Origin of the sequence: Glaesserella sp. (assembly GCF_041817755.1) — a bacterium.
Taxonomy (GTDB): Bacteria; Pseudomonadota; Gammaproteobacteria; order Enterobacterales; family Pasteurellaceae; genus Glaesserella.
In genome coordinates this window covers 1-51983 of record NZ_JBGYBX010000020.1, presented here as the reverse complement: position 1 = coordinate 51983, position 51983 = coordinate 1, and the positions used below count along the sequence as shown (strand labels likewise).

48 protein-coding genes and 1 pseudogene are annotated in these 51983 nt (G+C 44.0%); 26 read left to right on the top strand and 23 right to left on the bottom strand.

Translation table 11 applies throughout. The features are described from left to right. The 9 genes from rpoB to cysE form a co-directional block, all read left to right on the top strand. Positions 1 to 2548 (top strand): DNA-directed RNA polymerase subunit beta (gene rpoB, locus ACEYKX_RS02045; RefSeq protein ID WP_373780379.1); only part of this gene is annotated, 2548 nt, incomplete at its 5' end. A 241-nt stretch (positions 2549 to 2789) separates the two neighbouring features. Continuing rightward, positions 2790 to 7073 (top strand): DNA-directed RNA polymerase subunit beta', encoded by a 4284-nt coding sequence (gene rpoC, locus ACEYKX_RS02040; RefSeq protein ID WP_373767097.1) that lies wholly within the window; start codon positions 2790 to 2792, stop codon positions 7071 to 7073. Positions 7074 to 7318: 245 nt separating this feature from the next. After that, positions 7319 to 8086 (top strand): factor H binding protein domain-containing protein, encoded by a 768-nt coding sequence (locus tag ACEYKX_RS02035; protein ID WP_373767098.1) that lies wholly within the window; start codon positions 7319 to 7321, stop codon positions 8084 to 8086. Between the two features lie 301 nt (positions 8087 to 8387). Further along, a complete protein-coding gene (gene lysM, locus ACEYKX_RS02030; protein ID WP_373767099.1) occupies positions 8388 to 8828 on the top strand; it encodes a peptidoglycan-binding protein LysM in 441 nt (146 codons plus the stop codon). A gap of 225 nt (positions 8829 to 9053) precedes the next feature. Beyond that, positions 9054 to 10352, top strand: a complete 1299-nt coding sequence (gene tig, locus ACEYKX_RS02025) for a trigger factor (protein ID WP_373767100.1) — start codon at positions 9054 to 9056, stop codon at positions 10350 to 10352. 103 nt (positions 10353 to 10455) lie between these two features. Beyond that, complete coding sequence (locus tag ACEYKX_RS02020; RefSeq protein ID WP_373767101.1) at positions 10456 to 10908, top strand: rhodanese-like domain-containing protein; 453 nt, start codon at positions 10456 to 10458, stop codon at positions 10906 to 10908. A gap of 25 nt (positions 10909 to 10933) precedes the next feature. Next, the gene (gene secB / locus ACEYKX_RS02015) at positions 10934 to 11437 is read left to right on the top strand and encodes a protein-export chaperone SecB (RefSeq protein ID WP_373767102.1); all 504 of its coding nucleotides are present in this window, start codon (positions 10934 to 10936) and stop codon (positions 11435 to 11437) included. Between the two features lie 62 nt (positions 11438 to 11499). After that, a complete protein-coding gene (gene gpsA / locus ACEYKX_RS02010; protein WP_373767103.1) occupies positions 11500 to 12510 on the top strand; it encodes an NAD(P)H-dependent glycerol-3-phosphate dehydrogenase in 1011 nt (336 codons plus the stop codon). Positions 12511 to 12512: 2 nt separating this feature from the next. Beyond that, complete coding sequence (cysE, locus tag ACEYKX_RS02005) at positions 12513 to 13331, top strand: serine O-acetyltransferase (protein ID WP_373767104.1); 819 nt, start codon at positions 12513 to 12515, stop codon at positions 13329 to 13331. Between the two features lie 77 nt (positions 13332 to 13408). Here the strand turns inward: cysE and glmS are convergent, their stop codons facing one another. The 3 genes from glmS to acpP form a co-directional block, all read right to left on the bottom strand. Continuing rightward, a complete protein-coding gene (glmS, locus tag ACEYKX_RS02000) occupies positions 13409 to 15241 on the bottom strand; it encodes a glutamine--fructose-6-phosphate transaminase (isomerizing) (protein ID WP_373767105.1) in 1833 nt (610 codons plus the stop codon). A gap of 71 nt (positions 15242 to 15312) precedes the next feature. Continuing rightward, positions 15313 to 16074 (bottom strand): DeoR/GlpR family DNA-binding transcription regulator, encoded by a 762-nt coding sequence (locus tag ACEYKX_RS01995; protein ID WP_373767106.1) that lies wholly within the window; start codon positions 16072 to 16074, stop codon positions 15313 to 15315. A 134-nt stretch (positions 16075 to 16208) separates the two neighbouring features. Beyond that, positions 16209 to 16439, bottom strand: coding sequence for an acyl carrier protein (gene acpP, locus ACEYKX_RS01990; protein ID WP_006249478.1), 231 nt, complete (start codon positions 16437 to 16439; stop codon positions 16209 to 16211). Between the two features lie 341 nt (positions 16440 to 16780). On the opposite strand from acpP, the gene proS reads away from it, so the two are divergent. Further along, positions 16781 to 18496, top strand: coding sequence for a proline--tRNA ligase (gene proS / locus ACEYKX_RS01985; RefSeq protein WP_373767107.1), 1716 nt, complete (start codon positions 16781 to 16783; stop codon positions 18494 to 18496). Between the two features lie 80 nt (positions 18497 to 18576). Here the strand turns inward: proS and ACEYKX_RS01980 are convergent, their stop codons facing one another. From ACEYKX_RS01980 to ACEYKX_RS01970, 3 genes are all read right to left on the bottom strand, one after another. Next, positions 18577 to 19422, bottom strand: a complete 846-nt coding sequence (locus ACEYKX_RS01980) for a cysteine ABC transporter substrate-binding protein (protein WP_373767108.1) — start codon at positions 19420 to 19422, stop codon at positions 18577 to 18579. Positions 19423 to 19476: 54 nt separating this feature from the next. Continuing rightward, positions 19477 to 20208 carry an amino acid ABC transporter ATP-binding protein gene (locus ACEYKX_RS01975; protein ID WP_373767109.1) on the bottom strand — a complete coding sequence of 244 codons (732 nt, stop codon included), beginning with the start codon at positions 20206 to 20208 and terminating at the stop codon, positions 19477 to 19479. Between the two features lie 158 nt (positions 20209 to 20366). Next, entirely contained in the window at positions 20367 to 21146 is a 780-nt protein-coding gene (locus tag ACEYKX_RS01970; protein WP_373767110.1) for a phosphodiester glycosidase family protein, read from the bottom strand. A 233-nt stretch (positions 21147 to 21379) separates the two neighbouring features. Between ACEYKX_RS01970 and ACEYKX_RS01965 the strand changes: the two genes are divergently transcribed. After that, positions 21380 to 21850 carry an SgcJ/EcaC family oxidoreductase gene (locus ACEYKX_RS01965; RefSeq protein WP_373767111.1) on the top strand — a complete coding sequence of 157 codons (471 nt, stop codon included), beginning with the start codon at positions 21380 to 21382 and terminating at the stop codon, positions 21848 to 21850. Positions 21851 to 21905: 55 nt separating this feature from the next. On the opposite strand, the gene ACEYKX_RS01960 is transcribed toward ACEYKX_RS01965, so the two are convergent. Further along, positions 21906 to 22466, bottom strand: coding sequence for a DUF5358 domain-containing protein (locus tag ACEYKX_RS01960; RefSeq protein ID WP_373767112.1), 561 nt, complete (start codon positions 22464 to 22466; stop codon positions 21906 to 21908). Between the two features lie 393 nt (positions 22467 to 22859). Here ACEYKX_RS01960 and frdA point away from each other — a divergent pair, with 393 nt between their 5' ends. The 5 genes from frdA (at position 22860) to ACEYKX_RS01935 (ending at position 26961) form a co-directional block, all read left to right on the top strand. Further along, positions 22860 to 24650, top strand: a complete 1791-nt coding sequence (gene frdA / locus ACEYKX_RS01955; protein ID WP_373767113.1) for a fumarate reductase (quinol) flavoprotein subunit — start codon at positions 22860 to 22862, stop codon at positions 24648 to 24650. A 6-nt stretch (positions 24651 to 24656) separates the two neighbouring features. Next, positions 24657 to 25427: a succinate dehydrogenase/fumarate reductase iron-sulfur subunit gene (locus ACEYKX_RS01950; protein WP_373767114.1), complete on the top strand. Its 771-nt coding sequence runs from the start codon at positions 24657 to 24659 to the stop codon at positions 25425 to 25427. 10 nt (positions 25428 to 25437) lie between these two features. After that, the gene (gene frdC / locus ACEYKX_RS01945) at positions 25438 to 25839 is read left to right on the top strand and encodes a fumarate reductase subunit FrdC (RefSeq protein WP_373767115.1); all 402 of its coding nucleotides are present in this window, start codon (positions 25438 to 25440) and stop codon (positions 25837 to 25839) included. Positions 25840 to 25852: 13 nt separating this feature from the next. Beyond that, positions 25853 to 26203 (top strand): fumarate reductase subunit FrdD, encoded by a 351-nt coding sequence (frdD, locus tag ACEYKX_RS01940; protein WP_373767116.1) that lies wholly within the window; start codon positions 25853 to 25855, stop codon positions 26201 to 26203. 143 nt (positions 26204 to 26346) lie between these two features. Continuing rightward, a complete protein-coding gene (locus ACEYKX_RS01935; RefSeq protein ID WP_373767117.1) occupies positions 26347 to 26961 on the top strand; it encodes a helix-hairpin-helix domain-containing protein in 615 nt (204 codons plus the stop codon). A gap of 39 nt (positions 26962 to 27000) precedes the next feature. On the opposite strand, the gene ACEYKX_RS01930 is transcribed toward ACEYKX_RS01935, so the two are convergent. The 3 genes from ACEYKX_RS01930 to menD are packed head-to-tail and all read right to left on the bottom strand — an operon-like array spanning position 27001 to position 29698. Beyond that, complete coding sequence (locus ACEYKX_RS01930; RefSeq protein WP_373767118.1) at positions 27001 to 27231, bottom strand: zinc ribbon domain-containing protein; 231 nt, start codon at positions 27229 to 27231, stop codon at positions 27001 to 27003. Then, on the bottom strand, positions 27177 to 27992 hold the full coding sequence (gene menH / locus ACEYKX_RS01925; protein WP_373767119.1) for a 2-succinyl-6-hydroxy-2,4-cyclohexadiene-1-carboxylate synthase: 816 nt from the start codon (positions 27990 to 27992) through the stop codon (positions 27177 to 27179). The genes ACEYKX_RS01930 and menH overlap by 55 nt, the downstream gene beginning before the upstream one ends. Continuing rightward, positions 27992 to 29698 (bottom strand): 2-succinyl-5-enolpyruvyl-6-hydroxy-3-cyclohexene-1-carboxylic-acid synthase, encoded by a 1707-nt coding sequence (gene menD / locus ACEYKX_RS01920; protein WP_373767120.1) that lies wholly within the window; start codon positions 29696 to 29698, stop codon positions 27992 to 27994. The genes menH and menD overlap by 1 nt, the downstream gene beginning before the upstream one ends. 132 nt (positions 29699 to 29830) lie before the next feature. Between menD and ACEYKX_RS01915 the strand changes: the two genes are divergently transcribed. Beyond that, the gene (locus ACEYKX_RS01915; RefSeq protein ID WP_373767121.1) at positions 29831 to 30328 is read left to right on the top strand and encodes a YbhB/YbcL family Raf kinase inhibitor-like protein; all 498 of its coding nucleotides are present in this window, start codon (positions 29831 to 29833) and stop codon (positions 30326 to 30328) included. 87 nt (positions 30329 to 30415) lie between these two features. On the opposite strand, the gene rpsT is transcribed toward ACEYKX_RS01915, so the two are convergent. Then, positions 30416 to 30679 (bottom strand): 30S ribosomal protein S20, encoded by a 264-nt coding sequence (rpsT, locus tag ACEYKX_RS01910; RefSeq protein WP_373767122.1) that lies wholly within the window; start codon positions 30677 to 30679, stop codon positions 30416 to 30418. 241 nt (positions 30680 to 30920) lie between these two features. Between rpsT and murJ the strand changes: the two genes are divergently transcribed. Then, the gene (gene murJ, locus ACEYKX_RS01905) at positions 30921 to 32492 is read left to right on the top strand and encodes a murein biosynthesis integral membrane protein MurJ (protein ID WP_373767123.1); all 1572 of its coding nucleotides are present in this window, start codon (positions 30921 to 30923) and stop codon (positions 32490 to 32492) included. Positions 32493 to 32570: 78 nt separating this feature from the next. Here the strand turns inward: murJ and hcr are convergent, their stop codons facing one another. Together hcr and hcp are read right to left on the bottom strand one after the other, a co-directional pair. Further along, positions 32571 to 33590, bottom strand: a complete 1020-nt coding sequence (gene hcr, locus ACEYKX_RS01900; protein WP_373767124.1) for an NADH oxidoreductase — start codon at positions 33588 to 33590, stop codon at positions 32571 to 32573. A gap of 67 nt (positions 33591 to 33657) precedes the next feature. Beyond that, positions 33658 to 35313 (bottom strand): hydroxylamine reductase, encoded by a 1656-nt coding sequence (gene hcp, locus ACEYKX_RS01895; RefSeq protein WP_373767125.1) that lies wholly within the window; start codon positions 35311 to 35313, stop codon positions 33658 to 33660. Positions 35314 to 35583: 270 nt separating this feature from the next. Here hcp and ACEYKX_RS01890 point away from each other — a divergent pair, with 270 nt between their 5' ends. From ACEYKX_RS01890 to ACEYKX_RS01870, 5 genes are all read left to right on the top strand, one after another. Then, positions 35584 to 36648, top strand: a complete 1065-nt coding sequence (locus ACEYKX_RS01890; protein WP_373767126.1) for an MFS transporter — start codon at positions 35584 to 35586, stop codon at positions 36646 to 36648. A gap of 6 nt (positions 36649 to 36654) precedes the next feature. Next, positions 36655 to 37026 (top strand): CrcB family protein, encoded by a 372-nt coding sequence (locus ACEYKX_RS01885; RefSeq protein WP_373767149.1) that lies wholly within the window; start codon positions 36655 to 36657, stop codon positions 37024 to 37026. 33 nt (positions 37027 to 37059) lie between these two features. Continuing rightward, entirely contained in the window at positions 37060 to 39441 is a 2382-nt protein-coding gene (locus tag ACEYKX_RS01880) for a GDYXXLXY domain-containing protein (RefSeq protein ID WP_373767127.1), read from the top strand. A 67-nt stretch (positions 39442 to 39508) separates the two neighbouring features. After that, positions 39509 to 39952 carry a tetratricopeptide repeat protein gene (locus ACEYKX_RS01875; protein ID WP_373767128.1) on the top strand — a complete coding sequence of 148 codons (444 nt, stop codon included), beginning with the start codon at positions 39509 to 39511 and terminating at the stop codon, positions 39950 to 39952. A 9-nt stretch (positions 39953 to 39961) separates the two neighbouring features. Further along, positions 39962 to 41167 carry a prolyl oligopeptidase family serine peptidase gene (locus ACEYKX_RS01870; RefSeq protein WP_373767129.1) on the top strand — a complete coding sequence of 402 codons (1206 nt, stop codon included), beginning with the start codon at positions 39962 to 39964 and terminating at the stop codon, positions 41165 to 41167. A gap of 61 nt (positions 41168 to 41228) precedes the next feature. Here ACEYKX_RS01870 and cgtA read toward each other — a convergent pair whose 3' ends face one another. The 8 genes from cgtA to rsmD all read right to left on the bottom strand — a co-directional run bounded on the left by cgtA (position 41229) and on the right by rsmD (position 47817). After that, the gene (cgtA, locus tag ACEYKX_RS01865) at positions 41229 to 42404 is read right to left on the bottom strand and encodes an Obg family GTPase CgtA (RefSeq protein WP_021111485.1); all 1176 of its coding nucleotides are present in this window, start codon (positions 42402 to 42404) and stop codon (positions 41229 to 41231) included. A gap of 38 nt (positions 42405 to 42442) precedes the next feature. Next, positions 42443 to 43363: a DMT family transporter gene (locus tag ACEYKX_RS01860; RefSeq protein ID WP_373767130.1), complete on the bottom strand. Its 921-nt coding sequence runs from the start codon at positions 43361 to 43363 to the stop codon at positions 42443 to 42445. A gap of 1 nt (position 43364) precedes the next feature. Beyond that, the gene (locus ACEYKX_RS01855) at positions 43365 to 44294 is read right to left on the bottom strand and encodes a DMT family transporter (RefSeq protein ID WP_373767131.1); all 930 of its coding nucleotides are present in this window, start codon (positions 44292 to 44294) and stop codon (positions 43365 to 43367) included. A 76-nt stretch (positions 44295 to 44370) separates the two neighbouring features. Next, on the bottom strand, positions 44371 to 44628 hold the full coding sequence (gene rpmA / locus ACEYKX_RS01850; protein WP_005711421.1) for a 50S ribosomal protein L27: 258 nt from the start codon (positions 44626 to 44628) through the stop codon (positions 44371 to 44373). A 20-nt stretch (positions 44629 to 44648) separates the two neighbouring features. Beyond that, positions 44649 to 44960, bottom strand: coding sequence for a 50S ribosomal protein L21 (rplU, locus tag ACEYKX_RS01845; RefSeq protein WP_005711422.1), 312 nt, complete (start codon positions 44958 to 44960; stop codon positions 44649 to 44651). Positions 44961 to 45153: 193 nt separating this feature from the next. Then, entirely contained in the window at positions 45154 to 46305 is a 1152-nt protein-coding gene (nagA, locus tag ACEYKX_RS01840; RefSeq protein ID WP_373767132.1) for an N-acetylglucosamine-6-phosphate deacetylase, read from the bottom strand. 8 nt (positions 46306 to 46313) lie between these two features. Continuing rightward, the gene (nagB, locus tag ACEYKX_RS01835) at positions 46314 to 47108 is read right to left on the bottom strand and encodes a glucosamine-6-phosphate deaminase (protein WP_373767133.1); all 795 of its coding nucleotides are present in this window, start codon (positions 47106 to 47108) and stop codon (positions 46314 to 46316) included. A 118-nt stretch (positions 47109 to 47226) separates the two neighbouring features. Then, a complete protein-coding gene (gene rsmD / locus ACEYKX_RS01830; RefSeq protein WP_373767134.1) occupies positions 47227 to 47817 on the bottom strand; it encodes a 16S rRNA (guanine(966)-N(2))-methyltransferase RsmD in 591 nt (196 codons plus the stop codon). Between the two features lie 98 nt (positions 47818 to 47915). On the opposite strand from rsmD, the gene ftsY reads away from it, so the two are divergent. Genes ftsY through ftsX form a run of 3 tightly spaced genes read left to right on the top strand, consistent with a single transcriptional unit; the run spans position 47916 to position 51016 of the window. Beyond that, a complete protein-coding gene (gene ftsY, locus ACEYKX_RS01825) occupies positions 47916 to 49433 on the top strand; it encodes a signal recognition particle-docking protein FtsY (RefSeq protein ID WP_373767135.1) in 1518 nt (505 codons plus the stop codon). Continuing rightward, positions 49430 to 50086, top strand: coding sequence for a cell division ATP-binding protein FtsE (ftsE, locus tag ACEYKX_RS01820; protein ID WP_373767136.1), 657 nt, complete (start codon positions 49430 to 49432; stop codon positions 50084 to 50086). Before ftsY ends, ftsE begins: the two co-directional genes overlap by 4 nt. Before the next feature lie 9 nt (positions 50087 to 50095). Then, positions 50096 to 51016 (top strand): permease-like cell division protein FtsX, encoded by a 921-nt coding sequence (ftsX, locus tag ACEYKX_RS01815; RefSeq protein WP_373767137.1) that lies wholly within the window; start codon positions 50096 to 50098, stop codon positions 51014 to 51016. Positions 51017 to 51097: 81 nt separating this feature from the next. Here ftsX and ACEYKX_RS01810 read toward each other — a convergent pair whose 3' ends face one another. Then, positions 51098 to 51775 (bottom strand): hypothetical protein, encoded by a 678-nt coding sequence (locus ACEYKX_RS01810; protein ID WP_373767138.1) that lies wholly within the window; start codon positions 51773 to 51775, stop codon positions 51098 to 51100. Between the two features lie 66 nt (positions 51776 to 51841). After that, positions 51842 to 51983 (bottom strand): annotated as a pseudogene (locus ACEYKX_RS01805) (aspartate aminotransferase family protein); the annotation flags it as partial.

Sequence of the window (51983 nt, the reverse complement as noted above, 5' to 3'; positions counted from 1 at the left end):
TGCAAAACCGATTTCTGCGGCAGTGAAAGAGTTCTTCGGCTCATCACAACTTTCGCAATTTATGGACCAAAACAACCCGCTTTCAGAAGTCACGCATAAACGTCGTATTTCTGCATTAGGTCCGGGCGGTTTAACCCGTGAGCGTGCCGGCTTTGAGGTGCGTGACGTTCATGCGACTCACTATGGTCGTGTCTGTCCGATTGAAACCCCGGAAGGTCCGAACATCGGTTTGATTAACTCGCTTTCCGTCTATGCGCGTACGAATGACTACGGTTTCTTAGAAACTCCATATCGTAAAGTGGTGAACGGTCAAGTGACTGAAGAGATCGAATATTTATCGGCAATCGAAGAAGGCAACTTTGTTATCGCACAGGCGAACTCTAACTTAGATGAAAACTTCCGCTTTACCGATACTTACGTTACGGCGCGCGGTGAACACGGTGAATCCGGTTTATATCGTCCGGAAGAAGTTCATTATATGGACGTTTCCACACAACAAGTGGTTTCTGTTGCGGCAGCGTTAATTCCGTTCCTTGAGCACGACGATGCGAACCGTGCCTTGATGGGGGCGAACATGCAACGTCAAGCGGTGCCAACCTTACGTGCGGACAAACCGTTAGTCGGTACAGGTATTGAGAAAGCGGTAGCCCTTGACTCCGGTGTGGCGGTGGTCGCAAAACGTGGCGGTGTGATCCAATACGTTGATGCGTCCCGTATCGTGGTGAAAGTCAATGAAGATGAAACCATTGCCGGTGAAGCGGGAATTGATATTTATAACTTAATCAAATATACCCGTTCAAATCAAAATACCTGTATCAACCAAATTCCGTGTGTGAAATTGGGCGAGCCGGTAGAACGCGGTGAAATTTTGGCAGACGGTCCTTCAACGGATTTAGGCGAATTAGCTTTAGGTCAAAACATTCGCGTAGCATTTATGCCTTGGAATGGTTATAACTTTGAAGACTCCATGTTGGTGTCTGAGCGCGTGGTACAAGAAGACCGCTTTACCACTATCCACATTCAAGAGTTATCTTGTGTGGCGCGTGATACTAAACTCGGTGCAGAAGAGATCACGGCAGACATTCCAAACGTGGGTGAGTCAGCATTAAGCAAACTGGACGAATCAGGTATCGTATATATCGGTGCGGAAGTGAAAGGCGGTGATATTCTTGTGGGTAAAGTGACACCAAAAGGTGAAACCCAATTAACCCCGGAAGAAAAATTACTCCGTGCGATCTTCGGTGAAAAAGCATCAGATGTTAAAGATAGTTCGCTTCGTGTACCAAACGGCACATCAGGTACCGTTATCGACGTTCAAGTCTTTACCCGTGATGGCGTAGAAAAAGACAAACGTGCAAAAGACATTGAAGAAATTCAATTACGTGAAGCGAAAAAAGACTTAACCGAAGAGTTAGAGATCTTAGAAGCAGGTTTATTCACTCGTGTTCGCAACCTATTACTTGAAGGTGGCATTGCACAAGCGACGTTAGATAACCTTGCACGTGAAAAATGGTTAGAACAAACCCTTGATGATGAAGCAAAACAAAACCAACTTGAACAGCTTGCAGAACAGCACGAAGAACTACGCAAAGAGTTTGAACGTAAACTTGAGATCAAACGTAACAAGATCATTCAAGGGGACGATTTAGCACCGGGCGTATTAAAAGTGGTGAAAGTGTATCTTGCGGTGAAACGTCAAATTCAACCGGGAGATAAAATGGCGGGTCGTCACGGTAACAAAGGGGTTATCTCAAAAATTAACCCGGTTGAAGATATGCCGTATGACGAAAACGGTCAGCCGGTTGAGATCGTATTGAATCCGCTGGGCGTTCCATCTCGTATGAACATCGGTCAGATCCTTGAAACTCACTTAGGTTTAGCGGCTCGTGGTATCGGTGATCAAATCGACAAGATGATCAAGCAACAGCAAGAGATTGCGAAGTTACGCGAATATATCCAAAAAGCGTATGACTTAGGTCACGGAGCGCAAAGCGTAGATTTAAGCACCTTCTCTGATGAAGAAGTGATGCGTTTAGCACAAAACTTACGCAAAGGCTTACCGCTTGCAACACCGGTATTTGACGGTGCACACGAGAGCGAGATCAAAGGCTTACTTGAGCTTGGCGGCTTACCGACATCAGGTCAAATTACCTTATATGACGGACGTACCGGTGAGAAATTTGAGCGTCCGGTAACCGTAGGTTATATGTATATGCTCAAATTGAACCACTTAGTTGATGACAAAATGCACGCTCGTTCAACAGGTTCTTATAGTCTTGTTACCCAACAACCACTCTGCGGTAAAGCACAGTTCGGTGGTCAACGTTTCGGTGAGATGGAGGTTTGGGCATTAGAAGCATACGGTGCCGCTTACACCTTACAAGAAATGCTCACGGTGAAATCGGACGACGTAAACGGTCGTACGAAGATGTACAAAAACATTGTGGATGGTACACACTATATGGAACCGGGAATGCCAGAATCCTTTAACGTAATCACCAAAGAGATTCGTGCATTAGCCATCGATATGGAGTTGGACGAAGCGTAGTTGATTTTCCCCAAAAAAATTTTCGTAGGGGCGGGGTTTATCCCCGCCCGCAGATGAATTGATATTTATCGGGTGGGGATAAACCCCACCCCTACGAATTTGAATTAAGCAGGGGTAATAAAACGCAACAAGCGGTCAAATCTTGCAAACAATTTGCCAAAACCGACCGCTTGCAACCAAAGATTTTCAGTTGAAATGGTGACCATTTCAAGAATAAAAACCTCAAATTAGGGGCAAAAACGTGAAAGACTTAGTTAAGTTTTTAAAAGCACAATCTAAATCGAACGACGATTTCGATGTGATTAAAATCGGTTTAGCATCACCAGACAAAATCCGTTCTTGGTCGTTTGGTGAAGTCAAAAAACCAGAAACCATCAACTACCGTACATTCAAACCTGAACGTGACGGTCTTTTCTGTGCGCGTATTTTCGGGCCGGTAAAAGATTACGAATGTCTTTGTGGTAAATACAAACGCTTAAAACACCGTGGTGTGATTTGTGAAAAATGTGGCGTTGAAGTCACCCAAACCAAAGTTCGCCGTGACCGTATGGGACACATTGAACTGGCTTGCCCGGTGGCACACATTTGGTTCTTAAAATCACTTCCGTCCCGTATCGGCTTAATCCTTGATATGCCGTTACGTGATATTGAACGTGTGCTTTATTTTGAAAGCTATGTCGTTATCGAACCGGGTATGACTGATTTAGAGAAAAATCAGTTATTAACCGAAGAACAGTTCTTAGACGCAGAAGAGCGTTGGGGCGACGAGTTTGAAGCGAAAATGGGTGCAGAAGGTATCCAAGCGTTACTCAAAGACTTAGATTTAGAACATCAATGTGAAATGTTGCGTGAAGAGTTACAAGAAACCAACTCAGAAACCAAACGCAAAAAAATCACTAAACGCTTAAAATTACTTGAAGCATTCATTCAATCAGGCAACAAACCTGAATGGATGGTAATGACGGTATTACCTGTACTTCCGCCGGATCTTCGTCCATTAGTTCCGCTTGATGGCGGTCGTTTTGCGACATCGGATCTGAACGATTTATATCGCCGTGTTATTAACCGTAACAACCGTTTAAAACGTCTTTTAGACTTAATCGCACCGGATATTATCGTGCGTAACGAAAAACGTATGTTACAAGAATCGGTTGATGCGTTATTAGATAACGGTCGTCGTGGTCGTGCAATTACGGGTTCTAACAAACGTCCATTAAAATCACTTGCGGATATGATCAAAGGTAAACAAGGTCGTTTCCGTCAGAACTTATTAGGTAAACGTGTAGATTACTCTGGTCGTTCAGTAATCACCGTAGGTCCATACCTACGCTTACACCAATGTGGTTTACCGAAAAAAATGGCGTTGGAATTATTCCGTCCGTTTATCTACTCTAAATTAGAAAGCCGTGGCATTGCTTCAACGATCAAAGCGGCGAAGAAAATGGTAGAGCGTGAAGATCCGATTGTATGGGATATTCTTGCTGAAGTTATCCGTGAACACCCGATCCTGCTTAACCGTGCACCAACACTTCACCGTTTGGGTATCCAAGCGTTTGAACCGTTGTTGATTGAAGGTAAAGCGATCCAGTTACACCCACTTGTGTGTGCGGCGTTCAACGCGGACTTCGATGGTGACCAAATGGCGGTACACGTGCCATTAACGCTTGAAGCACAGTTAGAAGCTCGAGCGTTAATGATGTCTACCAACAACGTACTTTCACCGGCAAACGGTGATCCGATTATCGTACCATCTCAGGACGTTGTATTAGGTCTTTACTATATGACCCGTGAGAAAGTAAACGGTAAAGGTGAAGGAATGTACTTCCTTGACCCACGTGAAGCAGAAAAAGCATACCGTACAGGTCAAGCGGAATTACACTCTCGTGTTAAAGTGCGTATTACTGAATATGAGAAAAACGCAAGCGGTGAGTTTGAAGCAACAACCAGCTTAGTCGATACCACTATCGGTCGTGCAATCCTATGGATGATTTCACCAAAAGGTATGCCGTTTAAACTGTTCAACCAAACTTTAGGCAAAAAAGCGATTTCAAAATTAATCAACGAAAGCTACCGCCGTTTAGGTTTGAAAGAATCAGTTGTATTCGCTGACCAAATTATGTACACAGGTTTTGCATATGCGGCACGTTCCGGTTCATCTGTTGGTATTGATGATATGGTGATCCCAGCACAGAAATATGAAATTATTTCAGCTGCTGAAGAAGAAGTTGCAGAAATCCAAGAACAGTTCAACTCAGGTCTTGTAACTGCCGGTGAGCGTTATAACAAAGTGATCGATATTTGGGCGGCTGCAAACGAACGTGTTGCGAAAGCGATGATGGAAAACTTATCAACGGAAGAAGTATTAAACCGTGAAGGTAATCCAGAAAAACAAGCATCATTTAACAGCATCTTTATGATGGCAGACTCTGGTGCACGTGGTTCTGCAGCTCAGATTCGTCAGTTAGCAGGTATGCGTGGCTTGATGGCTCGTCCAGACGGTTCGATCATCGAAACCCCAATTACCGCAAACTTCCGTGAAGGTTTGAACGTTCTTCAATACTTTATTTCAACCCACGGTGCGCGTAAAGGTCTTGCGGATACCGCATTAAAAACAGCAAACTCAGGTTACTTAACCCGTCGTTTAGTTGATGTGGCACAAGACTTAGTGATTGTAGAAGATGACTGTGGTACGCACGAAGGTATCGTGATGACTCCACTTATCGAAGGTGGTGACGTAAAAGAAGCATTGCGTGATCGTGTATTAGGTCGTGTGGTAGCTGAAGATGTCTTAAAACCAGGTTCAGAAGAAGTGTTAATCCCACGCAACACCTTAATTGATGAAAAATGGTGTGATGTGATTGACCGTGAATCTGTTGATGTGATCAAAGTTCGCTCAGTCGTAACCTGTAACACTGACTTCGGCGTGTGTGCAAAATGTTACGGTCGTGACCTTGCTCGTGGTCACTTGATCAACCAAGGTGAAGCGATCGGTGTTATTGCAGCACAATCAATCGGTGAACCGGGTACACAGTTAACGATGCGTACGTTCCATATCGGTGGTGCGGCATCTGCGGCAGCAAAAGAATCCAGCATTCAAGTGAAAAATTCGGGAACGATCAAACTTACCAATGCGAAATCGGTCACAAACAAAGATGGCAAGTTAGTATTAACTTCTCGTAACACTGAATTGACTGTGGTTGATGCGTTCGGTCGTACCAAAGAGAACTATAAAGTGCCTTACGGTGCGGTGCTTTCAAAAGCAGACGGTGCGGAAGTGAATGCAGGCGAAGTGGTTGCTAACTGGGATCCACATACAATGCCAATCATCTCTGAAGTAAGCGGTTTCATTAAGTTTAGCGACATTGTCGATGGCTTAACCGTAACACGTCAAACCGATGAACTCACAGGTCTTTCATCTGTGGTAGTACAAGATGTGGGTGAACGTGCAACGGCAGGTAAAGATTTACGTCCGGCATTAAAATTAGTTGATGCACAAGGCAACGATATTTTAATCGCAGGCACTGATGTTGCGGCACAATACTTCTTACCAGGTAAAGCGATTGTTACCTTAAATGACGGTGCAGAAATCTCTGTGGGTGAAGCGTTAGCACGTATTCCACAAGAATCTACAGCGACTAAGGATATTACGGGTGGTCTTCCACGCGTTGCAGACTTATTTGAAGCACGTAAACCGAAAGAACCGGCAATCCTTGCGGAAATTTCAGGTATCGTTTCATTTGGTAAAGAAACCAAAGGAAAACGCCGCTTGTTAATTACTCCAGCAGAGGGCGAAACACACGAAGAAATGATTCCAAAATGGCGTCAGCTCAACGTGTTTGAAGGCGAAATGGTACAACGTGGTGATGTGATCTCCGACGGTGCAGAAACGCCACACGACATCTTACGCTTACGTGGTGTTCACGCAGTAACTGATTACATCGTAAACGAAGTACAAGAAGTTTACCGCTTACAAGGGGTAAAAATTAACGACAAGCACATCGAGGTTATCGTGCGTCAAATGTTGCGTAAAGCCGTGATCACTAATGCTTACGACTCTGAGTTCTTAGAAGGCGAACAAGTGGAAGTGGCGCGTGTGAAAATCGCCAACCGCAAACGTGTTGCTGAAGGTAAACCGGAAGTGGAATTTGAACGTGAATTGCTTGGTATCACCAAAGCATCACTTGCAACAGAATCCTTCATTTCTGCGGCATCGTTCCAAGAAACAACCCGTGTGCTTACCGAAGCTGCAGTGGCAGGTAAACGTGACGAATTACGCGGCTTAAAAGAGAACGTGATCGTCGGTCGTTTAATCCCAGCGGGTACAGGTTTTGCCTATCATCAAAGCCGTATGAAAAAACGTGCCGTTGATGCTCCGGCAGCTACGTTTGACGCCCCTGTAGCGCACTCTGCTTTTGCGAGCGCAGAAGAGATCGAGGCCGAAACCCAAAATGTCGTTGCGGACGAAGCGACTCAAAACCTCGCAGCATTATTAAATGCAGGATTTGATGGAAGTGATGATGAGTAATCTCGCATAGTACTACCTGTGCTAGAAAGGAAAAAGCCCCGAACGAAAAGTTCGGGGCTTTGTTTTTTGCAAAAGATTGTGTAAATCAAACCGCTTGTGCTACAGATGTACTCAGATAGATTATAATATATTGAATAAAATTAATTTTTATCAAGTTATTGTTTAATAAAAAATGTTATATTTATTGATCCAAAAGGAGAGTTCCTTTTCTATTTTAATATTTTTGGTTCTTAAGGAGAAATAATATGAAAGTTTTTGGTTATTCTTATACTATACTGACATTAGGATTATTAACGGCTTGTGGCGGAGGTGGCGGTAGCGGTGGAACAACCGCGTCTGCATCGGGAACTCAAGTAACTCCGACAGACAGCAACCCACAACCCTCTATTGTTTATGTTACGGATACATATAAAGATTTTGTAAAGGAAGCTAAAAAAGTCACCATTATTGATAGTAATGATAAAGTGATAAAAGAAATTGTATTGGCCAATCATCCTAAAGGCATTATTCGAGAATCGTTTACAGTTGATAATGTTACAGAGTATTTAAAGGGGATTAATCAAGCTTATTCTGCAACGACGGCGATTTATAATTTAGGTGATTCTGGGGTAGCTAAAACAGCTAATATTATGGGACTGCCTACTTCAAACGAAAATATGCCAAAACAAGGAAAATATACCTATCAGGGACATTCTATTGGGCTGGATAACCAAGGTAAATTAACGTTAGTGGCTGATTTTGATACAAAAAGTGTAAATGGAAAAATTTATGCTCTTAAACAAGATAATGGCGTAGCATTATCCGATATTGTTTTAAGACAAGGAAACTTCTACAGAGGTCAGTTTACAGGAAAAAATCAGACCTTTGATGCAACGATGTTTCGAGGAACAACGAGTAACGCAGGATACTATGTTGGCAGTTTTACAGGACCAAATGCTGAAGAAGTTGTTGGTACATTATTAAAATCATATAACCAAGATCCCTATGCGATTTTTGCGGGTGAAAAGCAATAATTAAAATTGAGTTCATGGTAGGAGGGATAGCATAGGTGTTTTTGCTGGTGCTTGAGCAAGCCCAACGAGAAGCTTGCGGTCGAGCTACATCTGATTTTCTGCTTATCGTCGACCGCTAAAAATGAAACCGCCCTAAGCTGAAAAGTTCGGGGTTTTTCATTGAAAGGCGGTAAATTTTTAGAGAAATCTGACCGCTTGTTACAGTTTCTGCTTTTGAACTTCTCAATAATACGCTACTCTAACAAAAGATTGCTTGTCGATCTGATTATTATATTATTTTCATTATAAGAGGACTTGAATTATGGGTTTATTCGATTTTGCCGCCGATATCGGTAAAAAATTATTTAATAAAGAGGAAGACGCGTCAAAAGCCGTAACCGATCATATTGCGGAAGATAATCCGGGTATTGAAAACTTAAATGTGACGGTTGAAAACGGTACGGCAAAAATTACCGGTGCGGCATCAACGGCCGTTGCGATTGAAAAAGCGATTTTAATGGCGGGTAACGTTGCCGGCATCAATAATGTCAATATCGATGATGTGGTGATCAAAGACGGTCAAATCGCCGGTGACGATGAATTCTACGTGATCCAAAAAGGTGACACGCTTTGGAAAATTGCTGAAAAAGCCTACGGTAACGGCGCAAAATATAAAGCGATCGTGGACGCGAACAAAGAAGTGATCAAACATGAAGATAAAATCTTCCCGGGACAAAAAATTCGTATTCCGAAAAGCTTATAACTATTTGCAAAATAAAGAGGGAATCAGACCGCTTGCAAGCGGTCGGTTCCCTTTCCTTTTTTGCAAAATCCGCATTATTTCTCCTTTTTACATAAAATCTTGCGGAAATAACCATGAATAATTCGCTTAACTCTCGACAGAATCAGTCTAGATCGTTACAATTTCCCTCTATTTTTGTCCGTATTTTATATACCGAATCCCTTTAAATTTTATTGAGGTTTAAGAATGTCATTTTCTATCGAAACAACTCAAGGCTTAGAACGCCGCGCAACTATCACCGTAGCAGCAGATAAAATCGAAGCGGGCTACAAAGAACAATTAAAAGGCTATGCGAAAAACGCACGTGTAGACGGTTTCCGTAAAGGTAAAGTGCCGCATTCAATCATCGAACAACGTTTCGGTTTGGCGGCGCGCCAAGACGTATTATCCGAAGAAATGCAACGCGCTTTCTTTGACGCTGTTATCGCTGAGAAAATTAACTTAGCCGGTCGTCCGACATTCACTCCGAACAACTACCAACCGGGTCAAGATTTTTCTTTCACGGCAACTTTCGAAGTGTTCCCGGAAGTGGAATTAAAAGGCTTGGAAAACATCGAAGTGGAAAAACCGGTGGTTGAGATCACCGAAGCCGATTTAGACAAAATGGTTGATGTGTTACGTAAACAACAAGCAACATTTGCAGAAACAGCTGAAGCTGCAAAAGCAGATGATCGTGTAACTATTGACTTTGTTGGCTCAGTAGATGGCGAAGAGTTTGAAGGCGGTAAAGCCTCCGACTTCGTCTTAGCGATGGGACAAGGCCGTATGATCCCGGGTTTTGAAGAAGGTATCGTCGGTCACAAAGCCGGTGAGCAATTCGACATTGATGTCACCTTCCCGGCGGAATACCACTCGGAAAACTTAAAAGGTAAAGCGGCAAAATTCGCAATTACCTTGAAAAAAGTTGAAAACACCGTACTTCCGGAATTGACGGAAGAGTTCGTGAAGAAATTCGGTTCGGCGAAAACGGTTGAAGAGCTACGCGCCGAAATCAAGAAAAACATGCAACGTGAGCTAAAAAATGCCTTAACGACGCGCGTGAAAAATCAAGTGATCAACGGATTATTAGCGAACAATGACATTGAAGTACCGGCAGCAGCCGTAGCGGAAGAAGTCGACGTATTGCGTCAACAAGCGGTACAGCGTTTCGGCGGTAAACCGGAAATGGCAGCACAATTACCGGCGGAATTATTTGAAGCGGATGCAAAACGTCGCGTTCAAGTCGGTTTGTTATTCTCAAAAGTGATTGCTTCCAACGAATTAAAAGTCGATGAAGAGCGTGTGAAGGAGACGATTGCAGAATTGGCTTCAGCTTACGAACAACCGGCAGAAGTAATCGAATACTATGCAAAAAATCCACGTTTAACCGATAATATTCGTAACGTGGTTTTAGAAGAACAAGCGGTTGAAGCAGTACTTGCGAAAGCGAAAGTCACTGAAAAAACCTCTTCATTTGATGAAGTGATGGCGCAACAACAAGGCTAATTTCTCTAATCGGTATTATTGGGCACGCATTGGCGTGCCTTATATCACACGCCGTTGGCGAAGCATCGCCGTCATCATTCACTAACATGTAGAGAAAAAACCTATGGAACAACTCACTTTTGCACAACAACTTCAACAATTTGTCGCAAACCATACCATTATGGTGGTGGCTTGGGTTGCACTATTGATTGCAGTGGTGATCAACTTATATAAAGGGGTAACGAGCAAATTCAAAATCGTCGATAATGCTCAGGCAACCCAGTTGATCAACAAAGAAGATGCCGTATTAATTGATGTCCGTTCTGATGAAGAGTTCAGACACGGTCACATTATCGACAGTTTGCATTTAATTCCAAGCGACATTAAAACCAACAAAACACAGTCTATTGAAAAATATAAAGATAAGCCGGTGATTGTAGTGGATACCAACGGATTAACTGCACAAGGTTTAGCGAATGCGCTGGTGAAACAAGGCTTTACTAAAGTGTATGCCTTAAAAGAAGGTATTATGGGCTGGCGTGCCGCAAACTTACCTCTCGTTAAAAAACATAAATAATTCAACAAATTAGTAAGGATTTATCATGGCCGAAGAAAATCAAGTGACTGAAACGGAAGCGCAACAACAAACTCCGTTCGAGATGCAGATTCAACGTATTTATATCAAAGACGTTTCGTTCGAAGCGCCGAATCTCCCGCATATTTTTCAACAAGAGTGGAAACCTCAGCTGAGTTTTGAGCTGGATACCGCAACGACGCAAATCAGTGAAGACACTTATGAAGTGGCGTTACACATCAATGTACAAACCACGTTAGAAGATAGTAACGATGTGGCATTTATTTGCGAAGTCAAGCAAGCCGGCGTCTTCACGATAAAAGGTCTGGAAGGTGTTCAATTAGCGCATTGCTTAGCCGCAACCTGCCCGGAAGTTCTTTACCCTTATGCTCGTGAATTAATTGCAAGTTTGGTAAACCGCGGTACCTTCCCGGCATTAAACCTTTCACCGGTCAACTTTAATGCGTTGTTTATGGACTACTTAGAACGCCAACAACAAGCAGAAAACGGTGAAACACCGGCAGTGAACTAATTGTGTTGTTCGACAAACATAGGTATGCTTAAGCATACCTATTTTTTTAACTGAAATTCGATATGGATAAAAACTATACAGCTCCCGTTACTGTATTGGGCGCCGGTTCTTACGGTACCGCCCTTGCTATTGCTCTTTCCCGTAATAGTCATAAGACCTATTTATGGGGACACAATCCTCAGAAAATGGCACAAATGGCAGAACGCCGCATGAACCCGGAATTTCTGCCTGATATTGCTTTCCCCGAGGCTCTAGAGATTGAGAGCGACTTGGCTCAGGCACTCGGTAAAGCAAAAGATATTTTGATTGTCGTGCCAAGCCATGTGTTTCCGGATGTATTAATGCAAATTCAGCCGTTATTGAATGCAGAGCACCGTATCATGTGGGCAACCAAGGGACTCGAGCGGGATACGGGACGATTATTGCAGGATGTCGTTTTGCAAATTTTAGGCCAAAACCACCCGCTTGCAGTACTGTCCGGACCGACGTTTGCAAAAGAGTTGGCTCAAGGATTACCGACGGCGATTTCCCTTGCATCGGATAATCCGACGTTCGCCGATGAAATGCAGCAACGTATTCATTGTTCTAAAGCATTCCGAGTCTATTTAAACAATGACATGATTGGCGTACAGCTTGGCGGCGCCATTAAGAATGTGATTGCAATCGGTGCGGGAATTTCCGACGGCATGGGTTTCGGTGCGAATGCTCGTACGGCATTAATTACCCGAGGTCTGGCTGAGATCAGCCGTTTGGGTGTCGCTTTAGGTGCAAATCCGACAACATTTATGGGCATGGCGGGATTGGGGGATTTGGTGTTGACTTGTACCGACAACCAATCCCGAAACCGTCGGTTTGGTTTAATGCTCGGTCAGGGGCGCAAGGCGGAAGATGCTATGGCGGAAATCGGGCAAGTGGTTGAAGGATTCTACAACACGAAGGAAGCGTACCTTTTAGCTCGGAATCAAGGTGTAGAAATGCCAATTGTCGAACAAATTTATCAAATGTTGTTTTGCGGAAAACACGCCAAAGATGTGGCGATAACCCTACTTGGACGTGAACGTAAGGGAGAATAAGCATGACAGAACAAAAACCGAACCAAATTTGGCAGAACATCAGAGATGAAGCCAAAGAGCTGGCAAACTGCGAACCGATGCTGGCCAGTTTTTTCCATGCTACCATTCTTAAGCATCAAAATTTAGGCGGTGCATTAAGTTATATCTTGGCGAACAAACTTTCCAATCCGATTATGCCGGCTATAGCGCTGAAAGAAATTATTGAAGAGGCTTATCATGCGGATCCGAACATCATTTATAGCGCAGCATGCGATATTGATGCGGTACGGACACGCGATCCGGCGGTTGACAAATGGAGCACATCACTGCTTTATCTTAAAGGCTTTCACGCATTGCAAAGCTATCGGGTGACGCATTATTTATGGAAACAAGGTCGAAAAGCCTTGGCAATTTATCTGCAAAATGAAATTTCCGTTGCGTTTGATGTGGATATTCATCCGGCAGCCCGCGTCGGTTGCGGAATTATGTTGGATCATGCCACGGGGATTGTGGTCGGTGAAACTGCGGTGATTGAAAACGATGTTTCTATCCTGCAAGGCGTGACACTCGGTGGAACCGGTAAAGAACACGGTGATCGTCACCCGAAAATTCGTGAAGGCGTGATGATCGGTGCCGGGGCCAAAATTTTGGGTAATATTGAAATCGGGCGTTATTCCAAAATCGGTGCGAATTCCGTTGTGCTCCAAGCTGTCCCCGAATATGCAACGGCAGCGGGGGTACCGGCTCGAATTATCGGACAATCGCAAGATCAAAAACCGGCCTTTGAGATGAATCAATACTTCGATGATGCCCATGAAGGGCTAAACGGAGATGGGATTTAAAACTGCTTGGAGAAGAGGATAGACATAAAAAAACCGTTCGTTTTTTTCCGGACGGTTTTTTTGTTGGCGTAAACTTCTTATTCTACGGTCACGGATTTTGCCAAGTTTCTTGGTTGGTCAACATCCGTTCCTTTGATTAATGCCACATGGTATGACAACAATTGTAACGGTACGGCATAAAAGATCGGTGCAGTGATATGATCGACTTTAGGGAAGGTAATGATTTTAAATCCTTCTTGTGCGCTAAAGCCGGCTTCGCTATCGGCAAATACGTACATTTGACCGCCGCGGGCACGAACTTCTTCAATATTGGATTTTACTTTTTCCAATAAATCGTTTTCCGGTGCCACAACAATTACCGGCATATCATTATCGATCAGTGCCAACGGACCGTGTTTTAATTCGCCTGCGGCATAAGCCTCTGCGTGAATATATGAAATTTCTTTTAATTTCAACGCAGATTCCATGGCAATCGGGTAGAACTCACCACGACCTAAGAATAAAGTATGGTGTTTTTCCGCAAAGTCTTCAGATAATTTTTCGATATCTTTATCAAACACTAGCGCACTTTCGATTTGCGCCGGTAAACGTTGTAGTGATTTAATGATATCCGCTTCTTGATCTGGCGACAAATTACCTTTTAAGCGGCCCAAAGCGGCAGTCAAAAGCAATAAACACGTTAATTGGGTTGTGAATGCTTTGGTTGAAGCAACACCCACCTCTACGCCTGCACGGGTCATAAAAGCAAAATCCGATTCACGCACCAGTGATGAACTTGCTACGTTACAGATGGTCATTGCCGCCATGAAACCGGATTCTTTGGCTAAACGTAATGCTGCAAGGGTATCGGCAGTTTCACCTGACTGTGAAATAGTTACTAACAAGCTATTCGGACGGGTAACGAATTTACGATAACGGAACTCAGAGGCGATTTCCACATCGCATGCCACGCCTGCAACGGATTCAAACCAGTAACGGGCAACCATACCGGCATTGTATGAAGTACCGCAAGCTACAATCTGAATATGCTCTACATTTTTCAAAACGGCTTCTGCATTGTTGCTGATGGCTTCAATGTTCACTTTACCGTTGGTGATACGACCTTCTAAGGTATTCATAATCGCTACAGGCTGTTCGAAAATTTCTTTTTGCATGTAGTGGCGATATTGACCTTTATCCGCCGCATCGGATTCAAAGTTACCTTCATGGATTTCACGTTTAACCGGGTTGCCGAGTCGATCGAGAATAGTCACTTTACGGCGGGTAATTTCCGCCACATCACCTTCTTCAAGGTAGATAAAACGGCGGGTTACGCTTAAGAGCGCAAGCGGGTCGGATGCTAAGAAGTTTTCGCCGACACCTAAGCCGATAACTAACGGGCTGCCCGAACGTGCAACAACCAAATGTTCCGGTTCTTCTTGGTTCATGACGACAGTACCGTATGCACCGCGTAGCTGAACGACGGTTTTTTGTACCGCTTCAAGTAATGATTTAGATGAACGAAGTTCCCATTCAACTAAATGCGCGATAACTTCCGTGTCGGTTTGAGATTGGAAAACATAGCCACGGGCTTGAAGCTCTTCACGAAGTTCTTCATAGTTTTCGATAATTCCGTTATGGACGACGGCAATTTTACCCGAACGGTGCGGGTGAGCATTGGTTTCGGACGGTTCGCCGTGGGTTGCCCAACGGGTATGCGCAATACCGGTTCCTCCAATGATTGGGTTTTCTTCGATCGCTTCATCCAATGCTTTTACTTTACCGACACGACGAACGATTTGTAATTCGTTGTCTTTGCCTAATACAGCAACACCGGCTGAATCGTAACCACGATATTCCAAACGGTGTAAACCATCAACTAAGATTTCTGCGACATCACGTTGTGCTACTGCACCTACAATTCCACACATAAGTTTGCTTTCCTATTTGTTTAGATTTGAAAAATGATTTGTTCTTTCACCCTACAAGCGGTGAGAACCGATTAATATTTTGCAATAATCACTTCCACTCCCCTCGATTCAATCTGTTTTTGAATTTCCGGAGAAAGTTGATTATCGGTAATCAATTTATCAATTTGTTGCCATTCAAGCTCGATATTCGGCATTTTTCGTCCGATTTTTTGTGATTCGATCAACACAATCACTTCGCGGGCTACCTCTGCCATGACCCGACTTAAGCCGATAAGTTCATTAAATGTGGTTGTACCTTGCGCTAAATCAATGCCGTCAGCGCCAATGAACAGTTGATCAAAATCGTAAGAACGCAAGACCTGTTCGGCAACTTTCCCTTGAAATGATTCGGAACGGGCATCCCAAGTTCCGCCGGTCATCAATACCGTCGGTTCGCATTCCAAGGTGATTAATTCATTTGCCAAGCTAAGCGAATTAGTCATGACGACTAAACCGGGCTGGTGTAAGGTTTTCACCAAGGCTTTTGTCGTACTGCCGCTATCAATAATGATGCGGTTGTGATCACGAATTCGATTCGCGGCTTCGTTTGCAATGGCAATCTTTTGTTTCGAAAGTTGTTCGGAAGATTCTTCAATAATGTCGGAAGGCAATTTGATCGCACCGCCGTAACGACGCAATAAAAAACCGCTTTCTTCTAAAGCGGTGAGATCTTTGCGAATAGTGACTTCGGATGTGTCGAATAAATTGGCTAAATCTTCTACGCTAACTTCGCCTTGTTCCATCACCATATTGGTAATGATTTGACGGCGTTGTTGTGTGTTTCGTTTTGACATTATTTATCTTTTTAAAGTTTCGATTCGAAATTAAGCAAATTATATAGAGAAAGAAAAAGAAAGGGAAGTAAAGGAAAGTAAAAATTTTAGGTAAGAAAAAGGCGACTCTAAAGTCGCCTCTTACAAAATAAATCTTATTGATTGTTTTGAACGTAATCAATCGCAGATTGAACAGTCGTGATTTTTTCTGCTTCTTCATCCGGAATTTCGATATCGAATTCTTCTTCCAAAGCCATCACTAACTCAACGGTATCAAGAGAGTCCGCACCTAAATCTTCGATGAAAGAAGCTTCAGGTTTCACGTCTTCCGCTTTAGCGCCAAGTTGATCAACGATGATTTTTTTTACGCGTTCTTCAATGCTCATTTTTTGTTTCCTATTGTGAATTCGCCTAAATGCGAGAGTTAATAGTGTAAAGAAAAATAGGCTAAATTCAACCTTTATCACAGAAGGTCAAACCAGCACAGCTTTTCCACACACCTGAACTGAATAGTTTCGCTCAGCAAGCGAAAAAGCGGAATAATTCTAACATTATGAATACGGTTTATCCATAGCGGATTTTTGATTGAATCGGAATTTCTTTGCAACAAGCGGTCAGATCCGATAAAAATTTTGCAAATTCGCAAATAGTTTGCGGATTTTCAATGGTTTTGTTTTAGAATACCGCCCATTTCGTTTTATAGAATTGATACAAATAGGATAAATAAATGCGTACAAGTCAATATCTCTTTTCAACCTTGAAAGAAACCCCGAACGACGCTCAAGTCGTCAGCCATCAGCTAATGTTGCGTGCAGGTATGATCCGACCGCTTGCTTCCGGTATGTACAACTGGTTGCCGACCGGGTTGCGTGTGTTGAAAAAAGTGGAAAATATTATTCGTGAAGAGATGAATAAAAGCGGTGCTTTAGAAGTAGAAATGCCTGTGGTGCAACCGGCGGATTTATGGGTTGAATCTGAGCGTTGGGAAGATTACGGCCCTGAGTTACTGCGTTTTAAAGATCGTGGCGACCGCCCGTTCGTATTAGGTCCGACCCACGAAGAGGTGATTACGGATTTAGTGCGTCGTGAAGTGAGTTCATATAAACAACTTCCGTTAAACCTATACCAAATTCAAACCAAATTCCGTGACGAAGTGCGTCCTCGTTTTGGGGTAATGCGTGGGCGTGAATTTTTGATGAAAGACGCTTACTCGTTCCATACCAGCAAAGAGTCGCTTCAAGAAACCTATGATGTGATGCACCAAACCTATAGCAATATTTTCACTCGTTTAGGCTTGGATTTCCGTCCGGTTGCGGCGGACACGGGGTCTATCGGCGGTTCTGCATCACACGAATTTCAGGTGTTAGCTCAAAGCGGTGAAGATGATGTGGTGTTCTCAACCGAGTCAGATTATGCGGCAAATATCGAGCTTGCAGAAGCGATTGCGGTCGGCGAGCGTCAAGCCCCAACGGCAGAGATGACCCTTGTTGATACGCCAAATGCAAAAACCATTGCAGAATTGGTAGAGCAGTTCAATCTACCGATTGAAAAAACGGTAAAAACCTTAATTGTTAAAGGTGCAAGTGAAGAACAGCCGTTAGTGGCATTAGTGATCCGTGGCGATCACGAACTCAATGAAATCAAAGCAGTGAAATGCGAAGAAGTGGCGGAGCCGTTTGAATTTGCCGATGAAGCGGAAATTAAAGCGAAAATCGGTGCGGGCGTTGGTTCGTTAGGGCCTGTGAATATGGCGATTCCTGTGATTATTGATAGAAGCGTGGCGCTAATGAGCGACTTCGGTGCAGGAGCGAATATTGACGGTAAACACTATTTCAACATCAACTGGGAACGTGATGTGGCTTTACCGAAAATCGCTGATTTGCGTAATGTGGTGGAAGGCGATCCAAGCCCGGACGGTAAAGGCACCTTGTTAATTAAGCGTGGTATCGAAGTGGGTCATATTTTTCAATTAGGCACAAAATACTCTGAAGCGATGAAAGCCACAGTGCAGGGGGAAGATGGTCGTCCGCAAACAATGATTATGGGTTGCTATGGTATCGGAGTCACTCGTGTTGTTGCCGCAGCCATTGAACAGCACCACGATGAACGCGGAATTATTTGGCCGACCGATGCGATTGCACCGTTCACTGTTGCGGTGGTACCGATGAATATGCACAAGTCTGAAAGCGTCCAAGCCTTTGCTGAAGATCTGTATAAAACCTTACGCTCACAAGGCGTTGATGTGATTTTTGACGACCGTAAAGAACGCCCGGGCGTAATGTTTGCCGATATGGAATTAATCGGTGTACCGCATATGGTGGTAATCGGTGAGAAAAACCTTGAAAACGGCGAAATTGAGTATAAAAACCGCCGTACCGGTGAGAAGCAGATGATTGCTAAAGCGCAGTTGTTGGATTTCTTGAAAGGGCAAATCAACGCATAATCTGCAAAATTTTAGCTAAAAAAGACCGCTTGTAAGTGATTACAAGCGGTCTTTTTTTGTGAAATTTTACAAATTTGATGTTATTTCGCCAATAAATCTTCTTTTTCGCCATAAACCGGCACTAAGGTTTTTTGATAAGCCGCTTTTAATTTGCCGTTGGCTTTTAATGCCGCAATTTCGTTGTTTACAAAATCCAATAAGGCTTTATTGCCTTTTTGTACCGCCGGTGCGATAAATTCTTGAGGACCGACATTTCCGATAGCCACATCGAAGCTCGGATTTTCTTTCGCCCATGCCCACAGTAGCGCGTTATCGTGTGCCAATGCCACACCGCGACCGTCTTTTAGCGCATCAAAGGTTTCGGTATTTTGATCGAATTTAAGCAAGGTGATTTCCGGATGATTTTTTGTGAAATAGGCATCCGCCGTGGTCCCTTTATTGACTAACAAGGTTTTACCTTTTAATTGGGCAATATCGGTAATCGGTGCGTCTTTCGGTGAAACGACACCTAAGGCAACATTCATATACGGGCTGGCAAAGTCAACCACTTCCGCTCGAGCGGGCGTTTGAGTAAAGTTGGCTAAAATCAAATCGACTTTGTTGGATTTTAAATATTCCACACGGTTTGCCGCTTCGGTTAATACGAACTCGACTTTATCGGGGCTACCGAGTAAGTCATTGGCGATGTCTTTGGCAATTTCGACATCAAAACCTTGATTTTTGCCGTCGGCATCGACGTAGCCGAACGGCGGTTTATCACCGAATACGCCGATACGAATCACGCCTTTTTCTTTAATTTGCGCAATGCTGTCTTTGGCTGTCGTTTCGTTATTCGTTGAGCTCGTCCCCGCATTATCGCAGGCGGTTAATCCAAAGGCGGCAATTGCCGTGGTGAGTAGCGTTTTAAAGAGGATGTTGAGTTTCATCGGGTTCTCCTGTCAGCATAGATTTGTAAAAAAAGAGACGAAACGGACCGCTTGTTAATAATCCATCCCGTGTAAAAATTGTTTCGCCCGCTCTGTTTTCGGGTGATGGAAGAATTGATGCGGTTCGCTTTGTTCAATAATTTCGCCTTTATCCATAAAAATGATCCGATCGGCAACTTTTTCGGCAAAGCCCATTTCGTGAGTGACGATCAGCATCGACATGCCATCCTCGGCAAGTTCAAGCACGACATCCAAGACTTCTCGCACCATTTCCGGATCCAAGGCGGCGGTAATTTCATCCAATAAAATTACTTCAGGATTCATACAAAGTGTTCGAACTATAGCGATTCGCTGTTTTTGTCCGCCTGAAAGTTCGCGGGGGAACGCCGTTTTACGATCTAATAAACCGACACGTTCAAGCAGTTTATCCGCTTGTGCTTCCGCTTCCGCGCGGTTGCGTTTTTGTACCTTGAGCGGTCCGAGCAGGATGTTGTCGATCACATTCAAATGGGCAAATAATTCATAGCTCTGAAACACCATTCCGACCTTTTGGCGTGCTGTTTCCCAGTCGATTGTTTTACCGAATTCACCAATGCCGTCCATGGAAACGGAACCGCCTTGATGTTCTTCTAATCCGTTGACACAGCGAAGTAGCGTGCTTTTTCCGCAGCCGGAAGGTCCGAGAATAACCACGACTTCGCCTTTATGCAGATCTAAATTCAGATTGGAAATTGCCACCGTATCGCCGTAGCGTTTATGTAAGTTTCGGATAGTCAGTAATGCCATAGAACGTTAAGCCAGAGAGTGTAATGACAAAATTCTGCGGGATTTATGGCAGAAAAGAAAAGGATAAGAAGCTATTTTTTATTTCGATTGGTTATATACAAGCGGTCTGATGTTGTCACTTTTTTGCAAAAAAACGGCTGAAACAGACCGCTTGTCAATCAGGGTTTTTCGTTCAGTTTCACGCCGAAATGGTTGGCGATTTTACGTTCACTACTTTGTAATAGCGGAAGAGCGGAAAGGCGGTGATTGCCGACGACCATGGTCGAACTGCCGCCGCCGTCCAGGTTGATCGCTTTGGTTAAATCGAGTTGCACGGCTAAGGCGGCCAATTCGTCTAATGTCATACCGCGAAAACCGAGCTGGCGGCCTTCAACGACGACGAGATAGAGTGCGTTTCGTTTTTCATCCAGACCGAGCATGGTTCTCGGATGCTTACCGCTGAAAATATCTTGGCTGCAACCGATTTTATCGTTGGCGGCACATTCAAACTTAGCGGATTTTTGCTCAAAATAGTGCCAGCCGGAGACGGCCACTTGCCATTTCGGATCGGTTTTGCTGAGGCGGTTTTTTCCTTCGATGAGACATTTGTTGTCGGTAGTACAGGCAAAAAAGACGCGCGAACGGGTATCGCGCGATTTATGCCATGTTTTTCCGTTGCTGATCACCAAACCGATGGGTGAAAGATCTTTACGGTAAAAATTGGCGTTGACGGCGATATCCGTTTGGTTTTTTTGTGCGAAATCCGAGACGCTGATGCCTTTATCGGTCGGTGATGTGCCGATTAATTCGACGGTCGGGCAGTTGAGATCAATGCGCGCAATGTGGATATAACTCTCTTGCGTTGTCGTTTGGATACATGCCGATTTTGCTTCGCCGTGAGGAAGGAAACCGGTAAAAAGCCCTAGTCCGAGCAGAAATCGGGTGTATTTTGCTGTCATTTTATGGGTGATATGGAGAAATCAGAAGTCGATATATTATCAGAACGGCAAGTTTCGGCTAGTCAGAGATGATTTCGGTGCGAGTTTTCTTATGGGAGGTATGACCTGTGAGTAGCAGGTCATATTTTTGATGTGAATCAAATAATGATTGATCTTAGGCTATAGAATGAATCTTCCGTTTACGGAAAGCAATCTGTGTTTTACTTAATTACTTAAATCAGAAGGGAATCAGTATGAATGTAAAATTGCTCAGCATATTGGCTGCAACGACCTTATTCACGGCATGTTCGTCATTGTCCGATACGGTATCGACAGAACAATGTAAAGCCGTTTCCGAACAGGAGATTATGCAACTGTTCGATCGTTGGAATGCTTCACTGAAAAGTGGTGATGTGAAGCAAGTCGTGGCGAATTATGCGGCAGACTCCGTTTTACTACCGACGGTATCGAATAAAGTGCGGTTAACCGCGGAGGAAAAAGAAGATTATTTCCATCATTTCTTAGCAAATGCACCGGCCGGAACGATTGATCAGCGTCATATCCAAATCGGTTGTAATACGGCGTCCGATGTCGGCTTATACACCTTTACTTACGGTAAGACCGGGAAAAAACATAGCGGACGTTACAGCTTCAATTATCGCTGGGACGGTAAAGCGTGGTTAATTACGCATCACCATTCTTCGTTGATGCCGGAGAAAAAATAAGCGGGTGCCAAAATGGCGAATGCCGTACTTGAGTACGGCATTTTCGTTTATGGCATTAGAGTAACAAGGCGGCTCCCCACTTAATGATATCAAAGAAGAATTTGTTATCGTTCGTGGCAACATTATCTTTATTTTGAGCGGTGCCATCGCTACTTTTGTTCTCCTCAATCATTCCGTTCTTGTATTGCCCTTTTACCACGGCAAGGTCGTCCTTAGCGTTCGTTCGGAGCGTCGCACAGACCTCATCATCCAGCGGTTTCACTTTGGTATCTTTAAACTTCTTAAACTGCATTTGAGCATAATTCATCGACTTTTCATCTTCTTGGATGATTTTTACATACTCTTCGCCAATAATTTTCTCCAACGGATAAAAGAGAACGTATTGCGCGTGAATGTAAGCGTCTTCTTTCGGAAAATGTTGTTGTTGAATGCGGGTCAGATTCGGGTAAATGCATTCTTCCGCCTGCTTACTGGCAATGCGCCAACGTAGTGCGTCGCTGTCGGAAAGAATATAATCGGCGCCGATAAATTCACCGGGGAACGGTTGTTCCGCTTTGTCGGACGTACAACCAAGTAATAATAAGGTTATAAAAGAAAAGAGAACTTTGTGGCGCATAATCAAAGTAAAACGAAGAAAAATATGATGCGATTTTAACAATAAGCGCACTTTTGATAAAGTGCTCCCTACAATGAAAAATATTTTTCTCTAATTTTTGTTGCAATTTAACAGGGGGATATCGATAACCTGTTTTGGTAAAATTTGTATCGGAACAGACCGCTTGTCATGATGCAACGAAGGGCGGTTTTTAATCATTTTTTCCTTCAAAATCACTAACTTAATAAGAGCGATTCTCAATTCATTCAAGCGTGTAAAAACTTTTTTGAGGTAGATCACAAAATAGATTTATTTATGTTAATAACTTGTAAAAAGTGATTATAAAGTGCCTCAAATAATGGCAGAATAAGTTAACCTTAAGTTGATAAATTTTTACTTTCCGAGGAGGAAATTGTGCAAACTGTCAATGTAGATGTTGCAATTGTGGGCGCCGGCGGTGGCGGTTTACGTGCTGCGATCGCAGCGGCGGAAGCGAATCCTAACTTAAAAATTGCGTTGATTTCAAAGGTCTATCCGATGCGTAGTCATACGGTAGCGGCGGAAGGCGGTGCGGCAGCCGTGGCAAAAGAAGAAGACTCGTACGATAAACACTTCCACGACACTGTAGGCGGTGGCGACTGGTTGTGTGAGCAAGATGTTGTGGAATACTTTGTAGAACATTCTCCCGTTGAGATGACGCAATTGGAGCGTTGGGGATGTCCTTGGAGCCGTAAAGCGGACGGCGATGTCAACGTGCGTCGTTTCGGCGGAATGAAAATCGAGCGGACTTGGTTTGCCGCCGATAAAACCGGCTTCCATTTATTACATACTCTTTTCCAAACGTCTATCAAATACCCGCAAATTATCCGTTTTGACGAGCACTTTGTGGTAGATATTTTAGTCGACGACGGTCAAGCCCGCGGTTGTGTGGCAATGAATATGATGGAAGGGACTTTCGTGCAAATCAATGCCAATGCGGTTGTTATCGCAACCGGCGGTGGTTGCCGTGCTTATCGTTTCAATACCAACGGCGGTATCGTAACGGGTGACGGTTTATCTATGGCGTATCGTCATGGCGTACCGCTCCGTGATATGGAGTTCGTACAATATCACCCGACGGGCTTACCGAATACCGGTATTTTAATGACCGAAGGTTGTCGAGGAGAAGGCGGTATCTTGGTCAATAAAGACGGTTACCGTTACTTACAAGACTATGGTTTGGGACCGGAAACCCCGGTCGGCAAACCGGAAAACAAATATATGGAACTTGGTCCGCGTGATAAAGTTTCTCAAGCGTTCTGGCAAGAATGGCGTAAAGGTAATACGTTAAAAACGGCGAAAGGTGTCGATGTTGTTCATCTTGACCTTCGTCATTTAGGGGAAAAATACCTGTTGGAACGTTTGCCGTTTATCTGTGAATTAGCCAAAGCGTATGAAGGCGTTGATCCGGCAAAAGCTCCGATTCCTGTTCGCCCGGTTGTTCACTATACCATGGGCGGTATTGAAGTTGACCAAAAAGCGGAAACTTGCATTAAAGGCTTGTTTGCCGTAGGTGAGTGTGCATCGTCCGGTTTACACGGCGCAAACCGTTTAGGTTCTAACTCATTGGCGGAATTGGTTGTTTTCGGTAAGGTGGCCGGTGAAATGGCGGCGCAACGTGCCGTTGAAGCGACGACACGTAATCAAGCGGTCATTGATGCACAAGCGCAGGACGTGCTGGAGCGTGTTTATGCACTAGCCCGTCAGGAAGGTGAAGAATCTTGGTCACAAATCCGTAACGAAATGGGTGATTCCATGGAAGAAGGCTGTGGTATTTACCGTACACAAGACAGTATGGAAAAAACCGTAGCGAAAATTGCGGAGTTAAAAGAACGTTATAAACGTATCAAAGTGAAAGATAGCTCAAGTGTCTTTAACACCGATTTACTCTACAAAATCGAGTTGGGTTATATCTTGGATGTGGCGCAATCTATCTCCTCTTCAGCGGTAGAACGTAAAGAATCACGCGGTGCGCACCAACGTTTGGATTATGAAGAGCGTGATGATGTAAACTACTTGAAACATACTCTCGCGTTCTACAACGCCGACGGTGCACCAACGATTAAATACAGCGACGTGAAGATCACCAAATCACAACCTGCTAAACGCGTATACGGTGCAGAAGCCGAAGCGCAAGAAAAAGCTGCAGCCGCAAAAAAGGAGTAACAGAAGATGACTAACCCAAATAAAATGACGGTAGAAGTACTTCGTTATAACCCTGAACAAGATAACGAACCGTACTTATCAAAATATGAAGTACCTTATGATAGCCAAACTTCGTTACTCGATGCGCTTGGTTATATCAAGGATGAATTGGAACCGGAACTTTCATACCGCTGGTCTTGCCGTATGGCAATTTGTGGATCTTGCGGGATGATGGTTAACGGTAAGCCGAAATTAGCCTGTAAAACGTTCTTACGCGATTACAGCGGTCATATGCGAATCGAACCGCTGGCAAACTTCCCGATTGAACGTGATTTGGTAGTCGATTTAAGCCACTTTATCGAAAGTTTAGAGAGCATTAAACCGTACATTATCGGTAATAAAGCACCGGAGTTGGACGGTAAACCGCATCCTTCGGCGGAATTGGCGAAAAGCCGTACCAAACAAACGCCGGCACAACTTGAGAAATACCGTACCTTCTCAATGTGCATTAACTGCGGTTTATGCTATGCGGCTTGCCCGCAATTCGGTCTGAATCCGGAATTTGTCGGCCCGGCGGCATTGACTCTCGCACACCGTTATAACCTGGATAACCGTGACAACGGTAAAGCCGAGCGGATGAAGATCATCAACGGTAAGAACGGGGTATGGAGTTGTACATTTGTCGGCTATTGCTCGGAAGTGTGTCCGAAACATGTGGACCCGGCTTCGGCAGTCAACCAAGGCAAAGTGGAAAGCTCAAAAGATTATGTTTTTGCAATGCTAAAACCGCAAAAGTAAGGAGAGTAGAATGACAACAACAGCAAGCAAACGCAAAAAATATGTGCGTGAAATGAAACCGACTTGGTGGAAAAAGTTAGATTTTTACAAACTCTACATTGCGCGTGAAGCGACTTCAATTCCAACACTTTGGTTCTGTTTAGTATTACTTTATGGTGTAATCAGTCTCGGAAACGGGCATATGGGTTTTGCACACTTTATCGACTTTTTACAAAACCCGATTGTGGTGATTTTAAATATCATCGCACTGGGAGCGGCGGTGTTGCATACGGTCACTTATTATCGCATGACACCGAAAGTATTAAATATTGTCGTAAAAAACGAACGTATTAATCCAAATATCATTACATTAGGGTTATGGGTGGTAACTGTCGTTGTCAGCCTTATAATCTTAATTTTAATGTACGTGTAACGGAGGGAAGAAAATGAAAGAAGCACCAAAACGTTCAAATGAGCCGGTCGTATGGTTACTGTTCGGTTCAGGCGCAACCGTCAGCGCAATTTTCTACCCTGTGTTAATTTTAATCATTGGTTTTTTACTGCCGTTCGGTTTAATAGATAAATTTAACATGACCGAATTAGTGTATTTTTTACACAGCTGGATTGGGAAATTAGCAATTTTAGTTTTACTGATTTTCCCAATGTGGTGTGCGATGCACCGTATTCACCACGGATTACACGACTTTAAAATTCATTTACCGGCAAGCGGTGTGATTTTCTACGGATTATCAAGCCTTTACAGTGTATTGGTCTTTTTTGCCGTGATTAATCTATAATTGCTTAAATACTAAAGGCTGTTTCCGTTCGGAGACAGCCTTTTCGTTTTTATGAACTTCTCTTATTATTTTCAGTCTTATAGCGCACGGGTTGTCATGTTTGGCATGACAATGTGCATTCATTTTATTTATGAGGATTTTCGATGAAATCATTAAAATCATTATTGGCATTGGGTATTGCGATGGCTGTTTCATCAGCCACTTTTGCGGAAACGACGACACCGTTAACAACGGTGAAGGAAGGTGCAACGCAAGCGGTCACTTCCGCAAAAAATTCTGCAAAATCAACCGTGACTGACGCCGCTTCTTCTGCAAAAAATAGCGTAAGTGAAAAAGCGACGAAGTCAGTAAGCAGTGCGAAAGAACAGGCTATGACAAAAGCAACTTCCGCAAAAACATCAACAAGCAATGCGGTAACTTCTGCTAAAGAAACGGTATCAACCAAAGCAGCATCGGCTAAAACCTCCGGTGAAAATAAAGTTACGGCAGCAAAAGATACGGCAAGCAATAAGGCGGCTTCTGTAAAAAACGATGTTAAATCTGCGAAATCAAATGTTGCCGGAAAAGGAAAGGTCAATATCAATACGGCGGATGCCAGCACCTTACAATCCTTGTCCGGTATCGGTGAAGCCAAAGCAAAAGCCATTATCGATTACCGTAACAAAAACGGTAAGATTAAAAATATCGAAGAGCTTTCAAAAGTCTCAGGTGTTGGTGAAGCAACATTAGAGAAAATCAAATCTTCAATCAGCTTCTAATTGATCAAACGGCTACAAGTATTTGTAGCCGTTTTGCTTTTAGGATTGCCACCAGCCGGCAATGCCGATCACGATGATAAACACGACCAGCCAAATGAGATGCAGTTTGGCACTTTTTCGGTTGATTTCCTGATTATGTAAGCGGCGTTGTTCCAATTTTTGTTTATACCTTTCTAAATCCGCCTCGTTAAACGAAAATCCGCAATGCGGACACGTTATCGCACTGTCGCTGATTTTTTTACGACATTCCGGGCAACGGTGTAAAGCCATGAGTATTCCTTGTTGATGATGTTGAGAAGTTGTTTGACAAACTGTGCCGGGTTTTCAAAATGGGCGTTGTGCCCGGCATGACAAATCAGTTGATAAGGCAAACGGTATGTTTCCGCCATGTGACGAAATTTTCGATCATGTTCACCGATCAAAAAAGTACATTGCGATAAATTATGCTTGCCGTAAAAAGGTTGGTTTGCCAAGCCGGTCGCCTCTAACATTTGCGCAATCCGTTTTCCGTTGTTTTTTTGCTTTTTTTCGATTAAAACGGACCGCTTGTGATCGTCCAACGCAGCAAAAACCGGTTGCTGATACCATGCGGTTAAAACGTCTTTCATCGGTTCGTGGCGAAAGCGGCTTGCCCAAGCCGCATCATGAATACGACGGTTTTCCCGTTCATTCTCATCATTCAAGCCGACATGGGCGCCTTCCAAAACCGTATGGCACAAATAGCGGTTTGGCATATTCAAGGTATAATCCAACGCGATTCTTCCGCCCAACGAATAACCGACAAGTAAGAACGGCTGAGGCGGTAGCAATGCCGTGAGTGTGGAATGCAGCAGGTTGCGCATTTCATGAAAATCACGGCAGGCAATGTGTCCGCTCTTGCCGTGAAAAGGCAGGTCGATCACAAGCGATCGGATTTGCGGAGAATTTTGCAAAAGAGCAATGATGTCCGCCCAATCTTCTTGCGAACCGAGCAGCCCGTGCAGAAAAACAACGGGCATACCGGAAGAACCGTACCATTGATGTGCCAACATTAGTCGATCGAGGCGCGTGAGATTTGTTCGATGAGCGTCTTATACAGTGCGCTGCCTTCTTGATCGTTGACTTTAATTTCGACAATCGTGACCCCTTTGCGGACATAAGCTTGTTTTAATTTCGTACTGAGATCCGCCCAAGTATAAGGTCGCAAATACTCTAAGCCGAACATCGTGGCAATTTGTGAAAACTCCAAATTATGCGACAAACGATAGAATTTCTCTTTTGCTTGCGCGTCGATCGGTAACATATCAAAAATAGCGCCGCCGTTATTATTAATGATAAATAAAATGGTCGGTTGAGTAATTTGACGTAGCAGCGAAATCGAATTGAGATCGTGCAAGCTGGAGATATCTCCGATCACCCCGACAGTCGGTAAGCCGTTACCTTTGGCGATACCGGCAATCGTGGCGATTAAGCCGTCAATACCGCTCGCTCCGCGATTGGTATAAACCGGATAGCCTTCCGGCAATTTGCAAAGCGCATCGACTAAACGCACAAATAAGCTGTTACCTAAGAAGAGGTTGCCGTTTGCCGGCAGTACGCGCTCAATATGATGTGCCAATGACGCTTCATTGAGATTTCCGCCCACCTGTTGTTCAATGAAGGTCGCACAGAATTGGGACAGTGCCAGCGGTTCAAGCAACCAAGGTTTTTGACGTAACGGCGGGTGAACACGGGTAAAATGGTGTGCTTTCGCCACGAAACGGGTTTGTTGGTGAGCATATTGATTCAAATAATCTTGCGAGTCGTCCACCAACCAAAATTCACCCTTGAATGCGGCTAAAAATTGATTAACCCGTTTACTGACCAACTGTGAGCCGAATTGAATGACGATATCCGCTTGCAATAAGCGTTGTTCGACGGTTTTATTCGACAACCATACATCGGCGTAAGGCAAACTTGCCTCGATACCGGACTGTACGTCATTGATTAAACACCAGCCCAAGGTATCCGCCCATAATTTCAGCCCCATACCTTGTTCAAGCGGCAATTTACCGACAATCACCACACCGCGTTTGGTACGCCAATAATCCCAATTTTCATGCATCAATACATCTTGCTGGGTGGCTTGTTGATCGATCCATTTTGTTTTTGATTGATTCAGCCAGCGTTGAATCGGTGTCAGCCACGGATCCGCTGCAATCGCCTGCTCATCAGCCTCGTACAGCGGTTCGGCAAACGGCGCATTAATATGCACCACGCCGCCTTGTTGCTGCTGTTTGGTACAGGCTTGTTCAATCGTTGCGACCAACCAATTTGCACTGAAATCCACAGTCGGTTTCGGCAGGTTGATCGCGGCAATCGGATAATCGCCGAAAATATGCGGCTGTTGAATGGCTTGGTTTGCTCCGCAACCGATTAACTCCGGCGGACGATCGGCGGAAAGGACGATCAATTTATGATGCGTCAAACTTGCTTCAATCACTGCGGGATATAAATTGGCGACGGCAGTACCGGAGGTGACGATAATCGCAACGGGATCGTTGGTCGCTTTAGCCAGCCCCAATGCGAAAAAGCCCAAACCGCGTTCATCGAAATGACTGTGACATTCAACGTGGTTTTGATTTTGAAGAAATAAAGCTTCAAGTGTCAGCGGGGTCGAACGTGAACCCGGTGCAATACAAATGTGTTTAACGCCATAACGCAATAATGCATGTAAAACAACACGTGACCAACAACGGTTAAAAGTACTTGTGTTCATTATTCGGTCTCTTAATGTTATATAAACTGTAAATGGAAGGATTGTATCAAAATTTTGTAAAAAATTGAGGGAATTTAACCGCTTGTTCGGTATTATTTACACGAATCTTCATTATCTCAACAAGGAGTCACTATGATCGTTACCAGTTCAGCCATCAAAAACGGTGCATTTGAAGACAAATACGGTAAACGGGGCGCACAATTCAGTCCGAACGGCATGCCGACGTATTCTATCCCGTTTGACATTCAAAATGCGCCGGCAGGCACGAAATCATTTGCCGTGGTATTGGAAGATAAGGACGCCATTACCGCAAGCGGATTTGTATGGATTCACTGGCTGATTGCCGATTTAGAGCGAACGCACATTGCGGAAAACGAGAGTTTGCAGGCAACTGACTATGTTCAAGGTGCAAACAGTTGGGCAAGCGTGTTGGGAAAATTCGATATCACAGAGGCTTCTTCTTATGGCGGCATGGCACCGCCAAATTGTTTACACCGTTACGAGTTAATCGTGTATGCACTGGATACCAAATTGAATTTAGCGCCGGGTTTTCGGTTTAATGAATTACATTTCGCCATGCAAGGACACGTTTTGGCACAAGCTTCCGTGATGGGAACGTACGATGTATAGCCATTCGTACGGCAGTGAATAAATAAAAAAACCGACCTACAAGCGGTCGGTTTTTAACAGAAATTTGCAAATTTCTAAACAAAGGCATTACGCTAATTTTTTGATTTGCGCGCTTAATTTAGATTTGTGGTTAGCTGCTTTATTCGCATGGATAAGGCCTTTAGATGCCATACGATCTACAACTTTTTGCATTTCAACGAAAGCGGCTTCCGAAGCGGCTTTATCGCCGGTTGCTACGGCTGCGTATACTTTTTTGATGAAGGTACGCATCATTGAGCGTTGGCTTGCGTTGTGTTGGCGACGTTTTTCAGATTGAATCGCGCGTTTTTGTGCTGACTTGATATTAGCCAAGGTCAAACTCCTAAAGAAATCTGTGTAAAAATAAAAAAAACATAAAACAACGTTTTATGTGCTATCGATAGTTTAAAAGATTCATTTTCAACGAGACACGGGCTTGAAAATAACATCGTTTCACACAAGAAGTGTTCTTGAGTAAAAGATAGGGGCGGATTTTAACAGTTTTTTTCTGATTTTCCTATAACAAACTGCTAAAATCCCGATCAATTTTTTAAGAAGACAAAGAGAGCAGATTGTGAGCAAGAAATTATTAAAATCCGGCATGATTGTCAGTGGTATGACATTGATTTCTCGCATACTCGGTTTAATTCGAGATGTCGTTGTCGCGAACTTACTCGGTGCGGGCGTTGCCGCCGATGTATTTTTATTCGCCAACCGTATTCCTAATTTTCTTCGCCGCTTATTTGCCGAAGGCGCATTTTCCAAAGCCTTTGTTCCGGTATTAGCGGAATATAACGCCGATAACGATCCCGACAAAACCCGCGAATTTATCGCCAAAGTTTCCGGAACGCTCGGTGGCTTAGTGACGATCGTAACGCTAGTGGCAATGTTAGCGTCACCGGTGATTGCCGCATTATTCGGAACGGGTTGGTTTTTAGATTGGCTGAATGACGGTCCGAATGCGGAAAAATTCACACAAGCCTCGTTGTTGCTCAGAATTACCTTTCCTTATTTATGGTTTATCACGTTTGTTGCGTTATCCGGGGCAATTTTAAATTCCATCGGCAAATTCGGCGTGATGGCGTTTTCTCCGGTGTTGCTGAATGTGGCGATTATTGCGGTGGCGATTTTCGCCTCGCCGTATTTTGATTCGCCCGATACGGCGCTTGCGTGGGGCGTTTTTTTAGGCGGATTGTTGCAGTTCTTATTTCAAATCCCGTTTATGAAAAAAGAAGGCATGTTGGTGAAACCCAAATGGGCGTGGCACGATGAAGGCGTGAAGAAGGTGCGTAACCTGATGATTCCCGCCTTGTTCGGGGTGTCGGTCACCCAACTGAATTTGTTGCTAAACCAAGTGATTGCCAGCTTTCTGATTACCGGGTCGATCAGCTGGCTCTATTATGCCGACCGTTTAATTGAGTTTCCGCTAGGACTGTTCGGTATTGCGATTTCGACGGTGATTTTGCCGAGTTTGTCCCGTATTGCGAAACAAAAAGATCTTGAACACGATCAGCGTAAAGTCCGTTTTGAGCAGACAATGGATTGGGGCGTGAGAATGGTGTTGTTGCTCGGTGTACCCGCTATGATAGGCATGATGGTGTTGGCTCAGCCGATGATGATAACCATGTTTATGCACGGCAAATTCCAACTGACGGATGTGATCGCCTCTTCTCAAGCGTTATTTGTCATGTGCTTTGGTTTGATTAGCTATATGTTGATCAACATTCTCGCCAATGGTTTTTACGCTCACCAAAATACCAAAACGCCGGTCAAGATTGGGATGATTGCGGCAGTCAGTAATATCTGTTTCGGCGTGTTGGCGATTCCGTTCGGCTTTTTAGGTTTGGCGATGGCTTCGGCGCTATCCGCCGCCGTCAATGCCGGTTTGCTTTATCGCGGTTTGGCGCAAAAAGGGATTTATCATGTGACGCTGAAAACGGCGATATTTACCCTGAAACTGCTGATTTCCGCTTGTATTATGGGAGCGCTAGTCTCTTATTTTTCACCGGATTTGAACGGTTGGGCAAGCCTACACTTTTGGGCGAAAGTGCATTGGTTGGCATGGTTGATTATATTGGCGGCGATCAGTTATTTTGCCTCATTGATTGCCCTCGGCATCCGCCCGAAAGATTTGCGCTCGGCGTAAAACGATAAAATACAAGCGGTGACTTTTTCACGGAATTTTGCAAAATTCGGCGGAAAAGTCACCGCTTGTTTATTGGGGTTAGAGGGTCACAGAGACGTTTTCTTTCACTCGGCAACTACACGCCAGCACGTAACCTTGTGCGATCTCGTCTTCGGTTAAATCGCCGGTATTCACCACGTCATATTTCCCGCCCGTCACTTTGGTTTTGCATAAACCGCATAAACCGGTGCGACAGCCTGAAACCACAGGTTGCTCTTGCGCTTCTAGCGCAGCTAATAATGTCATGCCGACCGGCACTTCTGCTTTGATTTGTGACACGCCGTTGATCGTGAGCGTGGTTTTCTTGTCGCTACTGATTTCGCCGGCTAATGCCGTGTTGAAGAAGGCTTCAGTAAAGAAACGCTCTTCCAAGCCGCCGAGTGACAGAACGATCTCTTTCAGCGCATTCATATAGGCTTCAGGGCCGCAAGTCATTACGGTGTAATCGGCGATATTCGGTACGGCATTTTTGACAATTTCTGTGGAAATTCGACCGCTTGCAAAGCCTTCGGTGGCATCAACGGATGCGTTGATCACGAGATTCAGTTTCGGGTATTTCGCTTTTAATGCTGCCCACTCTTGTTTGAAAATGACGTCTTCAGGCGAGTGTACCGAGTGAATGACCGTTACATTGACTTCAGGACGGTTGGCGAGCAACCAACGTGCCATTGACATAATTGGAGTTACGCCGCTACCTGCGCCGACCAATAAGTAGTTATCAGCCCAAATTTGTTGGCATGAAAACTCGCCCATTGGGTTAGAAAACCAGACTTGATCACCAACTTTAACGTTGTGGTTTAACCAGGTTGAACCGACACCCCCCTCAATTTCACGCACGGTAATGGATACGAAGCGGCTTTCGCCCGGGGTGGATGACAGCGAATAGGCACGGGTAATGTGCGGGGTGTTTTTAATGCTGACTAACGCATATTGCCCTGCTTCGTATGGATAGAAGTCCTGTGCGATAAAGTTCAATGTGGTGACGTGAGGCGCTTCTTTAACGATAGAATGCACTTGTAGTTCATTGATACATAACGGATTTTTATTGGTATTTGCCATTTTTTATTCCTCTGACAAGCGGTCGGATTCGGTAAATTTTTTGCAAAATCCAACCGCTTACTTGCGACTATTTGTTGATAATGTGTCCGAAATCTTGTTCCGGTGTGGTTAAACCGCTTAAGCCGAATTTCTCATGTAATAACGCCATCACGTTATCGTTTAAGAAAGCCGGTTTGCTCGGACCGGAGTAGACATTTTTTACGCCTAAGGCTAACAGGGTTAATAACACGATAATGGCTTTTTGTTCGAACCAAGAAAGCACGATAGAAAGTGGCAATTCATTTAAACCGATACCGAGTTTTTGTGAGAGCGTAACGGCTAACATAATTGCAGAGTAGGTGTCATTACATTGACCCGCATCTAACAGGCGAGGTAATCCGCCGTCAATGGTGCCGAAATCCAATTTATTGAAACGGTATTTGCCACAGCCGAGGGTGAGAACCGCGGTATCTTTTGGCAAAGCGTAAGCCAATTCAGTGTAGTAGTGGCGCTCTTCCTTATCACCGTCACAGCCGCCGATCACAAAAACGTGGCTGAGTTTACCGGCTTTGACTAAATCAATGACCGCATCAGAAGCATCGACTAAGGTTTTGCGACCGAAACCAACGGTGATGTAGTGTTCTAACTCGCTATATGGGAAGCCTTCACATGCCAATGCTTTTTCGATAACCGGTGCAAAGTTGTGTTTTTCTAAATGCACCACACCCGGCCAACCAACAATGTTACAAGTGAAGATACGATCGGCGTAATCGCCCACATTCGGGTCGATTAAACAGTTTGAGGTCATCACAATTGCCCCTGGGAAGCGTGCGAACTCTTTTTGCTGATTTTGCCAGCCTGAGCCGTAATTGCCGACAAGATGTTTGTATTTTTTGAGTTCCGGGTAGCCGTGCGCCGGCAACATTTCACCGTGGGTATAAACATTAATGCCTTTGCCTTCGGTTTGTTCGAGTAGCTCTTTTAAGTCTTTTAGATCGTGACCGGAAATGAGGATACATTTCCCTTTCACAGGACGGATGTTGACGTTGGCTGGTACAGGGTTGCCGAACGTTTCCGTTTCGCCTGCGTCTAACATTGCCATCACTTTGAAGTTCATCGCACCAATCGCAAGGGATTTTTCGAGCAATTCGTTTAAATCGCTTGGTTTTGTACCTAACCATGACATAAAACCGTGATATTCCACATATAAATCATTGTCGAATTTGCCTAATACATAAGCGTGTTCAAGGTAAGCTGCCGCGCCTTTTAAACCATATAAAGCTAATAAACGCACGCCGTGCACCTCTTCACCGATTTCTTTACGGTCGGTATCGAGTGCAAATGCTTTGGCTTGTTCGGCTAATTGGTCGATAGAAATGCCTTTCAACTCAATATAAGCTAGCGGATGGTCAAGAGTTGGATTCGGCTCGACTTCGCTGACCGCTTTGATCAATTCGTTACGATAGCTAATCGCTTGTTGGGCATAGCCGACAATACGGTTTGAATCGAAGTTGACATTGGTTAATGTCGCAAAAAAGGCGCGTGGTGCAAAGTTATCGGCATCGTGGTTGATGATGCCGTGCTCACGCGCTTTTAACGCCCAAGCGGATAAGCTGTGCAAAGTGGCAATTAATAAATCTTGCAGGTCTGAGGTTTCGGCTGTTTTTCCACACATCCCTTGACCAAAACTACAACCGTTACCCACAGGGGTTACCATGGTTTGTTCGCATTGAACGCAGTACATAAAATCACTCCAAAAAAATAAATAAGAAAAAGAATACCCCACTAAAACAGTAGGTTTTAAAGCGTTCAAATAGTAGAGTGATTTAGTAGGAATTAAAAGTGTTCGTCGACTAAACTTCCACTTCTTTTGATCTAGGCTAAATTAATGCGATAAATCGGATATATCTTGTGAAATCATCGGTATCGTAATTCATGCTGCGAATTTTGCTGTAAATGCAGTATGATGTTGTCATTATACCGAGACTAAAAAAACAGCTTCATTATCCATCTCATGTCTTTAGAAAAACTATTACTCACTCGTCGTTTTATTTCGACCCTTGCTTATTTTTCAATGCAAACGGTCTTTTTTATCTACCTGCAACAAAAAGGCTTATCTAACTCTCAGATCGCATTTTCATTGTCGGTACTGTTTTTTTGTAGCCAAGCCCTTGCGATTTTTGCAGGGGTATTAGGCGACCGCTATGGTTTGGCGAAAATGATGTTAGTCGGCTGTATGCTCGATGTGATCGCCTATGTTTTCTTCTTGTCAGCGGAAAGCTACACGGTGTTATTAATGGCGACAATGTGCTTTGGTATGGGAAGTTGTCTGTTTGCAACTAATGCAAGGGCGTGCTTACTTGCATTGGCAGGCGATGAATATGCGGCGAAAACTCGCTTACAAGGCAAATTCTTACGGGTCACCAGTATGTCGTCGATGGCAGCTCCGTTGCTCGCTATTCCCTTTATCAAATATGAACAGATCAATGCGTTAATCTGGTGCTGTTTTCTCTTGGAAGCGGTGTTATTTGTGTTTATGGCAAAGCCGTTCTATCAAATGGAAAATGTGAACAATTTAGTGAAATTTCGTTGGGGGCAAATTCGAGAAATCATAACCAAAGAGTTTATTTTTGTTCACTTAATGCTGTTTGTGCCGTTAAGTGTCGCAATGTCGTTTTTTGTGATTTTTCCTTATCTGTTTGACAATAAACTCAATGCCCCGGAGCAGATCCCGATTGCGTTATTTATCAATGGGTTGATGACCGTTGCCCTACAATCGTATTTCTCCAAGCATATCAATTTAACCCGTAAGCAACTTATTTTCGCCAGCCCGATTTTAGCCGTCGGTATGGTTATGCCTTGGTTTATCACCTTGCATTATGCTTCGTTGGTTTCTGCCTATATCTATCTGGTGATTTTTACCTTACTTGAAGTGTATGCATTAACGGCAATGGCGAATTTACTGGTGAAATTTGATAACGGTAAAAATCGTGGATTTATCTTCGGATCGTCCCGCTTGATCCAGTCGATTTTGACGATGATGGTGATGAATTTAATTCCTGTACTGTTTTTGGTGTAACAGATGATGACACAAATTCTGCTTATCTCTTTCGGTGCGGTACTCGGCGCACTCTCCCGCTGGCAACTCGGTGTATGGCTCAATCCGCTTATCAGTCAATTTGCTTTTGGCACTTTAATGGCGAATGTGATTGGCTGTTTTCTCATTGGTATTGCGCTAGGTTTGAATTTAGAAGAAAGTTCCAAGTTATTATTAATTACCGGTTTTCTCGGCAGTTTCACGACATTTTCCGCATTTTCAGCGGAGATAGGAGAAAAACTGCTTCAAGAAAAGTGGTTGAATACGATAGGTGTTTTTCTACTGCATAATATCGTCGGCATTATGGCGACGGTGATCGGTGTGATATTGATAAAATTGATGACAAGCGGTAGGATTTAACCCGTTTTTTACAAATAAAATAAGACCTTACACATGACACTTTTTAATCAATCTTGGGAAAAATATTTACGCCTGATTTTCGCATTATTGGCGGTGGGGCTGTTTTCAAGCGGCGTAGTAACGTTTATTGCCTCAAATTGGGAACAGCTGACCAAATTTCAAAAGCTTTACGGCGTTCAAGCGCTGTTGGTTACGATAACGCTGATTGCTGTCGGGATTTATCGAAAAGAAAGCCGGCAGCATAAAGTCTTCACAAGCGGTGCGTTACTTTTTGTTTCGCTGATTGTCATCGGGGCATTGCTCGCCTTGATCGGGCAAATTTATCAAACCGGTGCGGATCCGTGGCAATTATTTGCGGTTTGGACACTGTTGCAGTTACCTCTATTGCTCTGTTTTCCGAATATTGCCGGGGCGCTGCTTTTTTTGGTTACGTTGAACCTGACATTATTACGCTATCAATTTGTTCACCAAATCGATATGGGATTTGTCGTCGGCGTGAATGTGCTGATACTCGGTATTATCGAATACACCAAAAACAGGTGGCAAGATCCGTGGTTTGTGGTCAGTAAAGTACAAAATCTGTTGCTTGCCGGCACACTGATTGGATTTTGTCTCGGACATATGACACAGATACCGCTCACTTGGATATTATCATTGGCATTATTGCGGTTTTATCAAAAACAACGTGCGGATTTGTTCAACCGGGTGTTGCATTTCTTGGGGATGATTGTCTCGGCGGATTTATGGTTGCTGGAGAACGGCGAAATCATGCTCGGTACGCTGTTAACCTTAGGAGCGATTATTTTTATTGCCGTTCGGGTCAAAAAAGAAGCTGCCGGTTTTCCGCAGCTCCGCTCTCATCTTGCTTTGCAGATTTTATACTTATTCCTCGCCATTTTAGGTACGGTAATGTTATTGCTGTTCCTTTTCTTTTTGATGAATGCCGAACAATACTCTCTATTAGTGGTGTCTGCGATCGCTTTCGGCATTGCAATGGTTATTCGACACAATGAGAGTTATACGGATTTGGCGGCGGCTTGTGTTTTAATTGCATTATGGATGTGGATTGGTTTTTGGTTCTCCAATGAAGAGCAATCGTATTGGGTTGTATTGGGGATGGGGATTGGCGCTTCTGTTATTGTCTATATGATGAATTCGGCGCTATGGTTAAGAACGGTTATCGTGATACAAATTTTAGTCTTACTGTTTTTCTATTTGGGAAACGGGGGATTTGGTCTGCTCGGCTACTATATCGAAGAGTCGGAGCAGCCGGGCTTTATTTTCTATTTCTTTAGCCAATATGCTTATTATTGGTTACCACTGGTGACACTTATCCTTTTTTATAGCGTTGAGCATACTCATTTACGCCCTTTGGCTTGGGGATTTTTACTGTTTTATCTTTATTTCAGTTTTAGTCGCCATTTGAATTATATTGTCATGACCGAAGCAGCGGCCTTACCGGAGATACATTCGGTGGTGGATTTCATTCATTTGGTGACGTTTAATCTATTTGTTGAACCTTGGTCGATTTTCACTATTTTGCATTTTATTGAGCCAATCTCACCGCTTGTACTCTTTTTCTTACTGAATCGAGGGCAAATGCGTTCGATTCATTGGAGCATCGCCGTTTGGATTTCGCTGTTTTCTTTGATGTTTATCAGTAGTCCATTGTTGGCTTTCTGCTTTAGCTTAATGTTATTGGCCTATACCAAGCGGAGTACGACACTTTTTGTATTCAGTTTATTGGCAATGATGGTGACATTAGGGTTGTATTATTATTCTTTATGGTTGCCGCTGTTATATAAATCTTATTTATTACTGGCATCGGGAATCCTGTTTGCCGTTATCGTCATATATTTGTATCGTCAATATCCTGATCAGACGGAAAGTGAGCAAGATAATGCTTCATGCCAAAAACGAGTTCCGTTTGCGGCATTTGCAACGTTGATATTCACTTTAAGCATTGCAAATGTTGCGATTACACAAAATGAAGACGTGTTGAAAAACGGTCAATCCATCGTATTGAAACTGGCGCCTCAAGATCCGCGCTCCTTGATGCAAGGGGATTATATGGTGCTGAATTATGCGTTGCTCGAACAAGTTTATAGCGCATTGCCGGAGCAAAAACCGGACGGCACTCAGGTATATGCTTTACTGAAAAGGGATGAGAATGGTGTTGCAGTACTTTGTCGAGTCGAATTCTCTCCGCCGAAAACCTTTACGGGCTGTGCCGAAGGGGTGTATGTGCCGATTAACGTTGATACGTATTGGAATTTGTCTCTCCCGACTCATGCTTTTTTCTTTCCGGAAGGCAAAGCGAGTTACTACAATCAAGCGCAATACGGCGAATATCGTTTTAAAGACGGAAAAATTTTGCTGGCGAGATTGTTAGACGGGGAATTAAAGCCGTTATAACAAGCGTTAAGGTTTTCTTAAGATTTGACCGATAAAATTGGTTATATAACCACTTGGTGAGGAATCTATGCAGAAATTTTTTATCCTATTAGTCGGTTTTTTAACGATAGCTTGCCAAAGTTCATTGCAAGATGCGCAAAAAGAGCAGGCAAAACAGATGCTTGATCAAGGTATCGCAGCGTATAACCAGCAACACTATGCCGACGCTTTAACATATTTCCGACAAGCCGATGCGCTCGGGCATATGAAAGCCGGACGCTATATCGGTCTCAGTTATCTCAACGGTTATGGCGTCGCACAAGATTCTGCAAAAGCCTTTGCCGCATTCCAATCTGCAGCCCAAAAAGGCGATATTACCAGCCAATATTGGCTGGGTTATCTTTATGAGAACGGTATCGGCACAACCAAAGATTTAACGCAAGCGGTCAGTTGGTATCAAAAATCTGCAATTCGTACCGATCATGTCGGCGAACCTGCTCGTGAAGCGCTCAAGCGCCTTAATATGCAATAGGAAAAACGTATGAAAAAATCACGCTTATCTTTGTTGCTCTTCGCAGGTATTTCAACGGCTTATGCGGATATTCAATCCGTTACGGCAATCAGCGAACCGACCGGTGCCGGTCAGAAAGTCACGGCGGTGGAGCTGAAATATACGGCTGCACCGGTAAACGTAGAACCGTCGCAATTTGCCGTTGAAGGGAGAACCATTACCTCCGCACAAGCAGATACTACGGGCGTTCGCTTAACATTATCGGCAGACGATGCGAATTCAGGCGTCACCATACAGCCGGCGCCCCGCCAGCCGTCGGTCGAACGGGATACCACGCTGACCGTCAAACAGCTTGTACCGTTAAAAGACGAACAAGGCAAAACCGTTCCGACCTTTGAAAAACAAAGTGAAAAAACGGTCAATTTAGTGGCGGATGACTTTCGTCAGTTGGAGTTTAAAGATGCCAACGGTGTGGTGGTGAAATACAATTTATTTGTGCCGAAAAATTATGATCCGAAAAAATCGTATCCGTTGGTGATGTTCATTCACGATGCAGGCGCAACCAACGACAATGTGAAAAATACTCTTTGGCAGGGCAACGGGGCGACCGTGTGGGCAAGCCCCGAATGGCAGGCAAAACACCCTTCTTTTGTGCTCGCCCCGCAGTTTGATCATGTGATTGTGAACGATAAATCAGACGATCCTGCGGATTTGGACGCTACCATTAATTTGATTAAATCGTTAAGTAAAGAATACAGCATCGACACTAAACGTCTCTATGCCACAGGGCAGTCGGGCGGTGCGATGATGTCGATTGCGATGAACATCAAATACCCGGATTTCTTCGCCGCCAGTTATATTGTAGCGGGGCAGTGGGCGGCGGAAAAAACCGCACCGATGGCGAAAAATAAATTCTTTATTTTGGTTTCGGAAGACGATCCGAAAGCTTACCCGGGGCAAAATGCGATTGTAGATGTGTTAGCTAAACACGGTGCAGTGGTGCAAAAAGCGGTATTAACCAACGGTAATGCCACGGAAGCGGAGCATAATGCGGAAGTGAAGGCGTTGTTAGCCAAAGAAGGCAATGTGCATTATATGGCGGTACGCTCTAAAACCTTGCCGGATCAAGTAAATGGTATAAATGCAACCAGCCCCGGTCAAGCTCATATCGGTACGTGGAAAATTTCCTATAATATTAATGCGATTCGCGAATGGTTGTTTGCACAAAGCAAATAACTGAAACAACAAGCGGTAAGATTTTGCAAAATTTTTGCAAGAACTTACCGCTTGTCAAAGCTTACGGTTTATAGATGAATTCTACACCCTCATCATCTTCTTCCGTCCAACCGTCATCATCTAAGTCGTCCCAATCGTCTTCGGTAATCGGGTTTAACATTGCTTGTTGATGATAGTCGTCCCACTTGAATGCGACTTCTTCTTTTGCTTTTTCCTCTTCTTCAACACGCGGATTTGCTTCGATAAAGTCCATAATATCACGGGTTAAAGCGGATACATTTTGCCCTGTGGCGGCAGAAATCAAGTAGTAATCACCTTCCCAACCGATCTCTTCTACAATCGCTTCGGCTCTTTCTCTCGCTTCTTCTTCGCCAATGGTGTCGATTTTGTTAAACACCAGCCATTGCGGTTTATCCGCTAATTTTTCGCTGTATTGATAAAGTTCCGACTCAATAATAGAGATATTTTGTGCAGGATCGCTTTCATCAATCGGCATAATATCGACAAGGTGAATAAGTACTCGGCAACGCTCTAGGTGTTTTAGGAAGCGGATCCCCAAGCCTGCACCTTCAGCCGCACCTTCAATCAACCCTGGAATATCTGCCACCACAAAGCTACGATCCGCCCCAACTCGTGCCACGCCTAAACTTGGCACAAGGGTGGTGAACGGGTAATCTGCGACTTTCGGTTTTGCAGCGGATACCGCTCGGATAAAGGTGGATTTCCCTGCATTCGGCAAACCTAACATTCCCACATCGGCAAGTAACATCAGTTCTAACTGTAAATCACGTTTTTCCCCCGGTGTGCCGTTGGTTTTCTGACGTGGAGCACGATTGACCGATGACTTAAAGCGAGTATTTCCTAAACCGTGATACCCCCCTTTTGCCACCAACATTTTCATTCCGTGCTTAGTTAAATCGCCAATCACTTCTTGGGTATCGTTGTCAATCGCACGAGTACCAACGGGTACACGCAGGGTGATGTCACTACCACGATGTCCTGTACAACCGGCACTGCGACCATTTTCACCACGACCTGCGGCAAACCGTTTTTCAAAACGGTAGTCAATAAGTGTATTTAGGTTTTCGTCAGCGATTAAATAGACATCGCCACCATCGCCACCATCGCCACCATCAGGGCCGCCTTTCGGAATAAATTTTTCACGGCGGAAACTGACACAACCGTTACCACCATCGCCTGCTTCAACTCGGATCAGGGCTTCGTCAATAAATTTCATATCTTCTCCTATTTCCCTATACAGCCTAAGGGAAATGTTTATTTTCTTTTAACTAATTTATGCCCGACCGCCGATAAAATCGTGCCGGACACCACAATAAATGCACCGATATAACTCAATAAATTCATATCAGGGCTTGCAAAGGTATCGGGAAATGCCCAATGTCCAATGCTTGAAAAAACCATCGTAAAAATCGGGACTAAAATCGTAACTACGCTCACTTTTGATGCGTCCCAGTGATTTAATGCTTCGGCATACGCACCATAACCAATCAAGGTATTTAAACAACAGAAAATGAAACAACCCAATAAAAACGGATCAAATCCATCTATGTTTATCCGGCTGGCAAATGGGGTAAGCAGCAATGCACAACCCGTATAAATAATCAGCAAAATCTGCTGTGAACTAAATTTTGCTAACATCATCTTTTGGGCGATCGCATAAACCACCCAAACAACTGCAGCACCTGCTCCGACAAGAAGCCCAAAAGCATAAGTTCCAAACTGAAAAATTTCCCCGAAACGCTCATTAAAAAAGGCAATTAAACCAACAATAAGCAATAGTAAGCCGATTTGCTGATGTCGCCCAAACTGTTCTTTAAAAATCACCACGCCACATAAGATCATCGTGAACGGGGCTAGCTGCCACAATACTTGACTGGTTGTTGGTGAAATAAAGTTTAAACCATAGCTAAATAAGAAAAAATTCAGCGACAAACCTACCACGCCTAATCCGATTAACCAAAGAAAACGTGGAGTGAAAGCGGTCGGTTTCGGCAATTTTTTTGTAAAGCCTAAAATCAAGAACAAACCGATTGCTGCTACCACAAAGCGAATCCACACAAGTGTTTGAGCATTCATCATGCTCAAGATTTTTTGTGCCGCAATCGGTAAAGCTCCCCACGTCATTGCCGTAAGTAAGGCTAACGAAAATCCAAGTAATGGACGTTGTGGCTTCATATTAAATCCGTTTATGTCGATAAAAAAGTTTATGCCCGGCGGCGGAAAGCATCGCACCGAATACAACAACGATAGCGCCGAAATATGTCAGGTGATTAAAATCCGGCTCAGTAAAATGTTCCGGATGCAAATAAAATGCCAGGTGCGAAAACAAAATGGTGCAGATTGGAATCAGTGGCATCATAACACTCACTTTCGTCACTTCCCAACGATTTAGCGCTTCGGCATAACTGCCATAAGCAATCACGGTATTCAAACAGCAAAAGATTAAGCAGAACCACGCAAAAGCGGTGAGATTTGCCGTTTGAGATAAATCCGTTAACGGTGTGAATACCAAGCTACAGCCAAAATAAATAAATAACAGGATCTGCGGTGAGCTGAATTTATACAGCATCATTTTTTGGGCAATGCTGTAACAAAGCCAAATCAAGCTTGCGCCTACAGCAGAAAGCATTCCCCACGCGTATTCATTCATCTGCGCAAGATCGTCAAGGCGATCATTGAAAAACAAACCCAAGCCGATCAGTACAATGGCTAAGCCGATTTTCTGATGTAAACCAAAACTTTCTTTAAACAGATACACCCCGATAAGTGCCATGATTAATGAGGAAAACGGACTGATGATTTGACTTGCCGCCGGCGGAATATGATTTAGCGCTAAATTGAATAAATAAAAATTGCAAGATAAGCCGAATATACCTAACAGCAGCAGACAAACATCACGGCGCGAACAAGCGGTCGGTTTCGGCAATTTTTTTGCAAAAAATAAAATAACAAAAAGCCCGGCCATTGCGGTAACAAAGCGAAACCAAACAATCGTTTGAGTATCCATGAATTTCAGTACTTGTTGTAGCACAATCGGCAACATACCCCACATCATTACAGCAGTTAGGGCAAAGAGAAAACCAAGTAAAGGCTGTGATTTTGACATAAATCCACTTATTTCAAGAGTAATAAAAAACCCCGCTAAATATTAGCGGGGCATTTTAATCTTATTCTTTTGAAGATTATTCAGCAATAATGCTGACATATTTGCGATTTTTCTCGCCTTTAACTTCAAATTTTACTTTACCGTCAGCAGTTGCGAATAAAGTGTGGTCTTTACCCATACCTACATTGCTACCTGCGTGGAATTTTGTACCACGTTGACGAACGATGATGCTACCTGCTAATACAGATTCGCCACCGAAACGTTTAACACCAAGGCGTTTAGCTTCAGAGTCACGACCGTTACGAGTTGAACCACCAGCTTTTTTAGTTGCCATCTACTTGATCTCCTCTGAAATTATGCTTGAATCCCAGTGATTTTCACCTCGGTGAACCACTGACGATGACCTTGTTGTTTACGGCTGTGTTTACGACGACGGAATTTAACGATGCGAACTTTTTCGCCACGACCGTGTGCAACCACTTCTGCCACTACTTTACCGCCGGCAACAACCGGGGTACCGATTTTAACATCTTCACCATTAACGACCATTAACACTGAGTCGAACTCAACTTTTTCACCTGTCGCTACTTCAAGTTTTTCTAAACGAACAACTTGACCTTCGCTTACTCGGTGTTGTTTGCCGCCACTTTGGAAAACTGCGTACATATTTACTCCGCTAATATGTGCCTATCGCTGCGCGTTTGGCACCCTTAAATTCATATAAAATAGGTGCGCAATTCTACGCAAAAAGTTAATTTAGAGCAAGTAAGAATTTGATAAAAATTTGAATTTCTGTCGGTATAACGAAAAAGACCGCCTCAACAAGCGTTTGAAACGGTCTTTCTAGGTAATCGGATCATTAAATGTGTGACCACTTCCAATGACCGTTGACCGCCGTACCTAATACCTCAAATTGATGATTAAATGCCGTTAAATTCGCAATTTTACCGGGAGCGATCGATCCTAATTGATCGTCTACATGAATGGCTCGTGCAGGATAAAGGGTACACATCCGAATCACTTCATCTAACGACAAATCGGTATGTTGCATCATGTTGCGGATTGACTCGATCATGGTAATTGCCGCACCGCCAAGGCTGCCGAACTCGTCTATGCATTTGCCGTCTTTATAGAGTACCTTTTTACCGACGAAGATAAAATATTCCATATCCGTTGTACCCGCCGGGGCAACCGCATCGGTCACGATCACTAATTTATCGCCTTTCACTTTTTTGGCAATACGCACATTGCTCCAATCGACGTGCAAGCCGTCAACGATAATGCCCGCATAAATATCACTATCCAATACGGCACCGACTACACCGCCGTCACGTCCGGAGCTGATTGGTGACATTGCATTGTGCAAATGAGTGGCGAAGCCGATTCCCTCTTGAATGCGTTGTTTGGCTTGGGTAAAGGTTGCGTTGGAATGACCGAGAGAAACAATGATCCCTGCATCCACAAATGTTTTAATATGATCCGCTGTTGGATTTTCAGCCGCAAGCGTGATTTTAGTAATGACATCACGGTTTTCGCATAGAAACGTCAACATCTCTCCACTGATTTCCCTAATATATTCCGGGCGATGAACGCCTTTTTTCGCCACACTTAAATAAGGACCTTCTAAATGTAAACCGAGAGCTTGATGTTTATGTTTGGTAAGATATTCTCGCATGACCTGCACCGCCTGCTTCATCCCTTCATCCGGGGAGGTAATGAAAGTCGGCAGATAGCTGGTCGTGCCTGATTTTAAATTTGCTTCTTGCATAATTTCGAGTGTGCGGACACTGATATCTTCGTTAAACATCACGCCGCCACAGCCGTTCAGTTGCAAATCAATGAAGCCTGCCGACAGATTTGCGCCTTCCAAGTCAATCTGACGAAGTTCTTTCGGGAGTTGTTGTTGATGAACGATCGCCTCGATTTTATCGTGATTGACAATGACGGCATGTTGATAGAGTACGGCATCACCGGTATAAATCACGCAGTTCGTCAATGCATAGTGGTTCATTTGTCCTCCTAACGAGCAACATTTTGTTCTAATTGTTTGAAATATTTGACGGTTTTAACTTTCAACTCTTGCGTCGCCGGTTCATCGCAGACCACAACCGCACGGCGATGCAATTGTATTGCGCTGATTGTCCACAAATGATTGATCGGACCTTCAACACAAGCTTGTAACGCCAATGCTTTATTATAACCGGTGACAAGAATCAGCACTTCTTCCGCATCCAGTAATGTTCCGACACCGACGGTTAAGGCGAACTTCGGCACTTTATTGACATCGTTATCAAAAAAACGCGAATTAGCAATCAGCGTATCTTCCGTCAATGTCTTGATGCGGGTGCGGGAACTCAATGATGAAGCCGGTTCGTTAAAGGCAATGTGACCGTCGACGCCGACCCCCCCCATAAACAGATGAATTTTACCGTAAGAACGGATTTTTTCTTCATAACGTTCGCATTCAGCATCTACATCTTCCGCCATGCCGTTTAATAAATTGATATTTTGCGGCTGGATATCCACATGGTTGAAGAAATTTTCGTACATAAACGTGTGGTAACTTTCAGGATGTTCCTTAGGTAAGCCGACATATTCATCCATATTAAACGTTACCACATGTTTAAAGCTGACTTCCCCCGCTTGGTAGAGTTTGATTAACTCTTTATAGGTTTTTTGAGGGGTACCGCCGGTCGGTAAGCCGAGTACGAACGGTCTGTCCGCCGTCGGTTGAAAAGCGTTGATTTTATCAACGATATAACGAGCAGCCCATTGACTGACTTGCTCCGCGCATTCCAAAGGAACTAAACGCATACATCCTCCTAGAAAATCAAAAGTTGAAATAAAACTTCATTAAATTGGATTATAAAGGAAGATTTGCTTCATTTGTAATGAATTTACCTAAAATTTGAACAAGATCACAATTTTGGCATTAATTTGTGCGAATCAAGCGACTCATTACTTGTCCGGCTGGCTTTTCTTTGATGATTTGCCAATTTTCAGGGAGCGCTAATGGCATATGATGTTTTTCCGTTTCAACATAAATCAGGGCATTTTCAGCCAACCAGCCGTTTTGGGCAAGGTGAGCAAGGACTTGCGGCACAAAACCTTGATGAAAAGGCGGATCGACAAACACGATATCGAACGGTTCACCGCTGTTTTTTTGCGCTAAAAATTGCAGACTGTCGGTTTGTATGACCGTGCCTTTTTCCGTTTTTAGGGCGAGTAAATTCTTTTTCAATTGAACGGCGGCATTTGCAAATTTTTCGAGGAAAGTGACCGCTTGCGCTCGGCGGGATAAGGCTTCGATACCGAGTGAGCCACTGCCCGCAAAACAATCCAAACAGCGTGAATCGGCAATATCCGTCATCAACCAATTAAAAACGGTTTCTTTCACCCGATCCGTCGTCGGGCGTAATCCTTCCGCCGTCAGTACAGGTAGTTTTCGTCCGCGCCATAATCCGGCAATCACTCGGACTTCACCCTGTTGACGATTTTGTAGAGAAATTTGCGTTTTTTTCATACCTGCTAATAAAAATAATCGATAAAAATGCTAAACTAGCATCAGTTTATTCCATTTTTCAGCAAAATGGATTTTTTAATTTTATGCGGGTGTAAAAAATGACGGATGAGAAAAAGAAAAAAGGCTTTTGGTCTTGGTTAGGGTTCGGCAAAAAAGAACAACAAGAAACGCCATCGGCTCTTCAGCAGGAAGCCGAGCAGACAGCGGACGAAACGAATCAACAAGCGGTCGGTTCCGAGCAACAAATTGCAAAACCGACGTTGGAGTCGGAAGCAAAAGGGGCGATTCAAGAGGTTATCGATAAGGTCGAACAAAACATCGATGATGTCAAAGCCTATGCCGAGCAAGCGCAAGATCGTCTTGAAGAGACGGTAGATCGGATTGACGAATGGGTTGAGCAAATCGAAGATCGCATTGAAGAAAAACTGGATGTGGCCGAAGATTTTGTGGAAGAAAAAGTCGCGGAGCTCAAAGCTGTAGCAGAAGCAAAATGGGAGGCGATTGAAGATACCGTTGAAGAAAAAGTTGAACGTCTTGAGGAGATGTTTGACAAAGAAGATTCGGATGACGACGATAAATCGTCTGACCTCTCCGCCGTATCGGAAGAACCGCTTGTTCAAACGGAAAAGGACGAACCGATCGTCGAAGAAATAACCGAACAAGCAGCTTATCAAGAAAAACCGAGTGAAGGCGGCTTTTTTAGCCGTTTAATCAAAGGGTTGATTAAAACCAAGCAAAGTATCGGCTCCGGTTTCCGCAATTTCTTCCGCGGTAAAAAGATCGATGATGATCTGTTTGAAGAGTTGGAAGAGCAGTTATTGATGGCGGATTTAGGTATGCCGACCACGACGAAAATCATCAATAATTTGACGCAGCATGCAACAAAACAGCAATTGCGTGATGCCGAATTACTTTATCAACAACTAAAATTAGAACTGGCGGAAGTACTAAAACCGGTGGCTCAGCCGTTGGTTTTAGAAGAAAAAAAACCGTATGTGATTTTAATGGTCGGGGTAAACGGTGTCGGAAAAACCACAACGATCGGTAAATTGGCGCGCAAATTCCAAGCGGAAGGCAAGTCGGTGATGTTGGCGGCGGGCGATACCTTTCGAGCAGCGGCCGTAGAACAACTTCAAGTTTGGGGAGAACGTAATCACATTCCGGTGGTCGCACAAAGTAGTGGTTCCGATTCCGCCTCCGTGATTTTCGATGCCATGCAATCGGCGGCGGCAAAAGGTATTGATGTGTTGATTGCCGATACCGCAGGGCGTTTGCAAAATAAAAATAATCTGATGGACGAACTGAAAAAGATCGTGCGCGTGATGAAAAAATATGATGAAAGCGCGCCGCACGAAATTATGCTGACGTTAGATGCCGGTACGGGGCAGAATGCCATCAGTCAAGCGAAATTATTTAATGAAGCGGTCGGTTTAACCGGAATTACCCTAACCAAACTCGACGGCACGGCAAAAGGCGGGGTGATTTTCGCCATTGCTGATCAATTTAATATTCCGATTCGTTATATCGGTGTGGGCGAAAAAATTGATGATTTACGCCCGTTTAATGCGGATGAATTTATTGAGGCATTATTTGCCCACGAGGAAGAGAAGTCATGATCAAATTTACCAATGTCAGTAAAGCCTATAAAGGTGGCGGTAGACCGGCATTGCAAGGAATTAGCTTTCATTTGCCTAAAGGAGAAATGGCATATATTACCGGTCATTCCGGTGCGGGAAAAACGACATTACTTAAGCTGATTATGGGGATTGAACGTGCCAACGGCGGACAAGTGATGTTTAACGGACATGATATTACCCGTTTGGCGGAGCATGAGTTACCGTTTTTACGCCGCCAGATCGGGATGGTGCATCAAAACTACAGTTTATTGACGGATCGTTCCGTACTGGATAACGTGGCTTTACCGCTGATTATCATGGGATTGAATCAGGCGACGGTGGAACGGGAAGCGCGTTTGGCGCTATCACGCGTCGGGTTGGAAAATAAAGCAAATTTCTCACCGTTACACCTTTCAGGCGGAGAGCAACAGCGGGTGGATATTGCCCGAGCCATTGTTCATCGTCCGCTGTTGTTATTGGCGGATGAACCGACCGGCAATCTTGACGACAAACTTTCTTTTGAAATTTTCCGTCTTTTTGAAGAATTTAACAAAGCCGGAACGACGGTACTGATTGCGACTCACGATACCAATATTATTGCTCAACGCCCGAAACCGTGCTTGGTGTTGGAAGAAGGGCATCTTAAGGCTTAAGGATTGATCATGCTACATTCATTTAATACACAAACCCGTTATATTTTACGCTCGGTTCGGCAGGATCTGTTTAAACGTAAATTCGGGACCTTATTGACGATTTTGGTCATCGCCGTGTCACTTACGATTCCGACGGTCAGCTATTTATTGTGGAAAAATACCAGTCAGGCAGCATCGGAATTTTATCCGGAACCTGAATTGACGGTCTATTTGCATAAAAATTTGGCGGAAAACGATGTTCAATCAGTGGTTGAACGGATTCGCCAATTCGATGCGGATAAAATCGAGTCGTTGAATTATATTTCCCGCCAGCAGAGCTTGGATGAATTTCGGACATGGTCCGGTTTCGGTGAAGCATTGGATATTTTGGACGACAACCCGCTGCCGGCGGTGGTGATGTTAAAGCCGAAAAAGGATTTCACTTCTCCTGAGAATATGTTGGCGTTTCGAGACGGTTTACAGAAAATCAAAGGCGTACAAGAAGTCCGTTTGGATAACGGCTGGCTTGAAAAATTAACGGCATTAACCCGGCTGATTGCACGCGTGGCGGTCACTTGCACCTTATTAATGTTTATTGCCGTATTTTTGGTCATTAGCAACAGCGTGCGATCCGATGTGTCAAACAGTCGCGCCTCGATCGAAGTGATGCAGTTATTGGGGGCAACGGATCATTTTATTGCCCGTCCGTTTTTATATACGGGAATGGTATACGGTTTCTTCGGCAGCGTATTGGCGCTGTTGTTCAGTGCGATGACCATCAGTTACTTTACCGGCGTGGTGCGTTATGTCTCGGATATGTTCACCGTCAAATTCGAGTTACACGGGTTTGATCTCAGTGAGATCTGTTTGATTATCGTCAGTAGCGTTTTTCTCGGCTGGTTATCGGCAAAAATTGCCACCAACCGCTATATTCAAAAAATCGGGGCGTAAAGCTTAATAGATACAAGCGGTGCGATTCGAGCGGAAATTTGCAAAATCCGCATCGGATCGCACCGCTTGTTGTCCGGTAGATCAGTTGAACGGCATAAAGAACAGCGACAACGGTAAGATGATGATATCACCCAGTAATGTCACCGGTGTGAGGGCAATTTTACTTAACAGCAATTCACCGTCGATTTCCGTTTTTCCGGCATGATATTGTTGAAGCCTGACCGGCAGCGCCTTTTCAAAGCGGTAATCTTGTTTGAGGTTATCGGAGGCCTTATAGATATTTCCTTTTACCGTAAATTGTGCAGTGTATCCCTGTTTTTCCTTTTTAAACCCTAACTCACGGAGAATATTCTCTTCCTGAGACGTTTGCGGCGGATAGAAAAGCACAAAATCCGTCCCGAACGTTTTTTCATCGGTAAGCGTCAAGACAAAGGTATTTTTGCAGTCGGCACAACGATTTAGGATATGAAATGCTTTCGACAATTTGGCGTTAACAATCGGTGTTATTTGTTTCGTAGAATTTTCATCTAAAAAATACCAATAACGTTCCCCCATCATCACCAGCCGCTCACGGCTTTTACCGAAGGCATGTACGTTGTCTTGTGCAATGGTTTGGGTATGACCGCTGGTTTGGGTGACGATCTCGCCGGAACCCGAAACGATCCCACCGTTACCGCCTGCCCACAACCATGCGGTACAGCCCGACATCCCGATACTTGCAGATAACACCATGAAGTTAATCAGTTTGGTTAATTTCATCTTTCACTCCTTACATGAACGAATCACATTGCAAAATGATGTTCGGAACCGACCGCTTGTATTGTATTACTTCATTTCGGCAAAGGCCTGGTCGGCGGCAGCCAGCGTATCGGCAATATCTTGGTCGCTGTGAGCCAATGACATAAAACCGGCTTCAAAGGCGGACGGCGCGAGGTAGACGCCTTTTGCCAACATGTGATGGAAGAAG

Excerpts from the sequence above, each read along its gene's own strand:
- ACEYKX_RS02035 (WP_373767098.1), top strand. The coding sequence starts at position 7,319 with ATGAAAGTTTTTGGTTATTCTTATACTATACTGACATTAGGATTATTA.
- lysM (WP_373767099.1), top strand. The coding sequence starts at position 8,388 with ATGGGTTTATTCGATTTTGCCGCCGATATCGGTAAAAAATTATTTAAT.
- tig (WP_373767100.1), top strand. The coding sequence starts at position 9,054 with ATGTCATTTTCTATCGAAACAACTCAAGGCTTAGAACGCCGCGCAACT.
- ACEYKX_RS02020 (WP_373767101.1), top strand. The coding sequence starts at position 10,456 with ATGGAACAACTCACTTTTGCACAACAACTTCAACAATTTGTCGCAAAC.
- secB (WP_373767102.1), top strand. The coding sequence starts at position 10,934 with ATGGCCGAAGAAAATCAAGTGACTGAAACGGAAGCGCAACAACAAACT.
- gpsA (WP_373767103.1), top strand. The coding sequence starts at position 11,500 with ATGGATAAAAACTATACAGCTCCCGTTACTGTATTGGGCGCCGGTTCT.
- cysE (WP_373767104.1), top strand. The coding sequence starts at position 12,513 with ATGACAGAACAAAAACCGAACCAAATTTGGCAGAACATCAGAGATGAA.
- glmS (WP_373767105.1), bottom strand. The coding sequence starts at position 15,241 with ATGTGTGGAATTGTAGGTGCAGTAGCACAACGTGATGTCGCAGAAATC.
- ACEYKX_RS01995 (WP_373767106.1), bottom strand. The coding sequence starts at position 16,074 with ATGTCAAAACGAAACACACAACAACGCCGTCAAATCATTACCAATATG.
- acpP (WP_006249478.1), bottom strand. The coding sequence starts at position 16,439 with ATGAGCATTGAAGAACGCGTAAAAAAAATCATCGTTGATCAACTTGGC.
- proS (WP_373767107.1), top strand. The coding sequence starts at position 16,781 with ATGCGTACAAGTCAATATCTCTTTTCAACCTTGAAAGAAACCCCGAAC.
- ACEYKX_RS01980 (WP_373767108.1), bottom strand. The coding sequence starts at position 19,422 with ATGAAACTCAACATCCTCTTTAAAACGCTACTCACCACGGCAATTGCC.
- ACEYKX_RS01975 (WP_373767109.1), bottom strand. The coding sequence starts at position 20,208 with ATGGCATTACTGACTATCCGAAACTTACATAAACGCTACGGCGATACG.
- ACEYKX_RS01970 (WP_373767110.1), bottom strand. The coding sequence starts at position 21,146 with ATGACAGCAAAATACACCCGATTTCTGCTCGGACTAGGGCTTTTTACC.
- ACEYKX_RS01965 (WP_373767111.1), top strand. The coding sequence starts at position 21,380 with ATGAATGTAAAATTGCTCAGCATATTGGCTGCAACGACCTTATTCACG.
- ACEYKX_RS01960 (WP_373767112.1), bottom strand. The coding sequence starts at position 22,466 with ATGCGCCACAAAGTTCTCTTTTCTTTTATAACCTTATTATTACTTGGT.
- ACEYKX_RS01950 (WP_373767114.1), top strand. The coding sequence starts at position 24,657 with ATGACTAACCCAAATAAAATGACGGTAGAAGTACTTCGTTATAACCCT.
- frdC (WP_373767115.1), top strand. The coding sequence starts at position 25,438 with ATGACAACAACAGCAAGCAAACGCAAAAAATATGTGCGTGAAATGAAA.
- frdD (WP_373767116.1), top strand. The coding sequence starts at position 25,853 with ATGAAAGAAGCACCAAAACGTTCAAATGAGCCGGTCGTATGGTTACTG.
- ACEYKX_RS01935 (WP_373767117.1), top strand. The coding sequence starts at position 26,347 with ATGAAATCATTAAAATCATTATTGGCATTGGGTATTGCGATGGCTGTT.
- ACEYKX_RS01930 (WP_373767118.1), bottom strand. The coding sequence starts at position 27,231 with ATGGCTTTACACCGTTGCCCGGAATGTCGTAAAAAAATCAGCGACAGT.
- menH (WP_373767119.1), bottom strand. The coding sequence starts at position 27,992 with ATGTTGGCACATCAATGGTACGGTTCTTCCGGTATGCCCGTTGTTTTT.
- menD (WP_373767120.1), bottom strand. The coding sequence starts at position 29,698 with ATGAACACAAGTACTTTTAACCGTTGTTGGTCACGTGTTGTTTTACAT.
- ACEYKX_RS01915 (WP_373767121.1), top strand. The coding sequence starts at position 29,831 with ATGATCGTTACCAGTTCAGCCATCAAAAACGGTGCATTTGAAGACAAA.
- hcr (WP_373767124.1), bottom strand. The coding sequence starts at position 33,590 with ATGGCAAATACCAATAAAAATCCGTTATGTATCAATGAACTACAAGTG.
- hcp (WP_373767125.1), bottom strand. The coding sequence starts at position 35,313 with ATGTACTGCGTTCAATGCGAACAAACCATGGTAACCCCTGTGGGTAAC.
- ACEYKX_RS01890 (WP_373767126.1), top strand. The coding sequence starts at position 35,584 with ATGTCTTTAGAAAAACTATTACTCACTCGTCGTTTTATTTCGACCCTT.
- ACEYKX_RS01885 (WP_373767149.1), top strand. The coding sequence starts at position 36,655 with ATGACACAAATTCTGCTTATCTCTTTCGGTGCGGTACTCGGCGCACTC.
- ACEYKX_RS01880 (WP_373767127.1), top strand. The coding sequence starts at position 37,060 with ATGACACTTTTTAATCAATCTTGGGAAAAATATTTACGCCTGATTTTC.
- ACEYKX_RS01875 (WP_373767128.1), top strand. The coding sequence starts at position 39,509 with ATGCAGAAATTTTTTATCCTATTAGTCGGTTTTTTAACGATAGCTTGC.
- ACEYKX_RS01870 (WP_373767129.1), top strand. The coding sequence starts at position 39,962 with ATGAAAAAATCACGCTTATCTTTGTTGCTCTTCGCAGGTATTTCAACG.
- cgtA (WP_021111485.1), bottom strand. The coding sequence starts at position 42,404 with ATGAAATTTATTGACGAAGCCCTGATCCGAGTTGAAGCAGGCGATGGT.
- ACEYKX_RS01860 (WP_373767130.1), bottom strand. The coding sequence starts at position 43,363 with ATGAAGCCACAACGTCCATTACTTGGATTTTCGTTAGCCTTACTTACG.
- ACEYKX_RS01855 (WP_373767131.1), bottom strand. The coding sequence starts at position 44,294 with ATGTCAAAATCACAGCCTTTACTTGGTTTTCTCTTTGCCCTAACTGCT.
- rpmA (WP_005711421.1), bottom strand. The coding sequence starts at position 44,628 with ATGGCAACTAAAAAAGCTGGTGGTTCAACTCGTAACGGTCGTGACTCT.
- rplU (WP_005711422.1), bottom strand. The coding sequence starts at position 44,960 with ATGTACGCAGTTTTCCAAAGTGGCGGCAAACAACACCGAGTAAGCGAA.
- nagA (WP_373767132.1), bottom strand. The coding sequence starts at position 46,305 with ATGAACCACTATGCATTGACGAACTGCGTGATTTATACCGGTGATGCC.
- nagB (WP_373767133.1), bottom strand. The coding sequence starts at position 47,108 with ATGCGTTTAGTTCCTTTGGAATGCGCGGAGCAAGTCAGTCAATGGGCT.
- rsmD (WP_373767134.1), bottom strand. The coding sequence starts at position 47,817 with ATGAAAAAAACGCAAATTTCTCTACAAAATCGTCAACAGGGTGAAGTC.
- ftsY (WP_373767135.1), top strand. The coding sequence starts at position 47,916 with ATGACGGATGAGAAAAAGAAAAAAGGCTTTTGGTCTTGGTTAGGGTTC.
- ftsE (WP_373767136.1), top strand. The coding sequence starts at position 49,430 with ATGATCAAATTTACCAATGTCAGTAAAGCCTATAAAGGTGGCGGTAGA.
- ftsX (WP_373767137.1), top strand. The coding sequence starts at position 50,096 with ATGCTACATTCATTTAATACACAAACCCGTTATATTTTACGCTCGGTT.
- ACEYKX_RS01810 (WP_373767138.1), bottom strand. The coding sequence starts at position 51,775 with ATGAAATTAACCAAACTGATTAACTTCATGGTGTTATCTGCAAGTATC.